General features: G+C 42.4%; 62 protein-coding genes, 1 other RNA gene and 1 pseudogene (1 of these 64 only partly in view). 21 read left to right on the top strand and 43 right to left on the bottom strand.

The window, feature by feature from the left end:
• Positions 1-184 precede the first annotated feature (184 nt).
• On the top strand, positions 185-859 hold the full coding sequence (locus NYE43_RS10415; RefSeq protein ID WP_024121708.1) for a lysozyme family protein: 675 nt from the start codon (positions 185-187) through the stop codon (positions 857-859).
• A gap of 92 nt (positions 860-951) precedes the next feature.
• Here the strand turns inward: NYE43_RS10415 and NYE43_RS10420 are convergent, their stop codons facing one another.
• Together NYE43_RS10420 and NYE43_RS10425 are read right to left on the bottom strand one after the other, a co-directional pair.
• Entirely contained in the window at positions 952-1488 is a 537-nt protein-coding gene (locus NYE43_RS10420; RefSeq protein WP_003231280.1) for a DUF420 domain-containing protein, read from the bottom strand.
• A gap of 137 nt (positions 1489-1625) precedes the next feature.
• Positions 1626-2408, bottom strand: coding sequence for a VLRF1 family aeRF1-type release factor (locus tag NYE43_RS10425; RefSeq protein ID WP_024121709.1), 783 nt, complete (start codon positions 2406-2408; stop codon positions 1626-1628).
• Between the two features lie 170 nt (positions 2409-2578).
• Between NYE43_RS10425 and NYE43_RS10430 the strand changes: the two genes are divergently transcribed.
• The 5 genes from NYE43_RS10430 to desR all read left to right on the top strand — a co-directional run bounded on the left by NYE43_RS10430 (position 2579) and on the right by desR (position 7185).
• Positions 2579-3076 (top strand): hypothetical protein, encoded by a 498-nt coding sequence (locus tag NYE43_RS10430; protein ID WP_024121710.1) that lies wholly within the window; start codon positions 2579-2581, stop codon positions 3074-3076.
• A gap of 64 nt (positions 3077-3140) precedes the next feature.
• Entirely contained in the window at positions 3141-4118 is a 978-nt protein-coding gene (locus NYE43_RS10435) for a S66 family peptidase (RefSeq protein ID WP_101860564.1), read from the top strand.
• 158 nt (positions 4119-4276) lie between these two features.
• The gene (desE, locus tag NYE43_RS10440) at positions 4277-5335 is read left to right on the top strand and encodes a fatty acid desaturase DesE (protein WP_095713094.1); all 1059 of its coding nucleotides are present in this window, start codon (positions 4277-4279) and stop codon (positions 5333-5335) included.
• Positions 5336-5454: 119 nt separating this feature from the next.
• Positions 5455-6567 (top strand): two-component sensor histidine kinase DesK, encoded by a 1113-nt coding sequence (desK, locus tag NYE43_RS10445; protein WP_024121713.1) that lies wholly within the window; start codon positions 5455-5457, stop codon positions 6565-6567.
• Between the two features lie 18 nt (positions 6568-6585).
• On the top strand, positions 6586-7185 hold the full coding sequence (desR, locus tag NYE43_RS10450) for a two-component system response regulator DesR (protein WP_010334571.1): 600 nt from the start codon (positions 6586-6588) through the stop codon (positions 7183-7185).
• Between the two features lie 504 nt (positions 7186-7689).
• On the opposite strand, the gene NYE43_RS10455 is transcribed toward desR, so the two are convergent.
• The 8 genes from NYE43_RS10455 to NYE43_RS10490 all read right to left on the bottom strand — a co-directional run bounded on the left by NYE43_RS10455 (position 7690) and on the right by NYE43_RS10490 (position 14522).
• The gene (locus NYE43_RS10455; RefSeq protein WP_326323895.1) at positions 7690-8067 is read right to left on the bottom strand and encodes a sodium:solute symporter family transporter; all 378 of its coding nucleotides are present in this window, start codon (positions 8065-8067) and stop codon (positions 7690-7692) included.
• Between the two features lie 683 nt (positions 8068-8750).
• Positions 8751-9614, bottom strand: coding sequence for a LysM peptidoglycan-binding and 3D domain-containing protein (locus NYE43_RS10460; protein WP_095713095.1), 864 nt, complete (start codon positions 9612-9614; stop codon positions 8751-8753).
• 236 nt (positions 9615-9850) lie between these two features.
• Positions 9851-11638: a DNA helicase RecQ gene (recQ, locus tag NYE43_RS10465; protein WP_326323896.1), complete on the bottom strand. Its 1788-nt coding sequence runs from the start codon at positions 11636-11638 to the stop codon at positions 9851-9853.
• A 143-nt stretch (positions 11639-11781) separates the two neighbouring features.
• Positions 11782-11968, bottom strand: a non-coding RNA gene (gene ssrS, locus NYE43_RS10470) — 6S RNA.
• A 230-nt stretch (positions 11969-12198) separates the two neighbouring features.
• Positions 12199-12825, bottom strand: coding sequence for an FMN-dependent NADH-azoreductase AzoJ (azoJ, locus tag NYE43_RS10475; RefSeq protein ID WP_024121718.1), 627 nt, complete (start codon positions 12823-12825; stop codon positions 12199-12201).
• A 151-nt stretch (positions 12826-12976) separates the two neighbouring features.
• Positions 12977-13468: a TraR/DksA family transcriptional regulator gene (locus NYE43_RS10480; protein WP_095713098.1), complete on the bottom strand. Its 492-nt coding sequence runs from the start codon at positions 13466-13468 to the stop codon at positions 12977-12979.
• A 121-nt stretch (positions 13469-13589) separates the two neighbouring features.
• Entirely contained in the window at positions 13590-13934 is a 345-nt protein-coding gene (locus NYE43_RS10485; RefSeq protein ID WP_024121720.1) for a PH domain-containing protein, read from the bottom strand.
• A 384-nt stretch (positions 13935-14318) separates the two neighbouring features.
• Positions 14319-14522, bottom strand: a complete 204-nt coding sequence (locus NYE43_RS10490) for a DUF6501 family protein (protein ID WP_024121722.1) — start codon at positions 14520-14522, stop codon at positions 14319-14321.
• A 228-nt stretch (positions 14523-14750) separates the two neighbouring features.
• On the opposite strand from NYE43_RS10490, the gene dhaS reads away from it, so the two are divergent.
• The 3 genes from dhaS (at position 14751) to NYE43_RS10505 (ending at position 19069) form a co-directional block, all read left to right on the top strand.
• The gene (gene dhaS, locus NYE43_RS10495; protein ID WP_095713099.1) at positions 14751-16238 is read left to right on the top strand and encodes an aldehyde dehydrogenase DhaS; all 1488 of its coding nucleotides are present in this window, start codon (positions 14751-14753) and stop codon (positions 16236-16238) included.
• A gap of 97 nt (positions 16239-16335) precedes the next feature.
• A complete protein-coding gene (locus NYE43_RS10500) occupies positions 16336-18234 on the top strand; it encodes a terpene cyclase/mutase family protein (protein WP_326323897.1) in 1899 nt (632 codons plus the stop codon).
• Entirely contained in the window at positions 18224-19069 is an 846-nt protein-coding gene (locus tag NYE43_RS10505; RefSeq protein ID WP_105955027.1) for a superoxide dismutase, read from the top strand. The genes NYE43_RS10500 and NYE43_RS10505 overlap by 11 nt, the downstream gene beginning before the upstream one ends.
• 31 nt (positions 19070-19100) lie before the next feature.
• Here NYE43_RS10505 and NYE43_RS10510 read toward each other — a convergent pair whose 3' ends face one another.
• On the bottom strand, positions 19101-20438 hold the full coding sequence (locus NYE43_RS10510; RefSeq protein WP_268545064.1) for a sodium-dependent transporter: 1338 nt from the start codon (positions 20436-20438) through the stop codon (positions 19101-19103).
• Between the two features lie 240 nt (positions 20439-20678).
• Between NYE43_RS10510 and NYE43_RS10515 the strand changes: the two genes are divergently transcribed.
• Positions 20679-21644, top strand: coding sequence for a bile acid:sodium symporter family protein (locus tag NYE43_RS10515; protein ID WP_326323898.1), 966 nt, complete (start codon positions 20679-20681; stop codon positions 21642-21644).
• A 57-nt stretch (positions 21645-21701) separates the two neighbouring features.
• On the opposite strand, the gene odhB is transcribed toward NYE43_RS10515, so the two are convergent.
• The 8 genes from odhB to cdaS all read right to left on the bottom strand — a co-directional run bounded on the left by odhB (position 21702) and on the right by cdaS (position 33381).
• A complete protein-coding gene (gene odhB / locus NYE43_RS10520; RefSeq protein WP_059293272.1) occupies positions 21702-22955 on the bottom strand; it encodes a 2-oxoglutarate dehydrogenase complex dihydrolipoyllysine-residue succinyltransferase in 1254 nt (417 codons plus the stop codon).
• Positions 22956-22970: 15 nt separating this feature from the next.
• Positions 22971-25805 (bottom strand): 2-oxoglutarate dehydrogenase E1 component, encoded by a 2835-nt coding sequence (gene sucA, locus NYE43_RS10525; protein WP_326323900.1) that lies wholly within the window; start codon positions 25803-25805, stop codon positions 22971-22973.
• 228 nt (positions 25806-26033) lie between these two features.
• Entirely contained in the window at positions 26034-27950 is a 1917-nt protein-coding gene (locus tag NYE43_RS10530) for a vWA domain-containing protein (RefSeq protein ID WP_326323901.1), read from the bottom strand.
• A gap of 10 nt (positions 27951-27960) precedes the next feature.
• Positions 27961-28851 (bottom strand): AAA family ATPase, encoded by an 891-nt coding sequence (locus NYE43_RS10535; protein ID WP_010334584.1) that lies wholly within the window; start codon positions 28849-28851, stop codon positions 27961-27963.
• Between the two features lie 87 nt (positions 28852-28938).
• A complete protein-coding gene (locus NYE43_RS10540; RefSeq protein WP_024121733.1) occupies positions 28939-29529 on the bottom strand; it encodes a superoxide dismutase family protein in 591 nt (196 codons plus the stop codon).
• A 143-nt stretch (positions 29530-29672) separates the two neighbouring features.
• Positions 29673-30908 carry a C40 family peptidase gene (locus NYE43_RS10545; RefSeq protein ID WP_024121734.1) on the bottom strand — a complete coding sequence of 412 codons (1236 nt, stop codon included), beginning with the start codon at positions 30906-30908 and terminating at the stop codon, positions 29673-29675.
• Positions 30909-31305: 397 nt separating this feature from the next.
• A complete protein-coding gene (locus tag NYE43_RS10550; protein ID WP_341061810.1) occupies positions 31306-32523 on the bottom strand; it encodes a macrolide family glycosyltransferase in 1218 nt (405 codons plus the stop codon).
• Positions 32524-32766: 243 nt separating this feature from the next.
• The gene (gene cdaS / locus NYE43_RS10555; RefSeq protein WP_024121736.1) at positions 32767-33381 is read right to left on the bottom strand and encodes a sporulation-specific diadenylate cyclase CdaS; all 615 of its coding nucleotides are present in this window, start codon (positions 33379-33381) and stop codon (positions 32767-32769) included.
• 275 nt (positions 33382-33656) lie between these two features.
• On the opposite strand from cdaS, the gene NYE43_RS10560 reads away from it, so the two are divergent.
• Entirely contained in the window at positions 33657-35015 is a 1359-nt protein-coding gene (locus NYE43_RS10560) for an MATE family efflux transporter (RefSeq protein ID WP_044155533.1), read from the top strand.
• 15 nt (positions 35016-35030) lie between these two features.
• On the top strand, positions 35031-35879 hold the full coding sequence (locus NYE43_RS10565) for an STAS domain-containing protein (protein WP_024121738.1): 849 nt from the start codon (positions 35031-35033) through the stop codon (positions 35877-35879).
• Between the two features lie 32 nt (positions 35880-35911).
• Here NYE43_RS10565 and bshB2 read toward each other — a convergent pair whose 3' ends face one another.
• The 4 genes from bshB2 to rarD form a co-directional block, all read right to left on the bottom strand.
• Complete coding sequence (gene bshB2, locus NYE43_RS10570) at positions 35912-36577, bottom strand: bacillithiol biosynthesis deacetylase BshB2 (protein ID WP_341061814.1); 666 nt, start codon at positions 36575-36577, stop codon at positions 35912-35914.
• 19 nt (positions 36578-36596) lie between these two features.
• Entirely contained in the window at positions 36597-36947 is a 351-nt protein-coding gene (locus NYE43_RS10575) for a YojF family protein (RefSeq protein ID WP_010334594.1), read from the bottom strand.
• Positions 36944-37222 carry a hypothetical protein gene (locus NYE43_RS10580; RefSeq protein WP_024121740.1) on the bottom strand — a complete coding sequence of 93 codons (279 nt, stop codon included), beginning with the start codon at positions 37220-37222 and terminating at the stop codon, positions 36944-36946. Before NYE43_RS10580 ends, NYE43_RS10575 begins: the two co-directional genes overlap by 4 nt.
• A 74-nt stretch (positions 37223-37296) precedes the next feature.
• Positions 37297-38193: an EamA family transporter RarD gene (rarD, locus tag NYE43_RS10585; protein WP_024121741.1), complete on the bottom strand. Its 897-nt coding sequence runs from the start codon at positions 38191-38193 to the stop codon at positions 37297-37299.
• Between the two features lie 98 nt (positions 38194-38291).
• Here rarD and NYE43_RS10590 point away from each other — a divergent pair, with 98 nt between their 5' ends.
• Entirely contained in the window at positions 38292-38747 is a 456-nt protein-coding gene (locus NYE43_RS10590; protein ID WP_024121742.1) for an Hsp20/alpha crystallin family protein, read from the top strand.
• 33 nt (positions 38748-38780) lie between these two features.
• Here the strand turns inward: NYE43_RS10590 and NYE43_RS10595 are convergent, their stop codons facing one another.
• Both NYE43_RS10595 and NYE43_RS10600 read right to left on the bottom strand, forming a co-directional pair.
• A complete protein-coding gene (locus NYE43_RS10595) occupies positions 38781-39014 on the bottom strand; it encodes a hypothetical protein (RefSeq protein WP_044155524.1) in 234 nt (77 codons plus the stop codon).
• A gap of 100 nt (positions 39015-39114) precedes the next feature.
• A pseudogene (locus NYE43_RS10600) lies at positions 39115-39215 on the bottom strand (transporter); the annotation flags it as partial.
• Between the two features lie 363 nt (positions 39216-39578).
• Here NYE43_RS10600 and NYE43_RS10605 point away from each other — a divergent pair.
• Entirely contained in the window at positions 39579-39968 is a 390-nt protein-coding gene (locus tag NYE43_RS10605) for a tautomerase family protein (protein ID WP_024121746.1), read from the top strand.
• Positions 39969-40060: 92 nt separating this feature from the next.
• Here NYE43_RS10605 and NYE43_RS10610 read toward each other — a convergent pair whose 3' ends face one another.
• Together NYE43_RS10610 and yodB are read right to left on the bottom strand one after the other, a co-directional pair.
• Positions 40061-40327 carry a hypothetical protein gene (locus NYE43_RS10610; RefSeq protein ID WP_024121747.1) on the bottom strand — a complete coding sequence of 89 codons (267 nt, stop codon included), beginning with the start codon at positions 40325-40327 and terminating at the stop codon, positions 40061-40063.
• A 181-nt stretch (positions 40328-40508) separates the two neighbouring features.
• Positions 40509-40847 carry a transcriptional regulator YodB gene (gene yodB / locus NYE43_RS10615; protein ID WP_024121748.1) on the bottom strand — a complete coding sequence of 113 codons (339 nt, stop codon included), beginning with the start codon at positions 40845-40847 and terminating at the stop codon, positions 40509-40511.
• 129 nt (positions 40848-40976) lie between these two features.
• Here yodB and NYE43_RS10620 point away from each other — a divergent pair, with 129 nt between their 5' ends.
• Positions 40977-41585, top strand: a complete 609-nt coding sequence (locus tag NYE43_RS10620) for a nitroreductase family protein (RefSeq protein WP_024121749.1) — start codon at positions 40977-40979, stop codon at positions 41583-41585.
• A gap of 45 nt (positions 41586-41630) precedes the next feature.
• Here the strand turns inward: NYE43_RS10620 and NYE43_RS10625 are convergent, their stop codons facing one another.
• Both NYE43_RS10625 and NYE43_RS10630 read right to left on the bottom strand, forming a co-directional pair.
• Positions 41631-42233: an alpha/beta hydrolase gene (locus NYE43_RS10625; protein WP_024121750.1), complete on the bottom strand. Its 603-nt coding sequence runs from the start codon at positions 42231-42233 to the stop codon at positions 41631-41633.
• A gap of 11 nt (positions 42234-42244) precedes the next feature.
• Complete coding sequence (locus NYE43_RS10630; protein ID WP_024121751.1) at positions 42245-43156, bottom strand: ring-cleaving dioxygenase; 912 nt, start codon at positions 43154-43156, stop codon at positions 42245-42247.
• Positions 43157-43340: 184 nt separating this feature from the next.
• Here NYE43_RS10630 and NYE43_RS10635 point away from each other — a divergent pair, with 184 nt between their 5' ends.
• A complete protein-coding gene (locus tag NYE43_RS10635) occupies positions 43341-43541 on the top strand; it encodes a DUF3311 domain-containing protein (RefSeq protein ID WP_044155515.1) in 201 nt (66 codons plus the stop codon).
• Positions 43541-45031, top strand: a complete 1491-nt coding sequence (locus NYE43_RS10640) for a sodium:solute symporter family protein (protein ID WP_024121753.1) — start codon at positions 43541-43543, stop codon at positions 45029-45031. Before NYE43_RS10635 ends, NYE43_RS10640 begins: the two co-directional genes overlap by 1 nt.
• 34 nt (positions 45032-45065) lie before the next feature.
• On the opposite strand, the gene ctpA is transcribed toward NYE43_RS10640, so the two are convergent.
• The gene (gene ctpA / locus NYE43_RS10645; RefSeq protein ID WP_101860546.1) at positions 45066-46466 is read right to left on the bottom strand and encodes a carboxy-terminal processing protease CtpA; all 1401 of its coding nucleotides are present in this window, start codon (positions 46464-46466) and stop codon (positions 45066-45068) included.
• Positions 46467-46617: 151 nt separating this feature from the next.
• On the opposite strand from ctpA, the gene NYE43_RS10650 reads away from it, so the two are divergent.
• Together NYE43_RS10650 and NYE43_RS10655 are read left to right on the top strand one after the other, a co-directional pair.
• Positions 46618-47319, top strand: coding sequence for a class I SAM-dependent methyltransferase (locus NYE43_RS10650; protein WP_024121754.1), 702 nt, complete (start codon positions 46618-46620; stop codon positions 47317-47319).
• A gap of 86 nt (positions 47320-47405) precedes the next feature.
• Positions 47406-47666 carry a hypothetical protein gene (locus NYE43_RS10655; protein WP_024121755.1) on the top strand — a complete coding sequence of 87 codons (261 nt, stop codon included), beginning with the start codon at positions 47406-47408 and terminating at the stop codon, positions 47664-47666.
• A gap of 40 nt (positions 47667-47706) precedes the next feature.
• Here the strand turns inward: NYE43_RS10655 and NYE43_RS10660 are convergent, their stop codons facing one another.
• Positions 47707-48528 (bottom strand): D-Ala-D-Ala carboxypeptidase VanY, encoded by an 822-nt coding sequence (locus NYE43_RS10660; protein ID WP_024121756.1) that lies wholly within the window; start codon positions 48526-48528, stop codon positions 47707-47709.
• An 83-nt stretch (positions 48529-48611) separates the two neighbouring features.
• On the bottom strand, positions 48612-49313 hold the full coding sequence (gene deoD / locus NYE43_RS10665) for a purine-nucleoside phosphorylase (protein WP_024121757.1): 702 nt from the start codon (positions 49311-49313) through the stop codon (positions 48612-48614).
• A 201-nt stretch (positions 49314-49514) separates the two neighbouring features.
• Here deoD and NYE43_RS10670 point away from each other — a divergent pair, with 201 nt between their 5' ends.
• Positions 49515-49640, top strand: a complete 126-nt coding sequence (locus tag NYE43_RS10670) for a hypothetical protein (RefSeq protein WP_024121758.1) — start codon at positions 49515-49517, stop codon at positions 49638-49640.
• A gap of 37 nt (positions 49641-49677) precedes the next feature.
• Here the strand turns inward: NYE43_RS10670 and yodL are convergent, their stop codons facing one another.
• The 3 genes from yodL to NYE43_RS10685 form a co-directional block, all read right to left on the bottom strand.
• Positions 49678-49992 (bottom strand): shape determination protein YodL, encoded by a 315-nt coding sequence (yodL, locus tag NYE43_RS10675; protein ID WP_038954208.1) that lies wholly within the window; start codon positions 49990-49992, stop codon positions 49678-49680.
• A 59-nt stretch (positions 49993-50051) separates the two neighbouring features.
• Positions 50052-50663 (bottom strand): phosphatase PAP2 family protein, encoded by a 612-nt coding sequence (locus NYE43_RS10680; protein WP_326323907.1) that lies wholly within the window; start codon positions 50661-50663, stop codon positions 50052-50054.
• Positions 50664-50740: 77 nt separating this feature from the next.
• Positions 50741-50917: a YozD family protein gene (locus tag NYE43_RS10685; protein ID WP_010334612.1), complete on the bottom strand. Its 177-nt coding sequence runs from the start codon at positions 50915-50917 to the stop codon at positions 50741-50743.
• A gap of 120 nt (positions 50918-51037) precedes the next feature.
• On the opposite strand from NYE43_RS10685, the gene NYE43_RS10690 reads away from it, so the two are divergent.
• A complete protein-coding gene (locus NYE43_RS10690) occupies positions 51038-51181 on the top strand; it encodes a hypothetical protein (RefSeq protein ID WP_103671803.1) in 144 nt (47 codons plus the stop codon).
• Here the strand turns inward: NYE43_RS10690 and NYE43_RS10695 are convergent.
• The 8 genes from NYE43_RS10695 to NYE43_RS10730 all read right to left on the bottom strand — a co-directional run.
• Positions 51178-51858 carry a hypothetical protein gene (locus tag NYE43_RS10695; protein WP_010334614.1) on the bottom strand — a complete coding sequence of 227 codons (681 nt, stop codon included), beginning with the start codon at positions 51856-51858 and terminating at the stop codon, positions 51178-51180. The genes NYE43_RS10690 and NYE43_RS10695 overlap by 4 nt on opposite strands.
• A 153-nt stretch (positions 51859-52011) precedes the next feature.
• Positions 52012-52236: a YozE family protein gene (locus NYE43_RS10700; protein ID WP_010334616.1), complete on the bottom strand. Its 225-nt coding sequence runs from the start codon at positions 52234-52236 to the stop codon at positions 52012-52014.
• A gap of 86 nt (positions 52237-52322) precedes the next feature.
• Positions 52323-52601, bottom strand: a complete 279-nt coding sequence (locus tag NYE43_RS10705) for a YokU family protein (protein WP_095713123.1) — start codon at positions 52599-52601, stop codon at positions 52323-52325.
• On the bottom strand, positions 52598-54013 hold the full coding sequence (ablA, locus tag NYE43_RS10710; RefSeq protein WP_095713124.1) for a lysine 2,3-aminomutase: 1416 nt from the start codon (positions 54011-54013) through the stop codon (positions 52598-52600). The genes NYE43_RS10705 and ablA overlap by 4 nt, the downstream gene beginning before the upstream one ends.
• A gap of 32 nt (positions 54014-54045) precedes the next feature.
• Entirely contained in the window at positions 54046-54873 is an 828-nt protein-coding gene (gene ablB, locus NYE43_RS10715; protein WP_326323908.1) for a putative beta-lysine N-acetyltransferase, read from the bottom strand.
• Positions 54851-56161, bottom strand: coding sequence for a peptidase (locus tag NYE43_RS10720; protein ID WP_326323909.1), 1311 nt, complete (start codon positions 56159-56161; stop codon positions 54851-54853). Before NYE43_RS10720 ends, ablB begins: the two co-directional genes overlap by 23 nt.
• 8 nt (positions 56162-56169) lie before the next feature.
• Positions 56170-56823 carry a 3-oxoacid CoA-transferase subunit B gene (locus NYE43_RS10725; protein ID WP_024121766.1) on the bottom strand — a complete coding sequence of 218 codons (654 nt, stop codon included), beginning with the start codon at positions 56821-56823 and terminating at the stop codon, positions 56170-56172.
• A protein-coding gene (locus NYE43_RS10730; RefSeq protein WP_326323910.1) for a CoA transferase subunit A crosses the window boundary here: on the bottom strand, positions 56808-57167 show its 3' portion. Its footprint extends 330 nt past the window's final position; only the last 360 of its 690 coding nucleotides appear in the window; its start codon lies beyond the right edge, outside the window; its stop codon occupies positions 56808-56810. The genes NYE43_RS10725 and NYE43_RS10730 overlap by 16 nt, the downstream gene beginning before the upstream one ends.

Genomic DNA, 57167 nt, shown 5'->3' on the forward strand with positions numbered 1-57167 from the left:
ACCTTTCTTATTTCATAGTTTTATCTTATAACAAATGACCTTTCATGCAAACCTGTCTCTTCTTGTTCCAATTTAATCTCATAGTTTAAATTTATGTTTCAAATCAGGTTTTCACTTGGTCTGGTATACGTTCTATGTCATAATGAAAAAGTCATACTGCTGCAAACATTGAGGGTGAAACACAGTGAAGAAAAAGAGAAAAGGCTGTTTCGCTGCTGCGGGTTTTATGATGATTTCTGTCTTTGTCATGGCCTCTTTTTTATTGGTCCTGCTTTTGTTCAACCGCGATTTAATCAAAAAACTTCCGATTGACACGAAAACAATTGTCCTCGAACGTTTAACTGATTATAAACCGCTGGTTGAGGACGAGCTTGAAAATCGGGGACTCTCCAATTACACATCGCTGATACTCGGCATGATGTATCAGGAGTCAAAAGGAAAAGGCAATGATCCGATGCAGTCCTCTGAATCTCTAGGGTTAAAGCGTAATGAGATAACAGACCCTCAACTCAGTATTAAACAAGGCATCAAGCAATTTACCCTCATGTACAAAACCGGTAAAGAAAAAGGTGTGGATTTGGATACGATTATTCAAAGCTACAACATGGGGGCAGGTTATATTGATTTTGTAGCTGAACATGGAGGAACGCATACTGAGGAATTGGCAAAACAATACTCCGAGCAGCAAGTCGAAAAAAATCCCGGGCTTTATACTTGCGGAGGAAATGAAAACAATTTCCGTTATCCGTATTGCTACGGTGATTACACGTACGCGGAAAAAGTAAAAGAAAAAACGAAAACTGTTGAAAAATCTTTACAAGTTGCAACACTTGAAACCATGGAATCAACGGCTCATTAAAGGAGCCTGTCAATTTACTGACAAAGCCCAAAACGATATTTGGGCTTTTGTTATGTTTACAAACCTCAAAAAAGCCATACAAAGTATGGCTTTTAATAATACGGTGATATCATCAAGTATACAATAACGCCTGTAAGGCTGACATACAGCCAAAGCGGCATTGTCCATCTGGCAATTTTTTTATGGCGCTCAACCTGCATGCTGAAGCCTCTGATCAGCGTAAACAGCGCAAGCGGCACGATGATTGCAGAAAGGCAGATATGCGTAATTAAAATAAAGAAGTAAATCGGACGCATAATACCTTCTCCGCCATACAGCGTATTCTCCGCAATCGAATGGTATGTGACATAGCAAATCAAAAACAATAATGTTGTCGTAAAAGCAGCTAAGATAAAGCGTTTATGCGCCTTAATGTTTTTTTGTTTAATCATAATCAGTGCCGCCAACAAGAAGATAAACGTAAAGCTGTTGAATATCGCATTCAGCATTGGCAAAATGTGAATATTCGCATGGCTGAACTGATCTAATTTGGGCATAAAAAACAGCACTGCGATTAAACCGTTAATCAGAACTGTCAGTGTTAGGACAATTCCAGTATAATTTTTCGGTTTATTTTCTGTTTGATTCATTTGGTGACCTCTCCTAATTTGTACTGGCTATCCAAATCGTATGCAAATTCAACGGAGATGTCAACGTTTTCGATGGCTTCGTCAGAAATTAGACACACTTCAGAAGGCCGGCGCTTTAATAGCACCAGCCTTTTGGTTTATGCCTCTTGCATTAAATGGTCAACAACCTTATGTTCATTTTCATTCAGCAAATTCTTTTGGATTTTCGAATGAACGGGTTTGTTCATATGCTGATCGAGGATGTCAGCCGTTTCTTTATCACCGGCAATGATCATCCGCTCCCATTTTTTTGCCGCGGCCTTTTGGTCGAGGTTGGCCGCCAGCCGCTTGTACAGTCTCGTTTGATTCTCCGTTACATGATTCTTCAGCTGTTCCTCTTCTAATGAAGCCGATGTGGTTTTAGAAGACTGGCTGCTCTCCCATGATTCATTGATTACGTCATATTCATAATGTTCCACCGCTTCAATTTTGCCTAAAACGGTTTCTATAATTTTCACTTCATTTTGCTGCGTTAAAATAAAAGCCGTGCTTGGATACGTTTTGCGCAAATTCTCCAGCTGATCAAGTACAGCTGTCTCTTCCCAGTAAAATTTTGTTTCAACAGGAATTTGAAGCTTGATCGCTTCCCATATACCGCTATTCGAAACAAAAAACACGAGGCTGCGCGGCATGTTTTTTCCTATTCCGTTAAGGTGCTGATAGATTTTGTCCGTGATTGCATTCAGACACTTTTCTTCCTCAGGGTCACTTGCTGCCAGATATTCTTTCAATCTGCCGAACCCTGACTTAAGGGCAATTTTCCATTCTCCCCCTTGCTGCTCTGGATCCCTCATATCTGTGTTGAGATATAATGAGAGAATTTTGTCCGGGGATTCCAATTGGACATAACGCAATTTCTTAATCAATGAATCAATCGGCATTCATATTCCTCCTTTTGCAACGGGTTACTTTTCTTTTTCCTCTCTTAAAACCAATCAAACCTTCCTTGCACTAAATTCTAGCAATTATGGATTTATCATTTACAAACGCCTTATCTATCTACTACAATTGGTTACTGTGTTTCTAACTATTTTTTGAAAGGGGTTTGATTTTGATTACCACTAAGGAAAAAAACCGCCAAGAGCTTGAAGAAGAGCTGAATCATTTAGAATTTCAAATTTATCGCATGCAGGAAAATATAAAGGATCTATCGAAAGATGCCAGAGTGCTTGGTATTGATCAATCGAAAGATGAAGATTGGATGATTGTTTCCTCGATTGATGATGGCCAAACATGCAAAATTATGCTCACAGATTGTGAAACAGCTTATAGAGGGAAAAGCTGCTTTTCACTTGTAGCATCCTATCAGGACGATGCCATTCATATTGGGGATATTAAAGGGCCTCCGAATTACGGCTTCGGTTCTATTTGTATGAAATATTTAAAAGATATTGCCAGAGACTGCAATATCCCGAAAGTTACCGGCGACATAGCCAAACGGGATTGGAATCATGTGGACAGACTCATTCATTTTTATGAAAAGCATCAATTTGAAGTATCCATTGACTACGATACACAATCAGGAAGCATTAAATGGACGGATTTCTAAAAAAGTCTGGAAGAATATGCCGAGATATGCTGTAATGGTGTAAAACTGTTTAGGAGGACCTGAAGTGTTTGCACCCAAACTGAAACCGGGAGACGAAATTCGAATCGTGTCTCCCGCCACCAGCATGTCCGTATTAACAAATGAAGCAAAGTTGCACGCAAAAACGACATTAGAACGATTGGGTTTTCGGGTGACCATTGCTGAACACGCAGAGGAGTTAAACGAATTCCAGTCATCCTCTATCGAATCAAGAGTAAGTGATCTGCATAGCGCCTTTTTTGATCCCGAAGTCAAAGCTATTTTAACAACACTCGGCGGATTCAACAGCAATCAGCTGCTGCGTTATCTTGATTACGAGAAAATCAAACAGAATCCAAAAATTCTTTGCGGCTATTCCGATATTACGGCTCTCGCCAATGCCATTTATCAAAAAACCGGTCTCGTTACATATTCAGGCCCCCACTTTTCTACGTTTGCAATGAAAAAAGGATTGGACTATATAAAAGATTATTTTCTGGCTTGCTGCGCTTCGGATGAAGCCTTTGAAATCCTGCCATCACAAGAGTGGAGTGATGACCAATGGTTTTCAGATCAAGAAAACAGGCACTTTTATCCCCATTCCGGTCCTATTGTGATCCAGGATGGCTATGCTGAAGGCACATTGATTGGCGGCAACCTGTGTACACTTAATTTGCTGCAGGGAACGGAGTATTTTCCGGAAACAGAAAATACAATTTTACTGATTGAGGATGATTATATGTCGGACGCAAACATGTTTGACCGCGATTTACAATCGCTCATCCACCTCCCTTCTTTTTCAAATGTAAAGGGGATATTGATCGGCAGGTTCCAAAAAGCATCAAACGTATCAATAGATCACGTAAAAGCGATAGTTGGTACAAAAAAAGAATTATCCGGCCTCCCCGTCATCGCAAACATAAATGCCGGGCACACCTCTCCAATTGCCACGTTCCCTATTGGGGGAACATGCAGGCTTGAAGCTGTTTCGGGTACATCACGAATATGGATCGACAAACATTAAACAGCTTGTAAAATCATTTTACAAGCTGTTTTCACATCTGCACGTCATCTCAGTCCACATGACAAATGTCATATATGATGCATGATGTGTGCTACTACAAAGGACTCCTCTCATTAGCGTATACTTAAGCGAGACACACAATGAGAGGATCCTTTACTATGACTGAACCAACCCTTAAACACAAACAAAAACTGCTGACAAAGCAAGTCGCTGCTTTTGCTCAGCCCGAAACAAAAAACAGTCTGATTCAGCTTTTAAACACGTTTATCCCTTTCTTCGGACTTTGGTTTCTTGCTTATTTCAGCCTCAATGTCTCCTATCTTCTTACTTTAGCATTAACAGTGGTTGCCTCAGGGTTTTTAACAAGAATTTTCATTATCTTTCATGACTGCTGCCATCAATCATTTTTCAAACAAAAGCGCTATAACCATATTCTCGGTTTTCTGACAGGTGTTCTGACTTTATTCCCTTACCTTCAATGGCAGCACAGCCATTCGATTCATCACGCGACCAGCAGCAATCTGGATAAACGCGGAACAGGCGACATTTGGCTGTTAACGGTAAACGAATATAAAGCCGCACCTAGACGCACAAAACTTGCATACAGACTTTATAGAAATCCGTTTATCATGTTTATTCTCGGACCAATTTATGTTTTTCTGATCACCAACCGTTTTAACAAAAAAGGTGCAAGACGTAAGGAGCGTATGAACACGTACCTTACAAACCTGGCAATTGTGTCATTGGCTGCTGTTTGCTGTCTCATCTTTGGCTGGCAATCGTTTTTGCTCGTGCAAGGCCCTATCTTTCTGATCTCAGGTTCAATCGGCGTGTGGCTGTTTTATGTACAGCATACATTTGAAGACTCTTATTTTGAAGCAGATGAAAACTGGAGCTACGTTCAGGCCGCTGTGGAAGGCAGTTCATTTTATAAACTCCCGAAACTGCTTCAATGGCTGACAGGCAATATCGGTTACCACCACGTTCACCATTTGAGCCCAAAGGTGCCGAACTATAAGCTTGAAGTTGCTCATGAACATCACGAACCATTAAAAAACGTACCGACAATCACCTTAAAAACAAGCCTGCAATCACTCGCATTCCGTCTTTGGGATGAAGACAAAAAACAATTTGTGTCATTTCGGGATATCAAACAAATATCTTTCCGCCTTCCGCCTGATTCAACAGAAAAACAGAAGCTGCGGGAGAACGCCTGACAATTAGGAGGTCTTCTTATACAACAAGAAGACTTCCTTTTTATTGTTCGGTGGTGCAATCTGGCTTTTACAATGGTAAAGTTACATTTAAGATGAAAAGCTGAAAATGAGGTTATATCATGATCAAAAAGCATTTTACATTTCAAAAACTAAGCGGGATCACGCCTTATATATGGACGATATTTTTCATCCTGCCCTTCTACTTTATATTTAAATCATCTTCTACATTTGTTATTATCGTCGGAATTATTTTGACGCTTTTATTTTTTTCGGTTTATCGATTTGCTTTTGTCTCAAAAGGCTGGGCCATTTATTTGTGGGCGTTTCTGCTAATCGGCATTTCAACCGCCTCCATTACGCTGTTCAGTTATATTTATTTTGCTTTTTTTATTGCGTATTTTATTGGAAACATAAAAGAACGCGTCCCTTTCCACATTTTATATTACGTACATTTAATAAGCGCAGCTGTCGCAGCGAATTTCAGTCTTGTGTTAAAAAAAGAATTCTTTCTGACACAAATTCCTTTTGTAGTCATTACCCTCATCAGTGCAATTTTATTGCCGTTCAGTGTCAGAAGCCGCAAGGAGCGCGAACGGCTGGAAGAAAAACTTGAATTTGCAAATGAACGGATTGCCGATTTGGTAAAATTAGAAGAAAGGCAGCGGATTGCCCGCGATCTCCACGATACGCTTGGTCAAAAGCTTTCTCTTATCGGTTTAAAAAGCGATTTGGCGAGAAAATTAATATACAAAGATCCCGAACAAGCAGCGCGTGAGCTGAAAAGCGTTCAGCAAACAGCGAGAACTTCTTTAAATGAAGTAAGAAAAATCGTATCCTCTATGAAAGGCATCCGGCTCAAGGATGAAATCATAAATATCAAACAAATTCTCGAAGCTGCTGACATTACATTTATCTACGAAGTTGAGAAATTGCCCGAAAATATCTCATTGCTTAATGAAAATATTTTGAGCATGTGCTTAAAGGAAGCTGTCACAAATGTTGTGAAACACAGTCAGGCTAAAACATGCCGAGTTGATATTCAGGAGCTCTGGAAGGAAGTTGTTATTACAGTGTCTGACGATGGAACATTTCAAGGAAGAGACACGTGCTTTTCAAAAGGACATGGCTTACTCGGTATGAGAGAGCGTCTTGAATTTGCAAACGGGAGCCTTCACATCGACACCAAAAACGGAACCAAGCTTACCATGACGATTCCTAATAACTCAAAATAAACAAAAAGGATGGCTTACATGATTAGTATATTTATTGCGGAAGATCAGCAGATGCTGCTGGGCGCTTTAGGATCACTATTGAACTTAGAAGACGATATGAAAGTTGTCGGCAAAGGAACAACCGGACAGGATGCTGTCGAATTTGCAAAAAAACATCAGCCCGATGTATGCATTATGGACATTGAAATGCCCGGAAAGACAGGCCTTGAAGCTGCTGAGGAGTTAAAGGATACAGGCTGCAAAATTATTATCTTAACCACTTTTGCCCGCCCCGGCTACTTTCAGAGAGCCATTAAAGCCGGCGTTAAAGGCTATTTGTTGAAGGACAGTCCCAGCGAAGAGCTCGCGAGCGCCATCCGAAGCGTCATGAACGGAAAGCGTATCTACGCACCTGAGCTGATGGAGGATATGTATAGCGAGGCCAACCCTCTCACAGATAGAGAAAAAGAAGTGCTCGAACTTGTGGCTGACGGAAAAAACACAAAAGAAATCGCCCAAGAACTCAGCATTAAAAGCGGAACGGTGCGAAATTATATCTCTATGATTCTAGAAAAGCTTGAAGTGAAAAACCGTATAGAAGCCATTACGCGCTCAAAGGAAAAAGGCTGGTTTAAGTAAAAGAGGATCTTGGCATATGTCCAAGATCCTCTTTTGTTCATCTGCTACTCCCCACGCTGAAACAGGAGATATGTTGCCGCTCCAAGAATGAAAATAACACATGACGCCAGCTTGACGTGCTTCCATGGTGTAATATCAACCTGCGGGTCATAATCAGGCTTGTATTCATTTTGCGCGGACGCAGCTTTCCTACAAGAAGCACAACTGCAACTGAAAAAGAAAGAGAAAGAGAACGGCCAGGATATACAGAAAATGAATATGAGTAAATAGACTTTTGATAAACCGCAGCAAATGCCGGTACTTTTTTCGTAAAGAAGCCACGGGGACATTAAAGAACCTGATCACCTACCTCTTGAAGATTGTATACTGGAAGGCATATCACACGAATCTTTCATAGACAGAAGAAAAGAGGAGTAAACACATGATCTACTCCTCTAATTAGTTTCTTGCCTCTTCACTTCTTCATAGTCTGGTGTTTTCTTTGATAAACCAAGGCGTCTGGTGCTATGACATAGATACAATCCCGAGGACTGCAACAAAAATGCGCCCTGATTTGACAATTTCACCTTTACCATCATCTAGCTTGAACATTGGCTTGTATATATTTAATGTAAACAAGGTAACTATACTGTTTAAAGCCCCACTGAAATAGCTTAAAATCGCCCTGAATAAAATAGCGGCAAAAACACCAGTAAGTGACGCTGGCGATAAGTCGATGATCAATCGAGGGTATACACTGTCAGCATTTCTATTCCGAAGCCATACAAATGAAAAGGCAGTCACTCCCGGAACTACTATATAATACACTCCGATCAGTTTAAAAGCCCCCTTCTGGCCTTCATCTGAATGTTTAGCGCCTAACGCACGCTGAACAAATTGCATGGTTCATAATACAGGTGATTCACTAATAAACCTGTTCAAATCGTCGGCCGGGATACATCTGCCGAATTACGAATATCGATTGATTGAGTTTTTCAATTATGTAATGCAGTCAGTCTTGCAATTCCGCTCCCAAAGCTGCCATTCTTCGACTGCAAGAACACCTAGAACCACAATAAAAAAATCGCCGGAAATTAAACCAATTCCGTATATCACATCTGCTAAAAGCAGCTGCTATCAGCCCGCCAAAAAAATGTAGCAGTCGTTACGCAAAAATGAAGGAAATCAGCTAAACCGCCATGAACGTGCTGATGCCAAACGTCTCCGTAATGCGGAAGACAAGAGCCTTGAATACAGCACTGTTGCTGGAATGAAACAGCATAACCTATGATCGCTGCTCCAAAAAAACAGGTATCGCCATTACTCCTGTTTTTAAGTAACGCGGGCGGCGCACTTGCTTCCCAAGACATGCTGTCATAGAGCCCGCGTAGCTTTGTCCATTAATCAAAGTAAAAGCCAGCACACCTTCTGCAAAGACAGTAGATGACAGGAGCGTTTACCTTCTATTCATCGAAATCAGAAGGAGCACAATTTTTCTTTTATCAGCGTATTATGTTTTACGTCTCTAAAAAACAAAAAAAGGACACGAGCTTAGAGCTACATGTCCTTTATCTTCATCTATTCTATTAATTTAACACTTTTACACTTACTGTTCTGACGCCCCAATTATGTGCATCACTTTTGTTTGGTACAAATACGTCAATTTTATTTCCTTTTATTGCGCCGCCAGTGTCTGCTGCTGTTGCTTCTCCATAACCTTCAACATAGACTTTAGAACCTAGCGGAATCACGTTTGGATCAACCGCAATAACTTTAGCATTCGGGTTCTTGTTTAAGTCGATGCCTGTTGCTGTAACGCCGGAAATGCCGCCGTCGTTAGCAGAGTAAGCAGTAGCAGTAACAGTTAGTTCTTTTGCCGCTTCTTGTTGATTTGTATTAGATTCAACAGCCTTTTCTTCTGTTTTAACAGAAGTTTCTGCTGCAGCCTTTGTTTCTTGTTTTGGTTGTTGTTGAACAGCTTCTTGTTTTGGTTGCTCTTTTTGCACAGCCTCTTGTTTTGTTTCAGTTTGAGGTGCGCTTGTTTGCGCATTCTCAGTCACTGTGTTTGTTGCTGTTGCCTGACCTTTTACTGAAAGTGCAGATCCAGCATAGATCATGTCAGAGCTTAAGTTATTCCAAACTTTCAGGTTGTTAACTGTCGTACCGAATTTTTGAGCAATCTTAGAAAGCGTATCTCCCGCTTTAATTGTATATTGCCCAGAAGTGGTTGTTTCTTCTGAAGAAATGGTCAGTTTTTCTCCCGCAATGATTGTATCAGAAGTTAACTTGTTCCATTCTTTTAGGTCCTTTAGGTTCACTCCGTTTTTCTGAGAGATCCCCCAGAGCGTATCACCCTTTTGCACCGTGATTTCTTTTGCAGAAGCGTGAGCTCCGAATGCAGTTGTTGAAAGTGCTGCAACTGCTACAAAGGACATAATCGTCTTCTTCATAAGTAAATCCTCCCTTGTTAGCTTTTTATTGGCGGCTAACAGGTGATATCGTAACACATGTAAATGTCAAATCAATAACAAAAAGATATGATTTAGATTACAGTTCCTTTACATGAAGGATTTCTCTCCGTTGGAAAGTCTTACTGAACCCTTGATATAATAGGCTTTTCAAGTCTTTTAAGTTCGGGTCAAAAAAAAGAAAAGAAAATGTGTTTTTCAAAGAAAAAAAGGTTGATTTATGCTTTTTTTGAGTCTGTCACCTGTACATAAGCTTGTATTTCTTCTAAAAAAAGCCGGCCATATTTTGCTCTTTTTTGTTCTCCGACTCCTTTTATAGACAAAAGTTCATCATCATTTACAGGCTGTTTTCCTGACATATCTTTCAGCGTCTGATCAGAAAAAACGACAAAAGGTGGAACACCCTGCTCCGCCGCAATTTGCTTGCGTAAGGTGCGCAGCCGTTCAAATAGCTCGTCATTTTCCGTAATGGCCTCTGCTTTTAATGCTTCTTTTCTCGCTACCGATAATTCGCCTCTCAGCACATTTCTCCCTTTGCCGCTTACAAAAAGAGTCGGAAATGTTCCATCTGACATCCTAATAAAGTCGTCAGCGATCAGAAATTCAATGAAGTCGCTGATTTCACCAACTGATTGGTGCTTTAATATTCCGTATGTTGAAAGGCTGCTAAAGCCGTTTTCGAGCACTTTTTTATTTTTTGATCCAGCGAGCACCTGGGCAACCATCGTCTTCCCAAAACGTTCATTCATGCGAATGATACACGATAAGACCATCTGCGCTTCTCTCGTCACGTCATGGGCTGTTCTTGTATCTGTGCAGTTTCCGCACTGTCCGCAGGCTTCAGCCTCCTTTTCTCCGAAATACATCAGAATAAATCGCTGCAGACAATCTTCCGTATGGCAGTAGTCAACCATTTGCCGCAGTTTTTTCAAGTCCTGCTTTTGCTTCTCTTCATTTTCCGATTGCTCGATTAAAAAGCGCTGCACCATAATATCCTGCGGAGAAAATAAAAGCACACATTCACTGTCGAGGCCATCCCGGCCAGCTCGTCCCGCCTCCTGATAGTAGCTTTCCATATCTTTCGGGATTTGTGCATGAAGAACAAACCTGATATTTGATTTATCGATGCCCATGCCGAAAGCAGATGTGGCAACCATGACCTGCATCTCATCGTTCAGAAACCTTTCCTGCTGTTCCTTTCTGACTTCGTCCTGTAAGCCCCCGTGATACCGCCCTGCGCTGACCTGATTTCGTTTTAATCGCTCATATATCCGATCCGCTTCTTTTCTTGTCGCGGTATAGATAATGCCTGCTTCATGTTTGTTTCTTTTTACATACTCTTCAATAAAACGATCTTTGTTTTCCCCTTTTGCAACTTTTAAAGTCAGATTATCACGGGAGAAACCGGTATACACCGTGTTTTCTTTTTGAATATGCAGCTGGCTGCATATATCATCATGCACCTCAGGTGTTGCTGTTGCCGTTAATGCCATGATGACGGGTTTGTCATTTAACTCACGAAACAGAATTTCAATGTTTCTGTAGCTTGGCCTGAAATCATGGCCCCATTGAGAAATACAGTGCGCTTCATCTATTGCTACTAAAGGAACGTCAATGCTTTGCAAAATACGAATAAATTCTGTTGACGTTAACCGCTCTGGTGTAATGTAAAAAAGCTTATAAGCTCCTTCTTTCAGCCCGTTCAGCCTTTCATATATCTCTTGATTGGTTTGCGTGCTGTTGATGTAAGCAGCTCTGATTCCCGCTTCTTCAAGAGCATCAACCTGATCCTTCATTAATGATATTAACGGCGAAATGACAATCGTTGTTCCTTCAAACATCAGTGCCGGAATTTGATAGCAAATTGATTTCCCCCCGCCCGTCGGCATGATGCAGGCCGTGTTTTGTCTCGCTTCTGTCACCGAACGGATGGCTTCCTCCTGCCCTCTGCGCAGCTTTTCATAGCCGAAATAATGCGACAAAAGAGATTGGGCTTTATGTAACATAACGTGTAACCCTCGCTTTTCCTTCAATTTCTCCCATCATATCACAAAAAATAACCCTGCATTTCTTCTCGGATGGAAATTGAATTTTCGATATAAAAATCCTTTTTCAGATAAAATAAAAAGCCATTTCCATAAAGGAAATGGCTTTCGCTACATCTTGCCGTATGCAAGTAAGAAAGTTTTAAACCACCACTCCTCAAAGTGGGTGTTTGCAGAAACGTTCCTGTCGTCCTCTACAATGGAGGCATGACATTCCGGCTTCGATATAAAACTCCCTATTACAGCTTAAAGGTTAAAACTTAATTAACAATACGTACAAAGTAGCTTCTTTTATATAGTACACCATCGGACATATTTTATCAAGGGGTAGATCAATTGTTCAGAAAAACTTTTTTCCGTCCGTAAAACTGTTTTTTCGCTAATATATCTAATGATTCGACAAACAAAAAATATATTACAATAAAAAACGGCGCTTTTTAACGGCAAGAAGTCATCACTTTCTTCTATATAATATGTACACGCAAAAAAACTCCTATCTCACGGATAGGAGTCTTCATTCATTAAAATTTAACAGCAAGCTCTTTCGCTTCTTGCAAGCCTTTTTCAACAATTTCTTGTGCTTTATCAGGCGCTGCGTTATGTCCCTCGATGACAACTGTGTGCAAGTCTTGAACACCCCAGAAACCAAGAACTGTTTTCATGAAGTTTAATGACATTTCTAGTGAAGCCATTGGCCCTTCTGAATAAACGCCGCCGCGCGCGTTAAGAAGTGCAACTTTTTTGCCGCCCATTAAACCAACTGGTCCTTCTTGTGTGTATTTGAATGTAACGCCTGCGCGAGACAGGTAATCCACATAAGTATGAAGCACTGCTGGCACTGTGAAGTTCCAAAGCGGGAATGCGAACACCACTTTATCAGCTTTTACAAATTGGTTCAGATATTTGTCAGCTGTTGCAGCTTGTTTTTTCTCTTCCTCAGTCATTTCCATACCTTGACCTGCTTTAAATGTTCCATTAATCATATCTCTTCCAAGGTAAGGAAGGTTTTCTTTATGAAGATCTAATTCAATCACTTCATCATTAGGGTTGTTTTCTTTATATGCAGCTAGAAATGCTTCGTATAGTTTAACTGAAACACCTTCTTCAGCTGTACGGTCACTTGATTTTACAAATAAAACTGTAGACATTTGTATTCCTCCCGGTAAACTTTTTATATTAACTTACAAATAGTATGTTACTTTCTTTTTTATGCAAAGTCAATCACTTTATTTCGAATATGAGATTTTTTTCATAAAAAAAAGCAAGTACACTTCATATCGGTGTACTTGCTTGCCATTTTCAGTTTGAATCCTGCTCACGGTCTAAAATCTCATACGTTTGAGAGCTTTTTTGATCAATTGTTTCTTTATTAGATAGATCTTTGACCTGTTCATGAAACTCCCTTTCGAATGACGGAGCATCCGTTTCCAAATCGTCCTCTACATCAGCTTGGGCTTCCACTGTCATTCTTGCGTACGGAACAGCTTCCAATCTTTCGTACGGAATGTCTTGACCTGTTTTTTCACAAATGCCGTACGTTCCGTCTTTTATCTTTTGTAAAGCCTGATTAACCTCCTCCAAAAGTTCCCGGTCTATTTCTTTTACCGTTTGGTCTGTCATGCGGTCTGTTACTAGCGTTCCGTGGTCAGCCATATGGTTATCGACCCCATTAGACAGCTCTCCTACTTCTTCAGTCATTGATTGTGTTTTCTTTTTTTCGCCAGACAATTCTTTTTGCATATCAAGCAATTTATGGTAGAGATGCTGAGTTTGTTCTTTAGTCAGTGCCATGTGTATCCTCTCCTTTTTTTCTCTGTTCCCAGTTTTGAATACTGACAAACCAAAAAAGCGTTTTTATGGCACAAAAAAAGCCAAACCATTCTTTGGGACGGCTGGCCTCAGTCAGTTTTATTCAGCTGCATAAATACTTTGTCAGCACCGCTTGCACTTCGCTTAAATCGGTATCTTTCGCAAATTCTAATTCAAAGGTTTTGCTTCTTGTCATTAATAAAAGTCCAGTATCGGGATCAAACATTCCCGCTTCTTGAATGGCAAAGCTTTCAATCGTTTTATATGGAAGAAATACACGAACCTTCTTTTTAGAAAACACCTTATTATCAAAGAAAATGATACGTTTGTTTGTAAAGCAAATTTGGTCAACCCGGAGCTTATAAATCGATTCTATTCTTTCCCCTTCAACGAGCAAAGCTTCAAGCTTCTTTGCGTCAGTTGATCTGCTAACAGAAAAAATACCCAATGAAGAACCCCTCTTTCTGCATTTATCTATTTTTCTTATGACGAGATTACATTAAATAAAATAAGTCCTTTATCCCTATATAAGAATACGACATAGAAGACATTTAAACCATTACGAACAGATTACATTTTTCAAATTTTTGATTTGTTTCTTGTCTTTTGAATTGTTGTCATCATGTAGTACGCACCAAAAGAGAAAAAAGTTTCATTTTCCGTAAATATTTTTTGAAAAATGAGTTTTTTAACGTTTCTGTTGTGTATCTGTTTTATTTTTCCTTTTTGAATCAAAGAAGAACCGCAGCTAAGCTGCGGTCCTTTGCATAACCATCCGTATCTTCAATTGTGACATCTTCTGTTTCTTCTCCCTCAGGAATTCGATCGGTGATTATACCTCTTCAAAATATTCTTTATAGTAACCGCCGATTTTATTTGTATTATCGACGACAAACAGAAATTCCTCTGTTTCATTCTTCACTTCATATTCTTTCCCTGGAGTTAATACGCGATTTACAATGTATTTTTTTGCGTTTGTCTGAACACACTTTACTTTTTTAATGGTTTCTTTTTCAAGCCAATTTTTATGTATCATGATGAAATCTCCTTTACTTGTCTATAAGCCTATTGTAGCTTTTTTCTTTTGTAAATTGCAATATCGGTTATTCATTGATTTTGCCTTGTTTTCTAGTATAGAATGTTTGTATACGCTTACTTCCACAGTAACGATCACAGCTAATTCCTGCTCTTCAATGAAGCAATAACCATTCTATCACCAAGAATCTCAGAACAGACCATAAAAATGACTGGAGGTTTGTTACGAATGAGTTCTTTAACGATGCAAGTGAGTAAAAGGCTGGAGACATTTTTACAGGGAACAAAGAAGCTTTATATTGATGGAAAGTTTGTTCCGAGTGCCTCAGGGGCAACCTTTGACACGCCCAACCCGGCGACAGGCGAAACCTTAATGACGCTGTATGAAGCCCAGGCAGAGGATGTGGACAAAGCCGTTAAAGCTGCCCGCAAAGCCTTTGATCAAGGCGAGTGGAGAACAATGTCTCCAGCATCGAGAAGCAGACTGATGTATAAGCTGGCAGATTTAATGGAAGAGCATAAAACTGAGCTTGCCCAGCTTGAAACCCTTGATAACGGAAAACCAATAAACGAAACAACAAATGGAGATATTCCGCTGGCTATTGAGCATATGCGCTATTACGCAGGCTGGTGTACAAAAATAACAGGGCAGACAATCCCTGTTTCCGGCTCCTATTTTAATTACACACGCCATGAGCCTGTCGGCGTCGTCGGGCAAATCATCCCATGGAATTTCCCGCTTCTTATGGCGATGTGGAAAATGGGTGCGGCTCTTGCAACCGGCTGTACCATTGTACTTAAGCCTGCTGAGCAAACCCCGCTTTCAGCTCTTTATTTGGCTGAGTTAATTGATAAAGCCGGTTTCCCTGACGGTGTCATCAATATCATTCCGGGATTCGGTGAGGATGCGGGAGAAGCACTTACCAACCATGAAGCGGTTGATAAAATTGCCTTTACCGGATCAACAGAAATCGGAAAGAAAATCATGGGCACGGCGGCAAAAAGCATTAAGCGGGTCACCCTGGAACTGGGCGGAAAATCACCTAATATCCTGCTCCCGGATGCGAATTTGAAAAAAGCCATTCCAGGCGCTTTAAACGGTGTCATGTTTAACCAAGGCCAAGTCTGCTGTGCGGGCTCACGCGTCTTTATTCATAAAGACCAGTATGATGAAGTTGTCAATGAAATGGTGTCTTATGCTGAATCACTCCGCCAAGGAGCCGGACTTCATAAAGATACCCAAATCGGCCCGCTCGTGAGCAAGGAGCAGCATGAACGCGTTCTTTCTTATATTCAAAAAGGGAAAGATGAAGGAGCTAAAGCTGTCACTGGCGGAAGCTGCCCTTATGAAGAAGGATATTTTGTCGCGCCGACTGTGTTTGCGAATGTGGAAGACGATATGACCATCGCTAAAGAAGAAATTTTCGGACCAGTCCTGACGGCCATACCATATGAAACAGTGGATGAAGTCATTGAACGAGCTAACCATTCTGAATACGGACTTGCTGCCGGACTATGGACCGAGAATGTAAAACAAGCCCATTATATCGCAGATCGTCTTCAAGCCGGGACTATCTGGGTAAACTGCTATAATGTGTTTGACGCAGCTTCCCCATTCGGCGGTTATAAACAATCCGGACTCGGAAGAGAAATGGGCTCCTATGCTCTAGATAACTACACAGAAGTCAAGAGTGTATGGATTAATCTTGAAGACTAAAAGCTTTTAAAAAAACTGCTGCCAGCCAGCAGTTTTTTCTTTCAGTAATGGCAGCATAAGCGGATGAATATATATCTTTCTGAAGGAGTTGAGCGTGATGAGCACACTTCAGGAGAAGGTGAGGCGCTATCAGCAAAACACCATTTCAGAGCTGAAAGATAGGCAAAATGATGACGGTTCTTGGACATTTTGCTTTGAAGGGCCAATCATGACGAATTCTTTTTTTATTCTGCTCCTCACCTCACTTGATGAAGGTGAAAATGAAAAAGAACTCATTTCGGCGCTTGCAGCCGGCATTCGCGAAAATCAGCAGCCAGACGGAACGTTTAACAATTTTCCTGACGAGACAGACGGCAATATAACAGCTACCGTCCAAGGATATGTCGGAATGCTGGCTTCAGGATGCTACCATCGAACTGATCCGCACATGAAAAAAGCTGAACAATTCATTGCATCACATGGCGGCTTGAGAAATATTCATTTTATGACAAAATGGATGCTTGCAGCAAATGGCCTTTACCCTTGGCCCGCTTTATATTTGCCATTGTCGCTTTTAGCAATTCCCCCAACATTCCCGGTTCATTTTTATCAGTTCAGCACATATGCCCGTATACACTTTGCCCCGATGGCCGTAACACTCAATCAACGATTCACACTAAAAAACCGCAAAATTCAATCTCTCCGCCACCTCGACCCGCACATGACAAAAAATCCTTTGACTTGGCTCCGTTCCGATGCTTTCGAGGAGAGAGACCTCTCTTCTGTTCTGACTCATTGGAAGCGCATTTTTCGTGCACCCTTTGCTCTTCAGGAGCTGGGCTTACACACAGCTAAAACGTATATGCTTGACCGGATTGAAGAAGACGGCACACTGTACAGTTATGCAAGCGCCACAATATTTATGGTATACAGCCTTCTGTCACTTGGTGTGTCACGCCATTCACCGGTCATCCGAAGGGCAATAAATGGCATCAAAGCATTGGTGGCTGAATGCGGCGGCATTCCTTACTTAGAAAATTCCACATCCACTGTTTGGGATACTGCATTAATCACCTATGCGCTTCAGCAAAACGGCGTTGCCGAAACAGACGGTACAATGTCAAAAGCCGCTTCGTTTTTACAAAAGCGGCAGCATACCAAGATAGCAGATTGGTCTGTCAAAAATCCAAATGTATCTCCAGGCGGCTGGGGATTTTCAAATATCAACACGAATAACCCTGATTGTGACGACACCGCAGCCGTCTTAAAAGCAATTCCCCGCAACTTCTCTCCTTCTTCTTGGGAGCGAGGTGTGGCTTGGCTTTTATCGATGCAGAACAATGATGGAGGGTTTTCCGCCTTTGAAAAAAATGTGAACCACCCTCTTATCCGCCACCTCCCGCTTGAATCCGCCGAGGATGCGGCTGTTGATCCCTCAACCGCCGACCTTACCGGGCGTGTGCTGCACTTTTTAGGTGAAAAAGCTGGCTTTTCAGTTAAACATCACCACATTCAGCGTGCTGTGAACTGGCTTTTTGAAAACCAGGAACGTAATGGATCTTGGTACGGACGATGGGGTGTTTGCTACATTTATGGCACATGGGCTGCCTTGACCGGTATGCACGCCTGCGGAGTTGTTCGAACACATCCTTCGATACAAAAGGCAATCCGGTGGCTCAAAACCGTACAAAATGATGACGGCAGCTGGGGTGAATCCTGCAAAAGCGCTGAGGTCAAAACCTATGTGCCGCTTAAAGAAGGAACCATTATACAAACTGCCTGGGCTTTAGATGCTTTATTGCAATATGAAAAACCCAGTCATCCAGCAATTGTAAAAGGAATGAACTACCTCATGGACAGCAGTTCTCATGACGGTAGAAGCTTGACTTATCCAGTGGGAATCGGGCTGCCAAAGCAATTTTATATTCGGTACCATAGTTATCCTTATGTGTTCCCTTTGCTGGCTGTCAGCAAGTATTTGAATTCTATTGAAAAGGAGACAGCAAATGAAACGTGAATCTTATCAAACCGAGATGTTCAATTGGTGTGAAGCCTTAAAAGATCAGATTCAAAAACGAGGACAGCTTGATCAATTTGAGGATCAAATCGAAAAGATGATTGAAGCGCTGGAGGATGACCAGACGACAGAAGAAGAGTGGTATCAGCAGGCCGCCACACTCTATCGTGATATTACACAATCAGAAGAAACAGGTGAAAGACGTGCCTTCGTTCCTATAGGAAAACATGTTCTCCCAAAGCTTCCGTACAAGTACTCCGCTTTAGAACCTTATATTTCGCGTGATATTATGGTGCTTCATCATACAAAGCATCATCAAAGCTATGTTGACGGACTGAATAAAGCAGAATTGGAGCTTAAGAATGCCAGAGCTTCAAAGAACTATGACTTGATCACTCATTGGGAAAGAGAGCTGGCATTTCATGGAGCTGGCCATTATTTGCACAGTATTTTTTGGTTTTCTATGCATCCAAACGGAAAAAGACGTCCTACTGGAGCATTGTTTCAAATGATCGATCTTTCATTTGGAAGCTATTCGGCCTTTAAGGAGCATTTTACCCAAGCTGCAAAAAAAGTGGAGGGTGTCGGGTGGGCCATTCTTGTCTGGTCCCCTCGTTCCGGACGGCTTGAGATTTTAGCCGCAGAGAAGCACCAGCACTTCAGCCAGTGGGATGTTATCCCTCTTTTGCCGCTTGATGTATGGGAACATGCTTACTATTTGCAATATAAAAATGACCGCGGGAGCTATGTTGATCATTGGTGGAACGTAGTCGATTGGCGTGAAGCCGAAAAACGTTTTGAACAGGCAAAAGAAGTTGTATGGAAACTCTATTAAAAAAGCCCCCTTTTCCAGGGGGCTTCATTTTTTAAAAAACACCTAATACATGTAAAAATACAATAATGATTGCAACAGGTGAAAGATAACGTATCAGCAGAAGCCAAACCGCAAACCACTTTCGCTTGAGGTTTGAGCCGCTTTTCAGCTCGTTAAACAAATCCTCTTTCGGTATTTTTAACGGTACAAAGATAGAAATCAATAACGCTCCTAACGGCATTAAAATATTGCTGACCAGAAAATCAGCTGCGTCAAAAATAGACATGTGAAAAATGGTAACATCACTTAAAACCCCGTATGATAACGCAGACGGTACGCCGACCAGAAAGATAGCAATCCCGCCGATCCAGGCAAATCGTTTTCTTTTACTAACATCGCCTTTAGAAAGTACAGCGACCAAAATTTCAAGCATTGAAAAGGCAGAGGTCAGTGCCGCAAATAAAAATAAAATTAAAAATGCTAATAAAAAGACAATTCCGAACGGCATTTGATTAAACACAGTCGGCAGCACATTAAATAACAGAACAGGCCCTTGATCCGGTTTGAGACCGAATGAAAAAACAGCTGGAAAGATCGCGATTCCCGCCATAATGGCGACAAGGACATTCAAAACCGTAACAGATACAGCAGACTGCACCAGATTTTCTTGTTTCTCTAGATAAGCACTATACGTTACCATTACAGATACACCGACACTTAATAAGAAGAAGGACTGGCCCATCGCATATAATATCGTATTGGCGTCAATCGCAGAGATATCAGGTGTCAGGAAAAACTTAATACCTTCTATCGCTCCATGAAGTGTAACTGAACGCACCATTAAAATGATAAATAATATAAAAAGCGCCGGCATTAAAATTTGGCTTGCTTTTTCAATTCCGCTGCTTACACCTTTTGCGACAACCAAAATTGTGACCAGCATAAACAGCAGCTGGCCTCCTACAGCCAAATAAGGATTTGAAATAGTATTCGCAAACAGCGTATCAAATCCTGAAGTATGCGATAAACCGCCGGTAAAGCCTTTAAAAATGTAATTTAAAATCCATCCGCCGACGACGCTGTAGAATGATAACAGAATAAAGCACGTCGCCATGCCCAAATAGCCTATCCAATGCCACTTAGACCCTGGAGAAAGAGATTTATAGGATTGGACGGCATCTTGCTGTGTTTTTCTGCCTATGATGAATTCACCGAGCAATAATGGCAGTCCGATTAAAATTGTAAATAAAATAAAAATAAATAAAAACGCGCCTCCTCCGCTGGTGCCTGCTACATATGGGAATTTCCATATTGCACCGAGACCGATAGCCGATCCAGCCGCAGCTAAAATAAAGCCCAGCTTCGAAGACCATTGATTAGCTTCCTTCACCCTATCACTCCTATTTTCCAAAACAGTTTAAAGGTTCATTGTAAGAATATCTACCTATATAGTCAAGAATATTTTGATTAGTTTACATAATATATTTATCATCTATCTCCATGGATATATCAGATCACAGTCAATCTATCAATATTGAATTATTCAGAAAATTAATTATAATAGGGGAATACCAAAAAATCTGTAAGGATTTCTGCTGGAGTTCTTGATCAGTGTATGAGGAGTGTTTTTATGGAAAACATCAGAAAGATAAGTCATTTCGCGGGACAAACCTTCGGAATCTGGGTCATTATTTTTGCCGTGCTCGGATTTTCTTTCCCGTCATTATTTTCTTGGATCAGTTCTTATATTACGATTTTGCTTGGCATTATTATGTTTGGAATGGGGCTAACACTGCAAACCGATGATTTTAAAGAGCTGATCAGAAAACCTTTGTACGTCATTATCGGAGTGATTGCCCAATATACGATTATGCCGCTTGTTGCTTTCGGCTTAGCATATGGCCTGCATCTCCCCTCGGAAATCGCGGTAGGCGTTATTCTCGTTGGCTGCTGTCCCGGTGGAACTGCCTCTAATGTTATGACATTTTTAGCAAAAGGCAATACGGCCCTGTCTGTTGCTGTCACAACGATTTCCACCTTGTTGGCACCGGTTTTGACGCCGGTTTTGATTATGCTGTTTGCCAAGGAATGGCTGCCTGTCTCACCTGGCTCGTTATTTATTTCGATTTTGCAGGCTGTATTGATTCCAATCATTGCAGGCCTAGTCGTCAAAATATTTTTCAAAAAACAGGTCGCAAAAGCCGTTCATGCCCTGCCGCTTGTTTCAGTCATCGGCATCGTTGCGATTGTGTCAGCTGTTGTAAGCGGCAACCGGGAAAACCTGCTTCAATCAGGATTGCTTATTTTTTCAGTAGTTATCCTGCACAACGGGTTTGGATATTTACTGGGATTTCTATGTGCAAAGCTGTTAAAAATGGATTATGCGTCTCAAAAAGCAATTGCAATTGAAGTCGGCATGCAAAACTCAGGGCTTGGCGCAGCACTTGCCACGGCACATTTTTCACCGCTATCTGCCGTTCCGAGCGCGATTTTCAGTGTATGGCACAACCTTTCGGGCTCCCTGCTCGCTACATATTGGTCTAAAAAAGGTAAGAATCCAAAAGAAGATTCAAACAGCACAGAACTGACTCTTTAACATTCTATTGTATATAAAAAGGTACATCACATTTATCCGTGATGTACCTTTTTTGTTTTATCCCTCTAACAAAAGCTGTTCAGGATCTTCTAGTAAGTTTTTAATTGTGACAAGGAATCCAACTGCTTCTTTACCATCTACGATCCGGTGATCATAAGATAATGCAATGTACATCATCGGACGGTTTTCGAAACGTTCTTCATCAATTGCGACAGGGCGCAGCTGAATCTTATGCATACCCAGGATACCAACTTGAGGGCTGTTTAAAATCGGTGTCGACATGAGTGAACCGAAAGTCCCTCCGTTTGTAATTGTAAATGAGCCTCCTTGCAGCTCACCAAGGGTCAATTTATTGCTTCTCGCTTTTTTCGCAAGCTCGCCGATTTCTTTTTCAATGCCTGCAAATGTCAGGCGGTCTGCATCACGTACAACTGGAACGACAAGTCCTTCCTCAGCTGCGACAGCGATTCCGATATCATAGAATTTTTTAACAATCAGCTCATCGCCTTGAATTTCTGCATTCAAGAGCGGATATTTTTTCAAAGCCGCTACAACAGCTTTTGTAAAGAAAGACATAAAGCCGAGCTTCACTTCATTTTGCTCAAAGAATTGGTCTTTGCGGCGTTTTCTAAGATTCATAACAGCCGTCATGTCAACTTCATTAAATGTAGTCAGCATCGCAGATGTTTGCTGTACTTCGACTAGACGTTTTGCGATTGTCTGTCTGCGGCGTGACATTTTTTGCACTTCAACAGGCTTTTCAAAGCTTTGCTGTGTTTTTTGAGCCTGCGGCTGCTGTTTTTGCTGAGGAGCTGGTTTCGCAGCCGGTTTTTCATACGCCTCAACATCCTGTTTGCGCACTCTTCCAAGCGGGTCGCCAGTCGGAACCTGAGACAGGTCAATCCCTTTCTCTCTCGCCAGCTTACGTGCAGAAGGAGATGCGATTGTTCTTGATTTTGCTTCAGTTTGCGCTTCCTGGCTCACTTCTTGCGCCGCTGGTTCAGCTTGCTTTTCTTCTTTTTCACTTTCTTTGCTTTCAGCCTTCTCTGAAGGAGCAGGGGCAGAACTTTCACCCGCGCCTTCTGTAATGGTACCGATAATTTCTCCAACTTGGACGGTATCACCCGAATCTTTCAATACCTCTTGAAGAACACCCGATTCTTCTGCTGTCAATTCAACATTTACTTTATCCGTTTCAAGTTCAAGCAGATATTCACCCTGTTCTACATAATCACCGGGCTGCTTTAACCATTGGGCTATTGTTCCTTCTGAGATTGATTCTGCTAATTCAGGTACCTTAATTTCCGCCATTTTTTCATTTCCCCCTTAGTTTTTGCGAGTCAAGCTATCAGATACAATACGTTCCTGTTCTTTTTTATGAACTGTCGGATCTCCCTCTGCAGGACTGGATCGTCTTCTTCGTCCAATATATTGAACGCTTACTCCTTCTGGTGCAAGTTCTGTCAAATAAGGGCTGATGTAGCTCCAAGCCCCCATGTTCTGCGGCTCTTCCTGAATCCAAACGATTTCTTTTAGGTTCGGAAGCTTTGCAAATAATTCTTTGACTCCTTTTGCAGGGAATGGATACAGCTGTTCAATTCTCGCAATGTGAAGCCACTCTTTCCCGTCTTCTAACTTGTTGAAATGATCGCTGATGTCTATAGATACTTTACCGCTGGATAATACGAGCCGCGTTACTTTTTCATACTCATGAGAAAGTCCTGACTGTTCGTAAACAGGCTGGAAGCGGCTTTCACTGAGCTCCTGCACTTCAGAAACGGTATTCGGATTGCGCAGAAGGCTCTTCGGCGTCATGATGACGAGCGGACGAATTTCCTCACGCAGCAGCATTTTAGCCTGTCTTCTTAATATATGAAAATATTGAGCGGCGCTTGTCAGGTTGGCAACCGTCCAGTTGTTCTCAGCAGCTAGCTGCAGGAACCGCTCGATTCTACCGCTTGAATGCTCAGGGCCCTGTCCCTCGTAACCGTGCGGGAGCAGCATCACTAATCCGGATTTTTGGCCCCATTTTGCGCGTCCAGCAGAAATAAATTGGTCAAAGTACACTTGAGCAGCATTGGCGAAATCTCCATACTGCGCTTCCCACAGGACAAGTGTTTCCGGTGAATGCACGTTATAACCGTATTCAAAGCCGAGAACCGATCCTTCAGACAGCGGGCTGTTATGAACGGCAAATGATGTATCACAATCTGACAAATGGTGCAAAGGCACAAATTCTTTGCCTGTCTCACTGTCGTGAAGTACAAGGTTTCGTTGGGCAAACGTTCCGCGCTCAGAATCCTGTCCTGTTAATCGAATCGGTGTTCCGTCTTTCAGAATGGAAGCAAACGCGAGAGATTCAGCCAATGACCATTCCACTTTTCTGTCATCATCAAACGCCTTGGCCCGTCTTTCTAAAATGCGTTTTAGCTTACCGAATACATTAAACGACTCCGGCCAATTGACCAATTCGCCATTCAGCTTGCGGAGCACATCAAAATCAATAGATGTGTCTACATCCGGAAAGCCGTTTGAAACAGGTTCCGGAAGTTCTATTTCACAAGCGATAGGTTCCTTTTTAGCCGGCACTTTTTGATAAGCGTCTTCTATGCGTTTCGTTACCGACTTTTCAATGTTTTGAACAACTTCCTCGGTTAGCACCCCATCTTTAATGAGCTTTTCCGCGAAAATATGTTTGACAGTCGGATGCTTTCTTACAGCGTCATACAGCATCGGCTGAGTAGTTGACGGCTCATCCATTTCGTTGTGTCCGTAGCGTCTGTACCCGATTAAGTCAATCAGAAAGTCCTTGTTGAATGTTTTTCGGTATTCTACCGCAAACTTAACAGCTGAAAGACAGGCTTCAGGATCGTCCGCATTTACGTGAACAATCGGAATTTCATAGCCCTTCGCCAGGTCACTGGCATAGTTTGTTGATCTTGATTCAGCGCTTTCTGTTGTGAATCCGATCATGTTATTGGCGATAATATGAATCGCACCGCCGACTTGATACCCTTTTAAAGAGCTTAAATTCAATGTTTCAGCTACAATTCCTTCCCCCGGGAACGCAGCGTCTCCATGAATTAAAATCGCAAGTGATTTTGTTTCATCCTGAACCGGATATCCGCTATGTGTTCTTGTTTCCTGCGCCGCTCTTGTGCTGCCTTCAACAATCGGATTGATAAATTCCAAGTGGCTCGGGTTATTCGCCAGCGTAATGCGCGCTGACTTCGTTTCAGCGTCATGAAGCTCACGGTTCGCTCCCAGATGATATTTGACATCCCCCGTCCATCCGTAGCTGATGCCGATTGATCCTTCAGACGGGACAAGATCTTTGTTAGGCGCGTGCTGGAATTCTGAGAATATGATTTCATACGGTTTGCCCAGCACATGTGCCAGCACATTCAGGCGGCCCCTGTGCGCCATGCCGATGTTGACGCTCGTTGTACCTGATTTGACAGATTGTGCAATTATGTCATCAAGCACTGGAACGAGAGCGTCCAGACCCTCAATTGAAAAACGCTTCTGCCCGACGAAGGTCCGGTGTAAAAATTGCTCGAATCCCTCTACTTCCATCAGTCTCTCCAGCACAGCTGACAGCTTTTCGGCTGAGTTCTTTTGGAACAATTCACCGGATTCAATCTTTTGAGTCAGCCACTCGCGCTCTTTAAAATCGTGTACATGATCAAATTCAAATGAGATGGTTCTTTTATACGTATTTCGCAAATATTGAATGGCTTCTAAACCGTTCGTAATGTTTGTAGGAGCGTCTTTACAAATGACCGACGCAGGTATTTCTTGTATTTCCTCTTCTGTTAGCCCGTAATCGGATAATGGAAAGAGCTCGCTCTTTTTCCCATCCTTTCTGAGCGGATTGACGGAAGCGTTCAAATGGCCATAGGTTCGTATATCTTCTGCAAGTCTGATTGCTGATGCGATCTTTTGTATCAGATCGGCTGTAACACGTCCCTTTTCTTTTGTTCCCGATGCCTCTTTTATATCGCTTGGAGGAGCTCCGAGTTCGTCGAACATTTCCTTCAGATCCGGATCAATGCTGTTCGGATCCTGGGTGTACTGATCGTAAAGCTCCAGCGCATAGCCGAGGTTCGGACCGTAAAAATCTTCCCAATTCATTCGTTGTTTCATATTATTTTGAAACATTTGAATATTACCCCCAACCTAGATAATCAAGTGATTTATTCACTATCTTAAAATAACTTTCGAACGCTGTGTCCAAAATTATGTAATAAAAACGCTTCCAACGATATTTTACCACTGTTTGCAATTTGATTCTACCTTGATTGTTCACAAAATAGTAAAAAACCTTTATAAAAAACAAAAAATTTAATCATTTAAAAAAAGAAACGCCAAAAAGCATAGAATAAAGGGTTATCCTATGCTTTTATGGAGCAGTTTTTTAAGAAGCGGATACAGTACATCCGGAAGCTGATCGACATCCGGGACAAATATACTGAACTTCCCGTACATATCCTGTATCGTTTTCATTTGTGATTCTTCAATTTCCGAGTTGGAGAGAAAAACATTTATGACTTCTATTCCTCTTTTTCGAGCTTCGATAACCGCTTCACTTGTATCGACAATTCCATTTTGCTCATAACCAAATGCGGCCGGCTCTCCGTCAGAGAACACGATTAAGAATTTTTGCGCCTCGCTCCGCTGCAGCATTTTTTTCGTCATTTGCCTGATCGCATAGCCGTCACGGTTGTCTTCCTCAGGTTCAAGCTGCATTATCGCCGGTCCCGCCGCCTGTCTTAAGGATGACTGAAATGGAATTACCGTATTAAAATAGTTCGGCTGACTCGTTTCGGTCGCATCGTTTGTATCCTCCCAGAAACCGACAATTTGATGCGGGACTGCTACCGACTTCAGGGCTTCGTGAAACAATACGATTCCCCTCTTCGTTTCATCCATTTTGTCGAACATGCTTGCTGAACAGTCGACCAGCAATGTAAAAACAGCGTCAATTTCTGAAGAAGGCTCTTGTTTTTTGTAAAAAAGACGCGGATTCCGCTCCGTAAAATAACGGAGAAGCTTGTTGTTCAGACGGCCCGCGTGAAGGTCAGTCCTTGGCAGCGTTTTTTTGTGTTCAAGCGTTTTTTGAATCATCTGTTTCAAACGCTTCTGATACGATTCGATCGATTTTGCCTGCTGTTTATAAGAAAGCTCTTCATCTTGTGTTGCAGGCTGCGGTTCTTTATAAATCGCAAACGCGAATTTATTTTCCTTTCCGTCGGCAAGACCCGCACCGTTCGGCTGGTCTTTTTTGGACTCCAGCGCTTCCAGTTTGGAATAGTCTTTTCGTTTTGTCTGTCTGGCTGAACCTTGAACAGAGCCGAGGGCCTGGTCTCCATCGTCCCCTTCACGAGAAGCATCTTTTCCTAAATCGGATTTTGCGCCGTGTTCAATATCAAATTGAAGGAAGCTTTTAGACGGCGCTTCTGTTTCACGGTGCCAAGTCGGCATTTCTTCATCGTGAATATCTTCATCGCCGTCTGACTTTTTCGGAAGCGTTATGTCATCACTCAGCTTCGGCGCTTTTTTCTCTTCTTCAAATAACGGCTGCTCGGCAGCTTTTGCATAATCTAACTCAGGCAAAAAGAAGTAGGTATTCAGCATGTCTTTATCAAGCACCTCTTCAAGTCCGTCCATGATATCTTCGACAATTTTCAGAACGTGATGTGTAGAATCAGCTTCATACACACGCAAGAGCTGCTGTTCGATAAACGGACGCATCAGATCAATATCATCACGCATAGACGGGATGGCTTCCAGAGGCGATTCCGCCGTCAGCTTGACATATATGGCGCAAAAGAGCGCATCCGTAAAAATGCTTCGTTCTAAATTTAAAGTCAGCTGCGTGGAGAAATGTTTTCTGAACATGTCTTTTCGTTTTGCAAATACATGCTTTGTACCAGGACGCTCGTGTTTGATACATTCTTCAATTCTGATGTCCTCAAGCAGCATAAACAGCTGTTTGGCAAAGCTTTTGTACGTAAGATTGTGCTGGATATAATCCAAAAGGCTCGCAAACTCTTGCAGCGAGCTGTATTTTGTTCCGACCGATCGAAGGTAGACATCGCTTTTGAGACCTGCTTCCATATCTTCAGCTGCTCTGTCCTTCCAAAAGTGGCTCATGTAGATTTTTTTTTCAAATGGGTTGTAGTAGGACTGAACGCCATACTCCACTTCCACTGCCTCACTTTTGGTGAGCGTTTTGGCCAAATCGGTCAGCATCATAAATAAAAACGAGTCAATTGTGCTGTCATTAAATTTGATAAATTTCATCGCACATCCCTCATTCAAACAGAGTTTCTGCGATATTTCGGACCGCCGCCTTTTCACGGTCATCGTCAAGCTTCTCTACAATTCCCCGTTCGATGGCGCGTAGCGGCGGAATATAAGCGGCTAAATCACACGTATCAATTAAAGCTCTGATGGATGCCGCTTCTTCAGACACCTGCCCGTTATTGGCCTGAACGATCAGATCAGAAGACAGCGTGATAAACCGGTCAATCAATTTCTCATCATGAAGGGCAGACTGAGACATGAGTACTTGTTTCAGCAGCTCGCCTTTAATATAAGGCACATCAATAATGACAAAACGGTTTTTAAGCGCTTCATTCAGCGGAACGGTTCCGACGTAGCCTTCATTGATGGCAGCAATGACTCCAAACCCTTCTTTTGCCCGAACGACTTCTCCTGTAAACGGATTTGTCATCATTTTTCTGTAGTCCAATACACCGTTTAAGATTGGCAGGGTTTCCGGTTTTGCCATATTAATTTCATCTATATAAAGAAAGTGGCCCTCATTCATGGCCGTTGTCACAGGTCCCGAGACAAACTCGATCGTCGCCTGGCCAGATTGATTTTCAATGGTTTTATAGCCGACCAGCGCTTCAGCATCCAAATCAACTGAGCAGTTGACACTGTGCATCGGTTTATGAAAATAGCTGGACAATGTTTCTGCCAGCTTAGTTTTACCTGAGCCTGTAGGTCCTTTTAACAGGATATTTTTCCCCATCGCCAATGCGATAATGGCATCGAATAAAATGGCTTCATCCTCCGCCTCATAGCCTGATGTCCCGATAAGCGATTGAAATTCTGGAGAAATCGGCTGGCTTTTATATGATAAAAGCTTATTTTGTATATCTTCCGGCAATGTTAAGTGCTGCAATTGAGATGTCATAGACAGGTTTCCTTTCCTATTCGTATTCCATTAACGAGTATACTAAAAAAGCCCCTGTATGCTCAATACAAAAGGGCTCCCACTATATTACTGTTTCTCGTTATTGCCAGAAAGCGCTCCGCAGACAATTCGCGCTCCTGAATTTCCGCTCGGATTCGTCAAATAGTCGTCAGCCTGTTCATGAATAATAAACGCGCTGCCATCCTGGTCGAGAATATTCAATTTGCTTCCTTTTTGTAAAGAGGTTTCAGGCGCATTCATAATAACATCTACTTTCCCGTCTGCGCCGACTTCAAGATTCGGAAGATCTCCGGCATGATGTCCCATCGGATTATTGAAGCCGTGTTCTTTGTTCAGCGGATTAAAGGGTCCGCCCGCGGATTCAAAATCCGGCCTGACACATGATCCTTTTTCATAAATATGAAACCCGAGTGAAGCCCCAGGTGTCAGGCTGTGTGCTGAGATGTGAAAATCGAGCCCTTCGTCTTCTGACTCTTTTATTTCAATAAACCCGACTTTTTTGCCTTCTCTATTGACCAGCTGAATCTGATGGCGAAACGCTGAGGTTTCTATTACCTTTTTTTCCGGTACCCGCCGCGGATGATCGGGAGGTGTTTCCTGACTGCATCCCGCAAGCCCCAGTGCCGCCAGCACGATAAGGAGCAAGAAACGATTCATGCTGTCTCCCCCTTGTTTTTTCTAACAGTCTGGTCAATCATATTCCGATATAAACTAAAAAAAGCCTTTTAAAAGGCTTTTACATTAGGGCAGCAGGACGTCCTGCCCAAACGCCCCGTCTGTCTAATGTCGATGCTCAAAGTTTAAAAATAGCTTCGTGCGCCCAGGTAGCGCTGTTTCCAATACGAATTGCTGAGATTGGAAATGCCCACACCGTCGGAGCTTGCATGAATAAAATTGCCGCCGCCCAAGTAAATCCCCATGTGAGACGGTCCGGATTTATACGTCGTAAAGAAAACAAAGTCACCGACTGACGGCTGGCTGACTTTTTGCATTACGTTCCAGTACCCTGCCGTGCTCAGCCTTGAAATAGATGATACTTTATTAATGAGGTAATAAATATAACCGCTGCAATCGAAACCGGAAGGCGTATTTCCGCCCCAGCGATACGGAACACCGACATATTTTTTTGCCTCCGTTATCATTCTGTCAATCTTTGTTCCTATTTGAACGTTTGATCCTGGTTTGTCTTTCGGGACTGTCTTATTGGAATTATTTGATTTAGTCGTTCCTGAAATCGTGAGAACCTGCCCGATTCGCAGAACATCACTAGACAAATTGTTCTTATCACGGATACTTTGCACAGTGACGCCCAGCTGATTCGCAATCTTCCATAACGAATCACCTGATTTCACTTTGTATGTAGTTGTTTTTGAAGAATTTGAGTTTGACGGTTTTTTTGAACCGCCGCTACCGCTATTGGATGAGCTGCTTTTTTTTATTTTTAATACTTGCTTAGGGTAAAGCGTATCTGATGTTAAGCCGTTTAAGGTTTTCAATTCGGCCACCGTCATATTTAGACTGTTTGCGATTTTCCACAGAGAATCACCAAGCTTTACAGTATATGTACTTTTTGATGAGCCTGCAGAATTTGAACCGTTGCTTTTTTTCTGCCCATTCGAACCATTTGAACTGCTTGTCCCTTTAATTTTCAGTTTTTGGCCGGGACGAATCAAATCACTGCTCAGGCTGTTTAAGCTTTTAAGCTCTGAAACACTCATTTTATGATTTTTGGCAATCATCCATAAGGAATCACCATATGCTACGGTGTATGTTGACGTTTTGCTTGAGTTTGATGAGGATGTTTTGCTTTTTTTGCTGCTTTCAGGAACTTTAAGGCTTTGGCCGACATAAAGCATTGACGATTTCAATTTGTTTTCGGATTTCAGTGCTGAAATACTCGTATGATACTGGCGCGAAAGTTTCCAAAGGGAGTCACCGCTTTTCACCTTTATCGTTTTTGCGTCCGCGGGTGCTGCTGCCATCGATGACCCAACAACTGCGGAAACAGCCAAGCCGGCTACGATCTTCTTTTTCATTCATTTAACCTCCTAAACTTTTTATGAGACAAACAGAAATAATTAGTATTCTGTTTCCAAAAATGGCACACATACGTTTTATCGTCACTTTTTTAGCGTTATAAACAAATTTTTATAGATCCGGCAGCAAATTCAGCTACGTTCGACCTTAAAACTCTAGATAAACACCTAATACTTTACATAATTTGTATAGGTTTATCGAAAGTCTAAGGAACTATTTAAGCGGGGGTAAAATGATTGGTTTATGCTGATGAAAGAAGCAGATTTTCCTCCTTTCCTGTCTGTTTTTCTTTCAATTCTCTATCAAAGTGTCAAATCCCTTCTTCTGACTGCAACTCTGCCCAGCTTTCCGAAACAGTTAAAAGCCTGTCCATTTCAAATGAACAGGCTGTATACACTATGCGTTAGCTGATTGAGTATTGTGTTTAACATATTCAAGAATGCTGTCGGCAGCTTTTTCAGCACCGCCTGCTGCTTTCAGTGACTGGCCAATTGCTTTTGCATTCTTAGCATAAACAGGATTGCTGATCACTTCTTGAATGGTTTCTTTCAGAAGGTTTTCAGACAGCTGTTCTTTTTTCAGCACTTTCCCCGCACCTACTTGTTCCACCTGTTTTCCGACAGCGAATTGATCAGCTCCCATCGGAATGACAATGAGCGGTGTTTCAAAATATAACCCTTCGCTTGTGCTGTTCATTCCGCCGTGGGTGACAAACAAACTGGCTCTTTTCAGGATTTCAAGCTGCGGCACATACGGGCGCACAATAAAATTGTGAGGAATATCGTTTAACTCACTTTGTTTAACATGTTTCCCAATGGACAGCACAACTTTTCCGTCAAAGTCTTTGCACACCTCGAGACATTGGTTGAAAAACTCTTTTTGATTATTAAAAATGGTTCCCATAGAAATAAACAGCACGTTTTCATTGTCAATCTCATCGAATGGAAAGTCATTGCTTTTGGCTCTTTTTGCAATTGAAGGACCAACAAACACATAATTTTCTCCGAATTGCTCAGCCATTGGCTGAAATTCTCTTGACGTAAAGACAATCGTCAAATCTCCATCGGACGAAAAAACGTCAAACGGCTTGGTAATTCCCGCTTGAAACTCGGCATTTAAGGTTTCTGCGAGCTGCTGATAGGATTCGTAATAAGGTGAGTCTTCAAATGGTCTGCTATTGAAGGTGTCCATCATTTCCTTTAAAAAATCCTCATTCATTGCAAAGGTCGTACATAATGAAAATCTCGGCAGCTTCAGCAGATTGGCAATGATTTTACCGGCCAGGAAATGGTGATCATATATGACATAATCATATGATTCGTTTTTCACTTCATTATAAATATGGGTGGCGATGTCCTTACACCCTTTCAAAAAGGCGCATATCATTTCGGCAAAATCTCTTTCCTCATTACCAGTTGCGTTTTTTCCGAAATATTCTTCTCTAAAATCGTTATAGTCACGAAATTCAATATCAAGCGCAGTGATTTTTTCTTCGTATTCCTTTACTGCATAGTAAGTAATGTTTTCTCCTCGTGATTTCAGCTCCTTCATTACACCGATAGACGGATTAATATGGCCCTCTCCCGGAAAACCGATCATTAATACATTAGCCATGCGGCACACCCTTCCATTAAAATTTATGTAATATTTTATACAGTACTATAAATACAAAATCAGGTAAAGTATTTAACTTTATTAATATTAATCCAATATAACTTTTATACTAGGTTACATTTCCCGACTTTCTATTTTCAAGAAAAAAAGCATTCAGTATAGCATGAATGCTTTTAAAAAAGAGTTCTATTCCAGTCATTTTGTCTCATGAGACGAAAGCTGTTCGGGTCCTTTTGTTTATTTTTATGTTCTCGGTGAGATGAGCGGATATAACACACCGTCCTTCGCAAACGACATCTTGCCTGTTTCCTCAGAAACAACAAGCACAAGCGCATCTGTATATCCAGACATCCCCAAAGCCGCCCGGTGCCTGGTTCCCAAATGAATATCCACTTCTTGTGTCGTCAGCGGGAGAACGTTTCCGGCTGAGACGAGTGTATGGTCCCTCACTAATAAAGCGCCGTCATGAAGAGGGTTTCCCGGGAAAAAGATGCTTTCAATTAATGAAGCACTGATTTCTGCATGAAGCGATGTTCCTTTTTGAATAAATTTGTCAACCGGGTCTGCCCTTTCAATGACAATTAACGCGCCATGCTTATTTTCCGATAAATTTTTAATCGCCTTGGCCAGTTCCACAAATGACGGTGTAAATTGTTCAATGTATGATTGCAAATAAAAGGATGAGGCAATGCCGTGCATATTCTCAAAAATACGTCCCAAGTCATCCAATTCACAAAGGAGGCATTGATCTTTTTCGTGTAACGTTTTCAAAATAAGAGAAGCATCCCCTAATATCTGTTCTAAATGCGATTGTATCTTTGCCGTGAATACACTTTCTGTCATCTGTTCGTAATGCATGGGCCTTCATCTCCTTTTCATATTTTCAACTTTGCACGCATGCTTATCTTATTGATGTACATTCTATTGGTAAAGGAGGTATGTAAAGAATGGAAATGGAAAGAATCATTCAATATATCTGCACCTTTTTAGGCGTTATTTCGCTTTCTTTTATTTATGCCCAAATGTTTAGAAAAACGAAACCGACAAAAAAAGAATAGGCCAGGCGTTCATTGCTTTTTATACATAAAATGTTATAATTTCTCTCGTTATGATAAAGAAACGGGGATCAATGTATGAAAGAAACCAAAAACGCCGGACAAAAGATAAAACAGCTTTTGCACATTTTAATTCCGATTTTAATTACTCAGGCGGGGCTTTCTCTCATGACCTTTTTAGATACGGTGATGTCAGGGAAAGTCAGCGCCGCCGATTTAGCCGGTGTGGCCATTGGTTCAAGCCTTTGGACGCCTGTCTATACTGGTCTGGCAGGTATATTAATGGCAGTCACCCCGATTGTCGCACAGCTATTAGGTGCTGATAAAACCAAACAAATTCCCTTTACTGTCTTACAGGCTGTATATGTGGCCGCGCTTCTAAGCATCGCCGTTTTAGCGGTTGGATATGGAATAGTTGATCCTGTTCTGTCCCGATTGAACCTTGAGGCACACGTATATGACATTGCTAAGCACTTTTTAGGGTTTTTATCTTTGGGGATTTTTCCTTTATTTGTTTACACCGTTTTGAGATCGTTCATTGACTCATTAGGAAAAACACGAGTGACCATGATGATTACACTATGTTCACTGCCGATTAATTTTGTGTTAAACTACGTATTTATTTTCGGAAAATTCGGCATGCCTGCCCTTGGCGGAGTCGGCGCCGGAATTGCATCAGCGCTTACGTATTGGTGCATCTGTATCATCAGTTTTATCATCATTCATAAAGCAGCGCCGTTTTCTGAATATGGCATTTTCCTTACCATGTATAAGTTCTCTTGGGAAGCGTGCAAAAATATGCTGAAAATCGGACTGCCCATCGGGTTTGCCGTGTTTTTTGAAACGAGCATCTTCGCGGCTGTCACTTTGCTGATGAGCCATTTCAATACAGTAACCATCGCGTCCCATCAGGCCGCCATGAACTTTGCGTCACTTTTATATATGCTGCCGCTCAGCGTGTCCATGGCTTTAACGATAGTTGTCGGGTTTGAGGCCGGAGCAGCTCGTTTTAAAGACGCTCGCTCTTACAGCTTTATCGGCATCATGATGGCAGTAGGCTTTTCTTTGTTAACAGCTGCCTGTATCCTTTTATTCAGAGAGCAAATCGCAGGTATGTACACCTCTGATCAGGATGTCCTCCGGCTAACGCAGCACTTTTTAATTTACGCGCTGTTTTTTCAGCTTTCCGATGCTGTGGCAGCACCTATTCAGGGCGCCCTCAGAGGATATAAAGATGTCAATTATACACTTGCAGCCGCTTTTATTTCTTATTGGGTTATCGGCCTTCCTGTCGGTTATGCGGTCGGCACGTTTACAGGACTTGGCGCGTTCGGTTATTGGATCGGGTTAATTGCAGGACTAGCGGCAGGAGCAGTCGGGCTGTTTTTCAGGCTGGTTAAACTGCAGAAGCGTTATTTATTGAAGCAGGAATTTTAAAAGAGGTGATATGACATGGCACAAAATCAGAAATTATATGAGTATCTGTCTCAGCATGCAGAAGAAATAAGTTCTACATGGTATGAAACAATCGAGGAAACTGATCCGAATTCAATCTATGCATCAACAGACCCGGCCGTCATTAAAAATTTAAAGAGCCAGAATCTTGCTTTCAATTATAAGATCAGCCGTATCTTTATAGATGAAGAAGAGGTATACTTGCCCATTCTAAAAGCCTGGGCATTTGAAGTCACCCAGGATCAAGAGCATTTAAAAACGCCTATCCACTATATTATCCGTGAGTTTGTCAGAGTGAGAGACTTGTATATTTCCTATGTGAAGGACTTTGCTCATATCAATCAGGATACCGTGAAAAGCGAAGAAGCCGAGGATTTGTATCACACCCTTATTAAGGCGTTTGATCTTGTGATTCATATTTTTATAGAAGAAATGTACAAAAACACAAGCCTTCAGCTTCAAGCCCAAAAGGATATGATCACTGAATTGAGCGCCCCGGTAATCGTGCTGTTCCACAGTGTGGGACTGCTTCCGTTAATCGGTGATATTGATACCGTCCGCGCTAAATTGATCATGGAAAATACATTGAATCAATGTGCGAAAAAAAAGGTGACGCAGCTTTACATTGACTTGTCCGGAGTAGCGGTAATTGATACCATGGTTGCCCACCAGCTGTTCAGTCTGATTGAGGCGCTGCGTTTGATCGGCGTTTCATCCACATTGTCGGGGATCCGCCCGGAAATTGCGCAAACCGCGGTTCAGCTCGGTTTGTCTTTTGAGGACATCTCACTGAGATCTACTCTTGCATCAGCGATTGCATCTGACTTGAAATTAAAAAAGGTATAAGGTCCCCTCTCGGGCCTTATACCTTCTTTTTTTTAATCATTCCATTGATATGTCCAATACACTTCTTCTTCAAACCATGTTGCCATTACAGATTCATTGTTTTTCAGTTTTTCCTCAAGCTCTCGGAGCATACCTTCCGTCTGGGTGCGATGAGCTCTTAACGCGTTCATTTTAATATCTGCCACTTCTTTGATATCAAGTACGACGTCTGCTTCGCCAAGCACCTCTTCCCTATTGCGTGTAATAGCCATGCATAGTGTGCGCGGACGGTCTTCTTTCTTTTTGCGGTACAATGCCCGGATGACCGCTTCCCCGCATGCATCATGGTCAGGGTGCACGCCATGTCCCGGATAAAATGTGACAATTAAGCTTGGTTTTACATCATCTATGATTTCTTCCATGATATCAGCTAAATATTCATCGTCTTCAAACTCAAGCGTTTTATCCCGAAGTCCGAGCATTCGCAGATCATTGATATCCATTTCTTTGCAGGCATTGATAAGCTCTTGTTTTCTTAATAATGGCAAGGTTTCCCGATTAGCAAAAAATGGATCTCCCATATTTCTGCCCATTTCGCCTAACGTAGCGCAAGCATATGTAACGGGCACATCTTTTTTTCTGTTTAAAGCAATCAGACCCGCCACACCGTATGATTCGTCATCAGGGTGAGGCAGGATTACAAGCACGTGTTCTTTCATTATTTTTTCACCCTTTTCTTTAAACTGTGAACGGTTTTTCACTGATTTGAAGTGAAATAGCCAGTTTTCCGCCCGGCAAGTGTCCTGCCATTAATAAGCGGTTTTCTTCATCCACTGTGTACTCAGTCAGGCCTTCAGCATAAATCCAGCCCTCTTCTGTTTTTAAGCCGACCCGGTAAGGCCCGCTCCCTTTGATTTTAGCTTGATGATAGGTTACCTTCGCATTGCGTATATAAGCAACAACCGTCATGTTTTTTTCATTTAAATGTGCCGAGTAAGAACCGGTTGTGGTTTCTAAATGGATATATACAGGGCGGTCCGCATATCGTTCTAAAGATGCTTGCACATCTTCTTTTATGATTGCTTTCATAATTGCTCCCCTCTTTCTACTTTTAAATACTGTACGCGTTCTGTATGTAATTTGACCAGTTGATATTTGACAGCCGGTTCCAGCTGTGAATTCACAATGCGCTGTATAGCGGCATAATATTTTTCCAGCATAGGTTTACGGAGTCTCGGATGTGTTCTCTTATCCAAAAGCTCAAGATCAATTGCCTCTGTAACCGATTCTGCATCTTCGTTTGAGAAAGAGCGGCTGTTCCATAGCGAGGCGTATGCTTTTCCTATTTCTATATCATTGTCCATCGTCCTGCTCCTTTATGTCTTACATACATGAAATGATTATACATAATATATACTCAAACTGAAAAGCCAAAGGCTCAATGGCTTTTTGATGCCCGTTTCCATTTCACTTGTGAAAACGTAAACAAGACTAATGCAGCCCATATACAGGCAAAGGTAAATGCCTTCGAGCTTGAAAATGGCTCATGGTAAATGAACAGCCCGATCAGCAAGGTGATGGTCGGTGCAATATATTGTAATATACCGACTTGATACAGCGGCAGCCGCTTCGCCCCTTCAGCAAACAATAAGAGCGGCAGCGCGGTAAACACACCGGCAAAAAAGAGAAGCACCCATGCCCCGCCGCTTTCTGCACCCGCAGGCTGAATATGGCCGCTAAGCAGCAAATACCCCAATGCAATCGGCATAATCATGAATGTCTCCAGCGTTAAACCGATAGCGCTTGAAAGACTTGTTCTTTTTTTGGTAAATCCGTATAAGCCAAAGCTGAATGCAAGCAGCAGCGCGATGTACGGAATGGAGCCGTATTGAAACGCAGAAATAATAACGCCGGCTGCCGCAATAGAAACTGCAACCAATTGAAGGCGATTCAGCTTTTCCTTTAAAAACAAAATGCCGAGAAGAACTGACACAAGCGGATTGATGTAGTAGCCAAGACTTGCTTCTAGCAGAAATCCATGATTGACAGCCCATATGTATACAAACCAGTTAACCGAAATGAGAATTGAAGCGAGAAATAAAGATAGTATGCCTCCGTTCTTTTTTAAAGACCGCAGCTCATGCCACCCCGTTTTCCATTGACGCAAGAAAAAAAGCACGATACACATAAAAACAAAAGACCAAATGATACGGTGAGCTAAAATATCAAGTGCCGGCAGCTGTTCAAGAAGCTTCCAATAAAGCGGAAACAGCCCCCACATCGTAAAGGAAACGGCTGTGTAAAGAACGCCTTTTTTTGTTTCTGAATGATGCATATTATGTCCCTGCCTTTCTTTAGAGCATCTTATATTATATCACGTGAAAGATCGAGCAGGCATATACTATTTTGTCCGTGAAGAAAGGTGTGACGAAGATGTTTGAGTGGAACAAGTACTTTCCTTTCCAAAATCAATTTTCCAAGGAAGCATTAAAAAAGGCCGATCCAAAAGAGGTTGAGCATTATGTAAACAGTGTAATGGAAAGTGTGTTCGGAAGTGATTACGCGGCTCAATTTCCATTTCGCGATCCTCTCCCGACTAAAGAAAAAACAAAGCGCACCGAACCTGATATAGATATATTCGAAACAGCAGACCATGTGTTTGTAAAGGTTTCAGTAAGCGAAAGCCAGCTGGAACAGCTCAAAATTAAACATACATCACATACATTACTGATTGAACATTTCCCGGGTTTGACTCATCCTAAAAAAGTAAATCTTCCCTGTCTTGTCAAGCGGAAAGGAACGAAAGCCGTATATAAAGACGGCCATCTGGAAGTCATGTTTCATAAACAGCAGGACTACAATATGTCCGAGGTAGAAATTATGCGATAAAAAACGGCCTGCTTCTGTGCAGGCCGTTTTTTGCTAATAGAAACCGGGATAACCTCCGCCATACGGTCCCCCGGGGCCGTATGGCGCACCTCCGTAACCGTAAGGAACAGGCGGATACGCATAGGGACGCGGATAATTAAAAAGAGCACTCCCAAGAAAACCGCCTAATAAACCGCCGACTAAAGGAGCGCCAAACAAAAAAGGGTTTCGTTCCGGGTATCCGGCCGGACCTGGGTTCCCGCGATAATATGAGTGTTGAGGGTACATGATTATTTCCTCCTTTATGTCTGCCTATATATAAGATATTCATCCAGGAAGAAAAACGATTGGGCTATTGTTAAATTGGATTTTTACTGATAAAGCATTATTACAAAAATAATCCGGCCAATAAAACACAGCCCAGTCCTGTACCGAGAGGACCGTTGTGAGCAGCGTCCACGTTTGAAACGTTTCCTTCATGCTCACGCCGTCAGAAATAACAAAATAAAAACCCCGGCAGCAGTGATAAAAATCGGCATGGCTAACCTCCATTTTCATGTTGTTTTTGACAATATCTCCGGATGTTTATTAGAAAACGCTTTCATTTCAACGGAATAGGATCTTCGTGGTGATATAATTGTCATCTTTTGATCAACTATTATTTTCATACTAACCTCCTAATCAATTACTGCCAGTAATATTTATGATTTCATAGGCTGTCAGACAACAATATAGTTATATATTGATCAATTATTGGTTATATGTTATGTTTTTATCTATCAATCGGCTTCAGATAACAAAATAATGTGATAACATGCTGATAAAATCAGTGTCACAAAAGGAGGAATTCAAATGCCATTATTACGTTTCGATCTGATAGAAGGCCGTGATCAAAAAGCATTACAATCGCTATTAGACACTGCTCACCAAGCAATGGTAGAAGCGTTTGGCGTGCCGGAGAGTGACCGATATCAAATTGTGCACCAGCATCCCGCGAATGAGCTCGTGATTCACGATACCGGATTAGGATTTCATAGAAGCAAGGATTTGATCGTGATCAGCATTACAAGTAAAACAAGAACAAAGAGCCAAAAAGAGAAATTATATGCCTTGCTGGCTGAAAAACTAGAAGCAGAATGCGGTATTTCCCCGGAAGACCTAATGGTTTCCATTACGGAAAACGGTGATGCTGATTGGAGTTTCGGGCTCGGCGAGGCACAATTTTTGAATGGTAAGTTATAAGATGGTGAAACTTCTTCATCTGCTTTACACTTAGCAAATGGCCAGTCAATGAAATAAAAAAAGAGAGATCCTTATTCAAGACCTCTCTTTTTTTATTTCTTTTTCAAAAAAGCAGAAATAACCAGAATGAAAACAGCCAGCAAAACGAAATATAACGGTGTGATCCAGATTTGGTGGATAGAATCAGGGTCTCCCTTTTTATACCCAGTTTCGATGCCTATGTAATTCCAATGAAAGCTGACAGGGTTTTGATCGTATATATAAAATTCAGGCAGATAGAGCTCCGGTTTGCTGATTTGAACAACAAGATAAATGATGATTCCCATTAACAACAGGATAGCTGTTAGTAACTTTTTCACGGAAGGATCCTTTCCTATTTTTGTATGTTGACATCATCCTAACATCTCTTTTTATAAGTGTAAAATATAAGCTGATTCATATCATGGCTCCTAAAATAAAAAGTCATGTAAACGGTATGACCCACTTACATGACTTTCTCACTGAAACAAACCCTTTCTGCGGATGCTCTGTTTCTTTCCATTATTTCTCTTCTTCGCACACTGTAACACCAGGCTCACAAAATTGATCGGCCCACGCTTGCATTTCTTGAAATACGGCTTGCAGCGCGGTTCCTTTTTCAGTCAGCGTATAGATCACTTTTACCGGTGTCTCGGGAAGAACCCGGCGTTCAACAATTTCGTTTTGCTCTAGCTCTTTAAGGCGCTCTGCCAGCATTTTTTGGCTGATCATCGGTATGGTTTCCGTTATCTCTTTAAATCGTTTCGGCCCATCCATTAGTACATGGATGATCAGACCGTTCCATCGTTTTCCCAGCAATGAGAAAGCTGACTCCATTTTAGGGCACATTGTATTTCCCACTAGTCTTCATCCCTTCATCTATTGTTTGACAAGTATTCACTGATCCATTAAAATTATCTTTCAAGTTACATTTAGTAAGCTTCTAACTTTTCTATTATCATACCACGTTTACCCGAAGGAGGAAACATTATGACTGATACTCTGGACATTTTGCAAGCACGGGCATCTGTTAAGGAATATGATACGAATGCCCCGATCTCTAAAGAGGAACTGACTGATCTTTTGGAGCTCGCCACTAAAGCGCCTTCTGCATGGAATCTGCAGCACTGGCATTTTACAGTTTTCCACAGCGATGAATCAAAAGCGGCTCTTCTGCCTGTAGCATATAATCAAAAACAAATTGTTGAATCTTCTGCTGTCGTTGCCATTTTAGGCGATCTAAAAGCGAATGAAAACGGTGAAGACGTTTACGCTGAACTGGCAAACCAAGGTTTCATCACGGATGAAATCAAACAAACGCTTCTTGGCCAAATTAACGGTGCTTACCAAAGTGAACAGTTCGCACGCGATTCCGCTTTCTTAAATGCTTCATTGGCTGCTATGCAGCTTATGATTGCCGCAAAAGCGAAAGGTTATGACACCTGCGCAATCGGAGGATTTAATAAGGAGCAGTTCCAAAAGGAATTTGATATCAGCGAGCGCTATGTTCCGGTTATGCTTATTTCTATCGGGAAAGCAGTGAAACCTGCACACCAAAGCAACCGCTTGCCTCTATCAAAAGTATCAACTTGGCTGTAAATCTAAGAAAAACCTTAGTCCGGATAAACACGGACTAAGGTTTTTTTATTGAAACGTATCTTTGTACCATTGGCGAGCCTGTTCAGCTTCATGCTGTGTGAGCTGATGGCCCCCATCCTGCCAAAAAACTGAAGCAGATGCCCCGCTGTCAAGCAAACAGCGGTGAAGCTCTTCCGATTCTTCCTTTGTGCAAAGCGGATCATATTTTCCCGCGCCAATGAAAACAGGAAGCCCTGTCATATTGGGAAGCTCAAGCCCCCGTATCGGCACCATAGGATGATGCAGAATAGCCCCCTTTAAAACATCCGCATAATGAAAAAGCAGGCTCGCTGCGATATTTGCGCCGTTTGAGTAGCCGACTGCAATCACTCGGCTCCGGTCAAACTGATGCGTTTGTGCCGCCTCGTCGATAAAATCTTTCAATTCTTTTGTCCGCTCAACGAGATCCTTTTCATCAAATACACCTTCGCTGAGACGTTTGAAAAAGCGCGGCATTCCATTTTCGAGCACTGATCCCCTGACACCCAGCAAATGAGCATCCGGATCTATAAAACGGCCCAATGAAAGGAGATCATGTTCATTTCCTCCGGTTCCATGTAACAGCAGTAAGACGTTATCAGATGTCCCTCTTTCAAAAATATGCTTCATCATGTCCCCTCCTACAATTCAGGCAAAATATCTGTAATTTGTTTGCGGTGTTGCTCCAGCCATTCAGGCAGCTTTAAGGATGTCCCCAGCTCATCAAACGTTTCATCTGTCATAAAGCCTGGTTCATCTGTGGCAATTTCAAATAAAATGCCGCCTTTTTCCCTGAAATAAATTGATGTGAAATACTCCCTGTCCAGAATTTCTGATGAAGGGAGATGTTTTTCAGCAATAAGCGGCTGCCATTTAGCCTGCTCCTCACTCGTTGTCCGAAACGCTATATGATGAACTGTTCCATAACCTCCGACGCCTCTTTTTTCCGGCTGCAAATGAACGTCAATCACGTTTCCGACAGCCGCTGCGGATTTCAGTCTAACGATCTGATCTTCTTCCGCTACTTTGCTGTATCCGAAGCTTTCCTCTAACAATTGAATCGTTGCTTGCGGATCAAAGGAGTACAGCAGCACGCCTCTCATTCCGGTGATGGCTTCATGTTCTGAAATGCCGTCAGGTGTCCACTCGCTTTTTCCGCTTTTGCCGTCTTCCATGATTGCTAACGGAAGGTCTTCTGTATCATCAAAGATCAGCGCGTGTTCCCCGCATAGCATTTTCTCCTCTGCATTCAGTCCATTATTTTGAAGGCGTTCCTTCCAGAAAGCCAGAGAGCCTTTAGGGACTGAAAAGTAAATTCGGCCGGCTTGGCCTTTCCCTACCGTCCCCTGCCCGCTTCCTTGGAACGGGAAAAAGGTAATAATGGTCCCTGGATCTCCATTTTGATTCCCAAAGTAAAAATGATATGTTCCCGGGTCATCGAAATTCACTGTTTTTTTGACAAGCCGAAGCCCGAGCACTTCTGTATAAAATCGCAAATTTTCTTGCGGATCTCTGGCAAATGCTGTGACATGATGCAATCCTTCTGTTTTCATCTTTTCACTCCTAAATTATCTTGATTTCGAGATATTTATTATTTTAAACCTATAATGTGCAGGATGCAAACCATGTGATTTAATTAAATAATTGAAAAAATCATTTTTTTCTAATAATTATCTTGTGATCTTATCTTACAACTGCTATTATAGTGAGCATTATCATCTTTCAGGAGGAAAGTAAATGGTTAAAAAAGCACTTATTGTTATACTCATCATTTTACCATTCATTCAGCTTGCACTTTTGCCGTTTGTGAATCGAATCGAACCGATTATTTTCGGCCTTCCTTTTTTCCATTTTTGGCTGCTGCTGTGGATTATCATTACGCCGGTATGTTCGTTTGGCATTTACCTGGTGCAAAAAAAAGATGGAGGAATTGAATGATGCAAGGAAATCTCACTGCACTTATGATTACGGCTATTATCGTATTAACTGTTGTCTGTATCGGATTTCTCGCCGGGAGAGACAAATCATCGCGAACCTCGGTGGAAGAATGGTCTGTCGGCGGCAGACGTTTTGGAGGCCTTCTCGTTTGGTTTTTAGTTGGCGCTGACCTTTACACGGCATATACTTTCTTAGGCCTGACCAGTACGGCTTACACAGGCGGAAGTGTTGCGTTTTTTGCAATTCCTTACTCCGTATTGGCTTATTTTATCGCCTATTTCTTCCTGCCGAAACTTTGGAAAGTTGCGAAAATCCACAAATTAACAACTCTCGCTGATTATGCGCGGGAACGTTTTGACAGCAAGCTGTTGGCAAGTCTCGTTGCAATTGTCGGTGTCCTGATGCTTATCCCATATATCTGTCTTCAGCTTAGCGGAATTCAAGATACGCTTCAGGTGGCGGGAACCGGCTATATCAACGTAAAGTTTGTTGTCATCATCTCATTTATTCTAGTTGCTCTTTACACGTTTTTCAGCGGGATTAAAGGGCCTACTTTTACAGCCATTATTAAAGATATTTTAGTATGGGTGATTATGCTGTTTATGGTCGTTTCCCTCCCTCTTATTCATTTCAACGGCTGGACGCCGATGATTGATACATTGGTGAAGGAAGCGCCGCAAATGCTGACGATACCGACAGAGGGCCCAAAAGGCATCCCTTGGTTTATTACAGCATCTATTGTATCCGCCTTGGCACTTTTTATGTGGGCGCATGCCGCTACAGGTGTATTTACGGCGAAAAGTGCCGATGCAGTTAGAAAAAACAGCATGTTTTTGCCGCTTTATAACATCGTTTTAATCTTAGTTATTTTCCTTGGTTTTATCGCTTTTCTTGTGCTGCCGGAAGATACAAATCCAAGACTGGCGCTGCTGCATCTGATTCAGACGTCTTACGGCGGCGTGGCACAAGGTTTTGCATATGCCACTATCGCCCTAGCTTCATTGATCCCTTGTTCGATCATGGCTATCGGAGCATCGAATTTATTTGCCAATAACTTATACCGTGACTTGATCCATCCAAATGTGTCACAAAGCAAACTGACCCTTATTACACGTTCCATGGTGTTTGTCGTGATCGGTCTTGCTCTACTATTTGGAATGCTGTTCCCGACTGCCTTAGTAACACTTCAGCTTTTAGGCGTTTCCGGTATGGTGCAGATCTTCCCCGCGATTGCCGTCAGCTTATTCTGGAAGAACCAAACGAGAGAGGCGACAGTGATCGGATTATTAGCCGGCCTTGCGGTTACGTTTATTGTGTATATCACTCAATCTGCACACGGCATTTATGAAGGTTTCTGGGGATTGTCCGCCAATATCATCGCTGTAATCATTCTCAATCCGCTGTTTGTAAAAAGAGCAGGTTCAAATCCAGTCAAAGAAGGTTTATTTGGTAAAAAAACTGAACCGAATCCGAATCAGAAGGGTGCTTAAAAAAAGCCATACGCGGTAGCCGCGTATGGCTTTTTTACATTTCTTTTTTCAGCGTTTCAATTGCTTTTTTCATTTGCGTATCATTATTTGACAGCTTTTGTTGAAGTTCTGTCATTAGTTTTGTTGTAGTATCGCCAGTCAGCACGCCTGTTTGTTTCAGATTCTCTTTTTTCTGGAACTGTTTGACGACTGATACAAAATCTTGATCATACGTACTGTTTACCTTCACCTGATAGCCAAGTGCTTTCAGCATTTGCTGAGCGACTTTGACTTCAGTGCCTGTATTGCCTGATTTGTACGTTTTATCAGCGTCCAAATATGGGAGCTTCGCGTAATCAGGAAGTTCTGCTTTCACTTGCGGCTTGATGCCTTTTTTATGAATCCATTCACCGTCAGCAGTCAGCCATTTGGCCATTGTCAGTTTGACTGTTGAGCCATCCTCATACTCTTTTGCGGTTTGCACTGTGCCTTTTCCGAATGTGGTTTCTCCAATTAACGGAATGCCTGACGATTCATGAAGGGCAGCGGCCATGATTTCTGCAGCGCTCGCTGTTCCGTCATTTACTAAAACGACAGTCGGCTTTGTGACTTTTCGTTCTTTTTCCGCTTTCATGACTTCTTTTGAGCCGTTTTTGTACTCAACCTGCATAATATTTTTACCTTTATCAATAAACAGATTGCTCATTGTAATCGCCTGGTCCATTAAGCCGCCCGGATTGCCCCTCAAGTCTAAAATATAGCCTTTGGCACCTTTTTTCTCTAAACTGTCGATCGCATTTGTCAGCTCTTTAGCAGTTGTTTCAGAGAAAGAAGTGATTTGGATCTCACCGATATTGTTGTCTTTCATCTCAGAATAGACGGTCTCAACAGGAATCGTATCGCGCTTAATGGAAAGATCAATCTCTCCCACTCCCGCTCTGTTCAGCTCAAGCTTCACTTTTGTGCCCTTTTTGCCGCGGATTAAAGCGACGGCTTCATTTACATTCATGCCTTTTACGCTTTTCCCGTTTACTTTCAGGATTTGATCCTTCGGTTTGATTCCGGCTTTTTCAGCAGGTGAACCTTTGATTGGCGCAACAATAAGGATTTCACCGTCTTTTTCCTCTACTTGCGCTCCTATTCCTTCAAAGGATGCAGAAATGCTTTCTTCGAATGATTTTCCTTCCTCTTGATCCATATAGGTAGAGTAAGGATCGTCCAGAGACTCAATCATTCCTTTAATTGCTCCGTCTACTAATTTGTCATCGTTTGTTTCCTTGTAATAATCACTTTTGATTTGCTCATACGCTTTATTTAATTTATCGAACTTACTGTCTCCTGTGCTTGTTGATTTCTGGCCCAGAATGCTTGAATTGCCCGTAATAAATAAAGTCAGCGCCGAAGCGACAACCGCAGTGATCAGCACAACAAAAAACAGTTTCAATTGCCGTTTCAATTAAACACCACCTTTTCTTCTTACATTATTATCATGGACGATTTCCTATTCGTCAACTCGGAGCAGAAAATATAGAGATCCGCCCTTCTTTATCGTTTCATAAACCTATGTCTTTTCACGACATATAATAACGAAAAAGGAGGATACCATTTTGAGCCGATATTTAGAAATGCTGTCCTTATTCGGTGTCTCAGGTGCACATCCAGGCGGGCTTGCTTTTTCAAAAGCCGTATTGCAAAAAGCGGCACCTCCGCCTGATCAGCCGATTCTTGATGCCGGATGCGGGACGGGGCAAACTGCGGCTTATTTAGGACATTTGCTTTATCCTGTCACAGTCGTTGATAAAGACCCTGTCATGCTTGAGAAGGCGAAAAAAAGATTTGCAAATGAAGGGCTGGCCATCCCTGCATATCTTGGAGAGCTGGAACATCTTCCGTTTTCTTCGGCGTCCTTTTCCTGCGTCCTGTCCGAATCCGTCCTCAGTTTTTCCCATCTGACATCCTCCCTTCAAGAAATTAATAGAGTATTGAAGCCGGGTGGAATGCTGATCGGTATTGAAGCGGCGCTTAAACAGCCGATGCCTCCGCGCGAAAAGAAGCAAATGATGGACTTTTACGGTTTTACAAAGCTTTATGACGAATCGGAGTGGATAGACTCGATTCGTTCCCATGGATTTCAGAAAACAGAAACGATCACCCTTTTGCCGGAAGATATGGAATTTGAACCGACGACAGAAATGGATGTATCGCAAGCAATCGCTCCTATCTACTATGAAACGCTTCAGTCCCATTATGACCTCATGCAGGCATACAGCGAGTATATGGGTCATTGTATCTTTATCGCATACAAGTAAAACGGCGCTTCACCCCCTCTTTTCGTCCAACCTTTTTTGTTTATCTATCATAAGCTGATAGAAAGACGGATTAGGAGGGAATTATATTGGAAAAATACTATCATATCTGCCGCCAGCACCAAGGAAAAGTTGCTAGAATTACAGAAAGAAACGGCAGAGTCCATGTGGGCAGAATTACACGGGTAACCAACAGCAAGGTCTTTATTGCTCCAGTTACTTCAGGGGGCCCAAGAGGCGGATTTGGCTATGGATATTGGGGCGGCTACGGATATGGATATGGAGCCGCATACGGTATTGGCCTTGGGCTGATTACAGGTGTGGCGCTCGCCGGTTTATTCTTTTTTTAATGGAAAAACCCGCTTAACCAATGGTAAGCGGGTTTTTATTTTATATCTTCTTCACTTTTTCAAAGTATTCTTCTAATGTTAAGTCATTCTCATGAATAACCTTTGCAGCCTTTTTGCCTACATAACGCAAATGCCATGGTTCGTATTCGTACTTCGTGATGTCTTCTTTGTTTTTAGGGTAGCGAATGATAAAACCGTATTTATATGCATTGTTCTGCACCCATTTTCCGTCTTCGGTGCTGCCGAACGCCTCATTTAGCTCAAAACCGTTGCTTCGGCTGGAAATATCCATTGCTAAACCTGTTTGATGTTCGCTTTCACCCGGATATGCGACAGCTTCTCTTGCTTTCTTTTCCCCTTTTAAGCTTACTTCATTTTTAAAGATAACCTGCTGTCTGTCATACGAGCGGTATCCAGACACGGCTGCCAGCTCATAGCCATCCTTTTTCGCAGCATCAAACATCGTTTTTAATGCGTCTGCTGCTTCTTTTCTGATGTATCGCTTTTGTATTTTCTCTTTAAAAGAAAACTCGACATCAGGGATAACTAGATCGCTAGGTTCATAGTCTCCTGGCAGTGCGTATTGCTTATTGACAAGGGCGAGGATATTTTTTGGATTTTGAATGGTTTCCAGGCCGTCCACTTTTTTAATGTTATTGAAAAACTTGCTTTCCAATAAGAACTCACTGTCCTGCGTATTTGTTCTTTTGCTGTCAGCTGTTTTTTCTTCTGTCTGTTTTGATTCTGCAGTGGTTTTCGTATCCTTTTGAGCATCCCCATTTGACATGCTGCAGCCGGCTCCGACAATTGCCGTCACACTCAGAGCGGCGGCCAGCGAGAACCATTTACCGGACTTTTTCATAATCACATTACCTTCCTTTTATCAATCGTTTCCGTATCCATAAAGAAGAGGCTGCCGGCACCCAGCACGCCTCTTCATTTATTTTATTTTGATACAGAATGTAAAGCCACTTCTATCATATCATGAAAAGTGGTTTGACGCTCTTCTGCTGTTGTTTCTTCTCCTGTTAATACGTGATCGCTCACGGTCAGGATGGACAGCGCTTTTCTACCGTGCTTCGCTGCCAATGTATACAAAGCGGTTGTTTCCATCTCTACCCCGAGCACACCGTATTGGGCAAGCTTCTCAATTTGAGAATCGTCATTGTAGAACTGGTCAGCAGTAAATACACTGCCTACCGTCACCGGTACGCCTTTATCCTTAGCGGCGTCATAGGCATTTTTCAAAAGCTCGAAATCTGCGTTAGGCGCGAAATCGATACTTCCAAAAGCGACTCTGTTCATTTGTGAATCAGTAGAAGAAGTCATGGCCAAAATGACGTCGCGCACTTTGACATCTTTACGGATGGCGCCGCAAGAGCCTACTCTTATTAAGTTTTGCACATCATAGCTTTGAATTAATTCATTGACGTAAATTGAAATGGACGGAACGCCCATGCCCGTGCCCTGCACAGAGATTTTTTTGCCTTTATATGTACCTGTAAATCCATACATGCCTCTGACTTCATTATAGCATTCCACATTTTCAAGATACGTTTCAGCGATAAATTTTGCTCTTAAAGGGTCCCCCGGCAATAGTACCGTATCCGCAATTTGTCCTTTTTCCGCACCGATATGTACACTCATCTCATATCCTCCTCAACCAAAATTAACGATCAGTCCGTTCATTTTACAACGGATGTCATGATGAGACAAACTTCAGCATTGATTATAAAGGAATGTTCCGAAAAAAGAAAATGATCCGGGGTATTTTTAGGCGCCATTAGAGAAAATCGGGATAATTGAGCCGCTTATATGAGAACCTAACGGCAAAAGGAGGGATGAAACATGGGTAAAAAACAGCGTAACCGAATAACCGGACAAAAAAAGAACAACCACATACCTGCTAAAGACGTTATCGCGGCTGAAGAGGCGCACGAAAAAGAGCATTCCGCGGCCAAACGAAAACCTTAAACAACAGAAAACTGCGGATATCCGCAGTTTTCTTTCGTTATGTTGTTTGCACAATCAGACGATTGATTTTCCTCCATCCGGCGGGAAGCAGTTTATAATATGTTTTCCCTTTTCTGCCTTCATCAATCAAAATCACATCCCCTGTGGCCATAAATCTCGCATCATAATCACTTGGAACAGTATCGAATACATTAAACAAAGAGAATGCTCTTTTTAGCACGTCTTGATGATTGCTCCCGTTCAGTTCAGTTCGATAGACGGCTCTGTAGCCTTTTTTTTCACCAAACCGGGGTGTTTGAAATATTGTCACATCGTAAAAACAAGACTTCTTTTTAAACACGGATAACATCATCAAGATCCCTCCCTTTTATTTCTATAACATATTGGCGTTTCGCCCTCTTTTTCCTCTCTCTACTTTTGTCGAAACGAATGAAACTTTTCGTCAAAACCTTTCACGAGGAAAAACAGCAGCAGGCCGAGACTGAAGCCTCCTAAAACGTCAGTTAAAAAGTGCACGCCGAGGTAGACTCTGCTGGCACCAACCAAAATAACGACAGTACCGGCGATTATGTATACCGCTTTTTTATGCTTTGACAAAAACGGGATGTGTTTCACTAAAAAGTAGGCGATTACTGGATAAACACAAGCAGCGTTCATGGAGTGGCCGCTCGGAAAGCTGAAGGACGACTCATGAACGAGCGGTTCAAAATCCGGCCTTGCCCGTTCGATCCACTCTTTTAATATTTTGTTTAACAGACGATCCGCACCGAATATGAAGAGCATCAAAAGACCGTCCAAGGTTCTCTTGTAAAAAAACAGCCCTGCCCCAATGACTACGATAAGTGGCAGTAAAAAGGAAGTAGCACCAAGATGTGTCACCCAAATCATCACATCGTTCAGCCAAGGCTGACGGATAGCTGCGGCTACCTTACTGATCATTTCATCTGCTGATTGAACAGCAGATGTATGAATAACCGCGGCTAAAAAAAGAAAGAGAAGAAACAGACTGACTGGCTTGTACAAGATTTTCCCTCCTTTATTTCTCAAAAATTCATATCAGCCGAATAAAAAACCGGAGCTGGCCGCTCCGGTTTCAAGCCTTAACAATCTTCATCCAGCTCTTCATCTATCATACATTTTTCTATCAGATAATCAAAGGTAATATCGGCGATTTCAAACAGCTCATCTTCACTCGGTATGTAGCCCCGTCTTGCAAGCTCTCTGTAAAAAAATTCAGCGATTTCTTCCGTGTCAATCACAAGATCTATTTCTTTCATAACCATACCGCCTCCTTTTTTATGTTTTATGAAAAAACGGGATGAATTATACCCGGTGTTCTAAACAATTCTTTCATTCATATACATTGAATAAAAAAACAAGCCATAGGAGGCTGACAAATGATTGCTAAAATGATGGAAGCACTGGACGGAGAAAGATTCGATATGGTGATGGAAAAAACGCTCAAAGGTATGACGCATGTCATGATTTGGGGCTGTCTGCCTTACTTTTTATATGTGATCATCCGCTTGTTCACAAACTAACTGAAGTGTTCTTTTAAACTTTCCAGCACAAACATCATCATATCTTTATATTCTTCATCTTTAAACATTTCGTACAGAATTTTGTAATCGTTGTAAATATCCAAAAGCTCATCAACAATTGATACAGCCAGGATGCGCAGGGTATCTTGATCTTCATCTTCGCCTTCAAACTGAAGAAGAGCAGACGGTACAATATCTTCGCCGATCTCATGGGCAGTTTCTCCGACATAGTGGACAAACAAAAGCTGATGCACAAACTGGTCCATTTCATACTTTCTGAGTACCAGCGTGAGATCCTCTTCCTCCGTTTCAAGCCACTCTCCATCCTTTAAACGAGTCAGCTCATAAATAATATCTTCCCAGCCATCTTCTAAATATCTCCAAATTTCTGTTCTGTGGCCGATAATGCGAAAGAGTTCTTTTCCATAATCTTTTACATAAACGACATCTCCAATGAGGAATTCATATTCAATATCAAGTTTTTCCATATCGACAATGACGCCTTCATAATCTTTATATAATTGAATGGACGATTCAAAATATAAGACTTCATTGTGGTTTACTTCATAAAGATAGTGCTTATCGATTTGGTGCACTTTTGTGATTGTGCCGACTGTCCCATACATAATGACGACTACGATATCCCCTACTTGGAATTTCGGTTTATTTTGCTTCACGGTGTCTCCCCCTCGCCGCAACATTTCTCATACGCTATCGTATGCTGGGTTACACCAATTCGCATGGGCATGAAAACCATTGGAAGTATCCAATTATGGTATGTGTATGCGCACAAAAAAATCCGCAGCAAATCTGCGGATTTAAACATGTGGTTATTTGCCGTGCACCTCGGCCTCGTATTTTTCCCAAGCTTCATCAAACGTAGCCATCGTGTCCAGATAATCAACATTCAGCTCCAAATATGAACTGATTTCGTGATAATCGGTTGATGTTTTCGGGAAGCTGTGATCCTCATACGCCTGATTGGCAAACTCGCTGATGCTGTCCTGCGGCTTAGGATGTCTGTATTTCAATAAATAGTGATAAAAGGATTTCATGGGTTTCCCCTCCTGGTGTCTGTCTTTTGTTGTTCTATTATACAGTGCAAGTGTAAAATTACAACAAAAGAATAACGAAACATCATTCAGGAAAAATCAAAATAGTTGCGTTTTAATATCCTTTCCGTTTCCATGAGCTGTTGATACGTCAGACTTTCAGGGAGTTTTTTTGTGTTGATTAAAAACAGCTGATCCTCAATATCCTTTATCGTCGAATCCTCTTGGTAGGCCATTCCGCAAGAAGAGCAAATCATCGCGGGGATGTTTGTCAGCTCTATGGCTCGTGTGCCGTCAGGAAGCTCCCAATAAACCGTGTTCGTGCCAGGCTGCGCCTCAGGCACACCGCACCATTCGCATGTTTTCATGAAGAATTCCCCCCGCTTTCTGCCTCTTTTTCTTTTTTCTGCTGGGCTAAAAATTTCTTTTCCTTTAGCTGGTCTCTTTTCTCCCGCCGGTCCTTTAAAGTTTCATGCCCCGGCTTCGCTGTATATGCTTCTCTCCTTTTGATTCTGGCCACGTTTTCCGGTGTGAAAGAAATCTCTTTGTCGGCAAGGATGGCACTCAGTCCAATTGGCTCTTTTTTGTCGACAGCTTCAGGAAAAACAGACTCAAAATAGGCGTCAGCCTGGTTAGGGATATAATGTTCAGGTTCCGGATAAGAGGTAATGACTCCTTCAAAATTTCTCAAGATGATTTTGTCAGGACTTTGCGATAAAACATAATTTGGCTGCAGTGCGATCTTCCCGCCGCCGCCTGGTGCGTCAACGACAAAGGTTGGTACCGCGTAGCCTGAAGTATGGCCTCGCAGCCCTTCAATAATCTCCAGTCCTTTTGAAACCGGAGCTCTGAAATGTCCGATGCCTTCTGAGAGATCACATTGGTATATATAATAGGGACGGACTCTGATTTTCACCAAGTCATGCATAAGCTTTTTCATAATTGTTACCGAATCATTAATGCCTGCTAGCACGACGGCCTGATTTCCGACCGGCACACCTGCGTTCACCAGCTTTTCGCAAGCCTCAACGGATTCCTCCGTCATTTCGATGCTTGTGTTGAAATGGGTGTTCAGCCAGACCGGATGATATTTCTTTAAAATATCGCACAGTTGATCGGTGATTCTCTGAGGGAAAACGACAGGCGCTCTTGTGCCGATTCTGATAATTTCCAGATGGGGTATACTGCGCAGCTCTTTTAAAATGTATTCTAAAATTTGATCATTGATCAGCAACCCGTCCCCGCCTGAAATCAGGCAGTCCCGGATCTCGGGTGTCTCCCGAATGTAGGCGATCGCGGCATCAAGCTGCTTTTTAGGGACACCCATTCCGATTTGACCGGAAAAACGCCTCCTTGTGCAGTAGCGGCAGTACATGGAGCATTGGTTCGTGACAAGGAACAGGACTCGGTCGGGATAACGGTGTGTCAGACCGGGTACCGGAGAGTCTTCATCCTCATGAAGCGGGTCTTCCAGGTCGTATTTTGTTTTGTGCATCTCTTCAGAGAGCGGCACAGACTGCATCCGTATCGGACATCTGGGGTTGTCGGGATCCATTAAGGAAGCATAATAGGGTGTGATATTTAAGGGGATCGTTTTAGTAGAAATTCTGACGCCTTCCTCTTCTTCTTCGGTCAGGTTAATCACTTTTTTCAAGTCATCTAATGTTCTTACAGTATGGGTCAGCTGCCACAGCCAATCATTCCATTTTTCTTCCGGAACATCCTTCCATAACTCTATCTCCTTCCAATGCCGTTTCGGTTTATACCATTTGTTTGTCAAATGAAATTCCTCCTCGTGCATTTCTTTTTGACTTACAGGCGCTTGCACCAGATATTCATATTTTCGAGCCCTTCTCCTATATAACAATTATTGATCAGCCTTCCGCCATACTGATACCCGGAATGATACAGGACCGCATTCATGCCAAAAGATGCAGCGCGGGCGAGTGAAAATACTTGAAAGATATCTTGCTCTCTCATTTCTTTTTCTAATGCATCTATTAAAATACTTGTCAGCGAACGGCCCCGATAATCGGGAAGCACGGCACAGTCCGTCATTTCGGCATGCCCCAGCTCAGGATTGATATCTGCGCTCGCCGCGCTAATCAGACGGTCATCTTCAAGCATGACATAATAAAGCGTATGCTCATTCATCGTCTTTTCAATATAGGCGGGATCAAACACAGGAGTCGGATACGTGCGGAATACTTTTTTATACAGCATAGATAACTGATACATGTCGTTTGTTTCTGCTTTTCTCATTGTAAAAGGAGACCTGTCTTCGATTTGTGACTGAGGCTTCATTTTATATAATAGCTCTATCATTTCCTGCTCGGATAAATAGGTATCTGTTTGTCTTCGTTTTTCTGTGAGATAACGGACCATGACGGCAGCGCGATGGCCGAGATAGTAGCCTTCGAGAAAGCCCTCCGGCGTAAACAATTGTTTAGCCAGCTCTGCCTCGTCATGCTGTTTAGTGTACACAATAATTTTTTCGGCACCCTCCTCTTCAGCCGCTGTCATAATATCAGACAAGGCTTCCTGAATAGCGCCTTCATAACGAATGACTCTAATTCGTTTATTAAAGCGGTCATTGTCTATGACAGCCGTAACACCGCTACTCTTTACCGTTTTGATCATCAGCATCCTCCCCGTCTATATGAAGCCCGCACCAATCCATCACAAAAAGAGCAATAATTTTAGCTGATTCTAACATGGCTTCAACCTCAATATACTCGTTTGCCTGATGTGCCGTTTTCGTCTCTCCCGGTCCAAAAACGATAACAGGAGTATCTCCCGCATGATACAAAAGGCCGCCGTCTGTCCCCCAAGGCGACGCTTCGATGATCGGCTCTGTTTGTTTCATTTTTTGATAGGCTGATTGCAAGACTGATAGTAAAGGATGGTCATCAGGCAAATCATTCGGCAGCCATTGAGCCCCGAACCATTCCACTTGAATTGGATGGCGTTTAAACCATTCATCATGGTATTGTAAATCTTTCAGCCAGTTTTCCAATTCCATTTTCACGGCTTCAGGCTTTTCATGAGGAGCAATTCCGCACCTTCCTTCTATGACGACGCGGTCTGCTACCGAGGACGGCCATGTTCCGCCTGAGATGGTGCCAATATTGATTGGAACGGGGATTGGGATATGATCATAAAGCGGGTCAGAAATTCTTGCATTGCGGACTTTTTCAAGCTCTTGAATGGCTGTAATGACATGCATGCTTTTTTCAATGGCGCTGACACCTTCATACCGTGTGCCTCCGTGTGCCGCTAATCCTTTAACCGTGATCCGAAACCACATCGAGCCCTGCTGTTTAATAAAAAGCTTCATATTCGTCGGCTCCGGAATTAGCGCCCCGTCCGCACGATAGCCTCTCATAATGGCAGAAAGTGTTCCGGCGCCGCCGCACTCTTCATCTATAACACTTTGAAACAATACATCACCTTTCAGTTTGACATCGCAGGCGTGCAGAGCTTCTAATGCAAATAGAAGGGCTGTATTGCCTCCCTTCATATCAGTGGAGCCGCGGCCGTAAATTTTACCATTTACTTCGGCAGCTTGAAACGGTTCATACTTCCATTCCTTCAAATTTCCTTCTGGCACAACATCGATATGCCCGTTTAAAATCAGAGATCGTCCTCCGCCCTCTCCCGTTTTTTTAGCGACAATGTTCGGGCTCTCATGAAAATCCGAACGGTCTGATATAAAATAGGGATGCTGTTTTAATTGTTTTAGGCTCGGCTCCCACACATCAATGTCCATATGAAATTGCCTAAGCTTTTCAAGAACTACTGCCTGGGCGTTAAATTCCTTGCCAAGTGTGCTTTTTTCTCCAACCAGCCTTTTCAAAAGACGAATGGCTTTGGCTGAATGCTGATCAAGCCATTCGATTACTTTTCTTTCAATGTCCTGCATCATCACTCCCCCTTTTAAGAAAAAGGCATATCTACCATTATTTCAGCGTCGGTCAGCCCGATCACCTCGTCAATTGTTGAGCCATTCATCAGTTCTTTTAAAATAAAATGATGCCGGCCAACTGCAAGAACTGCTTTTTCAGTAATGATCATATCTACACAGCCTGCTGCTGTTAAAGGAAGGGTGCAGGCTTCTGTTAATTTAGGCCTCCCTTTTTGATCGGTATGGCTCATGACGACAACCACTTTTTTCGCTTTTTGGGCGAGCTCCATCGCACCGCCCATGCCTGGCACCTTTTTTCCGGGTACAAGCCAATTCGCAAGGTCTCCCGACTGGCTTACCTGCAAAGCGCCTAGAATCGTAATGTCAATCATGCCTCTTCTGATCATGGCAAAAGACATCGTTGTATCAAAATAAGATGCTCCCTTTACAGCACGGACAGGGAATCCCGCGGCGTTGCATAAATTTTCATCCTCATTCCCTTTTTCGGGACTTTCGCCAATCCCGAGTACGCCGTTTTCCGCCTGCAGCATAACCTGCATGTCAGGCGGCAAAAAGTTCGGCACCAAGGAAGGGATGCCGATACCGAGATTCACCATCATGCCTGGTTTGATTTCAGAAGCAGCCCGTCTGGCGATCTGCTCTCTTTCTGTTACTCCCAAGCCCATTTCCACCTCACCCCTTCGCTTCTCACAACCCCCTCAACAAAAACCCCAGGCGTTACAATCATTTCATCTGCAATATCACCCATCGGCACAATCGTCTCAGCCTCGGCAAAGGTTCTTTTGGCGGCCATTGCCATAAGCGGATTCATGTTGCGCGCTGTTTTGTCATACGTTAAATTGCCGAATTCATCTGCAATGCAGGCATTGATGAAGGCAAAATCAGCCGTCAGCGCTTCTTCAACCAAGTATTGTTTCCCCGCTACAGACACAATCTCTTTTTTCTCACAAACCATTTGATTATCAATGCCGATATCGGTCAAAATGCCGCCAAGGCCGGATCCGCCGGC

The organism is Bacillus sp. FSL R5-0434 (genome assembly GCF_038004745.1).
In the GTDB taxonomy this organism is placed as follows: domain Bacteria; phylum Bacillota; class Bacilli; order Bacillales; family Bacillaceae; genus Bacillus; species Bacillus halotolerans.

Bases quoted from the DNA above. Each gene is read 5' to 3' on its own strand.
- NYE43_RS10505 (WP_105955027.1), top strand. From the start codon at position 18,224: ATGAAACGTGAATCTTATCAAACCGAGATGTTCAATTGGTGTGAAGCC.
- NYE43_RS10540 (WP_024121733.1), bottom strand. From the start codon at position 29,529: ATGAATCGTTTCTTGCTCCTTATCGTGCTGGCGGCACTGGGGCTTGCG.
- NYE43_RS10590 (WP_024121742.1), top strand. From the start codon at position 38,292: ATGTTTGAGTGGAACAAGTACTTTCCTTTCCAAAATCAATTTTCCAAG.
- NYE43_RS10455 (WP_326323895.1), bottom strand. From the start codon at position 8,067: ATGCAATTTGTTCAGCGTGCGTTAGGCGCTAAACATTCAGATGAAGGC.
- NYE43_RS10420 (WP_003231280.1), bottom strand. From the start codon at position 1,488: ATGAATCAAACAGAAAATAAACCGAAAAATTATACTGGAATTGTCCTA.
- NYE43_RS10685 (WP_010334612.1), bottom strand. From the start codon at position 50,917: ATGAAAGAAATAGATCTTGTGATTGACACGGAAGAAATCGCTGAATTT.
- NYE43_RS10620 (WP_024121749.1), top strand. From the start codon at position 40,977: ATGACTGATACTCTGGACATTTTGCAAGCACGGGCATCTGTTAAGGAA.
- desR (WP_010334571.1), top strand. From the start codon at position 6,586: ATGATTAGTATATTTATTGCGGAAGATCAGCAGATGCTGCTGGGCGCT.
- NYE43_RS10640 (WP_024121753.1), top strand. From the start codon at position 43,541: ATGCAAGGAAATCTCACTGCACTTATGATTACGGCTATTATCGTATTA.
- NYE43_RS10500 (WP_326323897.1), top strand. From the start codon at position 16,336: ATGAGCACACTTCAGGAGAAGGTGAGGCGCTATCAGCAAAACACCATT.
- bshB2 (WP_341061814.1), bottom strand. From the start codon at position 36,577: ATGAAAGAACACGTGCTTGTAATCCTGCCTCACCCTGATGACGAATCA.
- NYE43_RS10605 (WP_024121746.1), top strand. From the start codon at position 39,579: ATGCCATTATTACGTTTCGATCTGATAGAAGGCCGTGATCAAAAAGCA.
- NYE43_RS10690 (WP_103671803.1), top strand. From the start codon at position 51,038: ATGATTGCTAAAATGATGGAAGCACTGGACGGAGAAAGATTCGATATG.
- odhB (WP_059293272.1), bottom strand. From the start codon at position 22,955: ATGGCGGAAATTAAGGTACCTGAATTAGCAGAATCAATCTCAGAAGGA.
- NYE43_RS10565 (WP_024121738.1), top strand. From the start codon at position 35,031: ATGGCACAAAATCAGAAATTATATGAGTATCTGTCTCAGCATGCAGAA.
- NYE43_RS10705 (WP_095713123.1), bottom strand. From the start codon at position 52,601: ATGAAAACATGCGAATGGTGCGGTGTGCCTGAGGCGCAGCCTGGCACG.
- desK (WP_024121713.1), top strand. From the start codon at position 5,455: ATGATCAAAAAGCATTTTACATTTCAAAAACTAAGCGGGATCACGCCT.
- NYE43_RS10530 (WP_326323901.1), bottom strand. From the start codon at position 27,950: ATGAAATTTATCAAATTTAATGACAGCACAATTGACTCGTTTTTATTT.
- NYE43_RS10670 (WP_024121758.1), top strand. From the start codon at position 49,515: ATGGGTAAAAAACAGCGTAACCGAATAACCGGACAAAAAAAGAACAAC.
- cdaS (WP_024121736.1), bottom strand. From the start codon at position 33,381: ATGCATTACGAACAGATGACAGAAAGTGTATTCACGGCAAAGATACAA.
- NYE43_RS10635 (WP_044155515.1), top strand. From the start codon at position 43,341: ATGGTTAAAAAAGCACTTATTGTTATACTCATCATTTTACCATTCATT.
- NYE43_RS10545 (WP_024121734.1), bottom strand. From the start codon at position 30,908: ATGAAAAAGAAGATCGTAGCCGGCTTGGCTGTTTCCGCAGTTGTTGGG.
- NYE43_RS10425 (WP_024121709.1), bottom strand. From the start codon at position 2,408: ATGCCGATTGATTCATTGATTAAGAAATTGCGTTATGTCCAATTGGAA.
- rarD (WP_024121741.1), bottom strand. From the start codon at position 38,193: ATGCATCATTCAGAAACAAAAAAAGGCGTTCTTTACACAGCCGTTTCC.
- NYE43_RS10535 (WP_010334584.1), bottom strand. From the start codon at position 28,851: ATGACATCTCAATTGCAGCACTTAACATTGCCGGAAGATATACAAAAT.
- desE (WP_095713094.1), top strand. From the start codon at position 4,277: ATGACTGAACCAACCCTTAAACACAAACAAAAACTGCTGACAAAGCAA.
- NYE43_RS10595 (WP_044155524.1), bottom strand. From the start codon at position 39,014: ATGTACCCTCAACACTCATATTATCGCGGGAACCCAGGTCCGGCCGGA.
- NYE43_RS10580 (WP_024121740.1), bottom strand. From the start codon at position 37,222: ATGGACAATGATATAGAAATAGGAAAAGCATACGCCTCGCTATGGAAC.
- recQ (WP_326323896.1), bottom strand. From the start codon at position 11,638: ATGTTACATAAAGCCCAATCTCTTTTGTCGCATTATTTCGGCTATGAA.
- NYE43_RS10550 (WP_341061810.1), bottom strand. From the start codon at position 32,523: ATGGCTAATGTATTAATGATCGGTTTTCCGGGAGAGGGCCATATTAAT.
- NYE43_RS10460 (WP_095713095.1), bottom strand. From the start codon at position 9,614: ATGAAGAAGACGATTATGTCCTTTGTAGCAGTTGCAGCACTTTCAACA.
- azoJ (WP_024121718.1), bottom strand. From the start codon at position 12,825: ATGTCTACAGTTTTATTTGTAAAATCAAGTGACCGTACAGCTGAAGAA.
- NYE43_RS10725 (WP_024121766.1), bottom strand. From the start codon at position 56,823: ATGGGCTTGGGAGTAACAGAAAGAGAGCAGATCGCCAGACGGGCTGCT.
- NYE43_RS10625 (WP_024121750.1), bottom strand. From the start codon at position 42,233: ATGAAGCATATTTTTGAAAGAGGGACATCTGATAACGTCTTACTGCTG.
- NYE43_RS10700 (WP_010334616.1), bottom strand. From the start codon at position 52,236: ATGAAATCCTTTTATCACTATTTATTGAAATACAGACATCCTAAGCCG.
- dhaS (WP_095713099.1), top strand. From the start codon at position 14,751: ATGAGTTCTTTAACGATGCAAGTGAGTAAAAGGCTGGAGACATTTTTA.
- sucA (WP_326323900.1), bottom strand. From the start codon at position 25,805: ATGTTTCAAAATAATATGAAACAACGAATGAATTGGGAAGATTTTTAC.
- NYE43_RS10660 (WP_024121756.1), bottom strand. From the start codon at position 48,528: ATGAAAAAGTCCGGTAAATGGTTCTCGCTGGCCGCCGCTCTGAGTGTG.
- NYE43_RS10575 (WP_010334594.1), bottom strand. From the start codon at position 36,947: ATGAAAGCAATCATAAAAGAAGATGTGCAAGCATCTTTAGAACGATAT.
- deoD (WP_024121757.1), bottom strand. From the start codon at position 49,313: ATGAGTGTACATATCGGTGCGGAAAAAGGACAAATTGCGGATACGGTA.
- NYE43_RS10480 (WP_095713098.1), bottom strand. From the start codon at position 13,468: ATGGCACTGACTAAAGAACAAACTCAGCATCTCTACCATAAATTGCTT.
- yodL (WP_038954208.1), bottom strand. From the start codon at position 49,992: ATGATGTTATCCGTGTTTAAAAAGAAGTCTTGTTTTTACGATGTGACA.
- NYE43_RS10560 (WP_044155533.1), top strand. From the start codon at position 33,657: ATGAAAGAAACCAAAAACGCCGGACAAAAGATAAAACAGCTTTTGCAC.
- ablB (WP_326323908.1), bottom strand. From the start codon at position 54,873: ATGATCAAAACGGTAAAGAGTAGCGGTGTTACGGCTGTCATAGACAAT.
- NYE43_RS10515 (WP_326323898.1), top strand. From the start codon at position 20,679: ATGGAAAACATCAGAAAGATAAGTCATTTCGCGGGACAAACCTTCGGA.
- NYE43_RS10490 (WP_024121722.1), bottom strand. From the start codon at position 14,522: ATGATACATAAAAATTGGCTTGAAAAAGAAACCATTAAAAAAGTAAAG.
- NYE43_RS10630 (WP_024121751.1), bottom strand. From the start codon at position 43,156: ATGAAAACAGAAGGATTGCATCATGTCACAGCATTTGCCAGAGATCCG.